The sequence below is a fragment of the Leclercia sp. 1548 genome, assembly GCF_050435045.1.
GTDB lineage: Bacteria > Pseudomonadota > Gammaproteobacteria > Enterobacterales > Enterobacteriaceae > Enterobacter > Enterobacter adecarboxylatus.
On sequence record NZ_JBNDJP010000001.1, the window covers coordinates 740,622 to 798,292 of the forward strand.

Genomic DNA, 57,671 nt, shown 5'->3' on the forward strand with positions numbered 1-57,671 from the left:
GCGCGTTCGCTGCGCTGCATAAAGAGCTGATTGTTGCCAGCTCCTATTCCAAGAACTTCGGTCTGTACAATGAGCGCGTAGGTGCCTGTACGCTGGTCGCTGCCGATGAGCAGACTGTCGATCGTGCGTTCAGCCAGATGAAATCCGTTATTCGTGCCAACTACTCCAACCCACCGGCTCACGGTGCGTCTGTGGTGGCAACCATTCTCAGCAATGACGCACTGCGCGCTATCTGGGAACAGGAGCTGAACGACATGCGTCAGCGTATTCAGCGCATGCGCCTGCTGTTCGTGAATACCCTGGCGGAAAAAGGCGCGAATCGCGACTTCAGCTTCATCATCAAGCAGAACGGCATGTTCTCCTTCAGCGGCCTGACCAAAGATCAGGTTCTGCGTCTGCGTGAAGAGTTTGGCGTGTACGCGGTGGCTTCTGGTCGTGTTAACGTGGCGGGTATGACGCCGGATAACATGGCGCCACTGTGCGAAGCGATCGTCGCGGTGCTGTAATGCTTTAAGCCGGGCGGCATTGCGGTTGCCCGGCTACATGATTCAGGCCCGGTAAGCGTAACGCCACCGGGCAAAAAAAAGCCTGCTTTGAGCAGGCTTTTTTATTTGTTCGTTACCAGACCGGCAGTTCATCCTGGAGGAACGGATTATGCAGCCGTTCGTAGCCCAGGGTGGACATCGGGCCGTGGCCGGAAATAAAGGTCACATCATCGCCCAACGGCAATAACTTCTCTTTGATGGAGCGAATCAGCTGACCGTGATCGCCACGGGGGAAATCGCTGCGCCCTACTCCGCCTTTGAAGATCACGTCGCCGGAAATCAGCAGACGCGACTGGTCATCAAAGAAGACAATATGGCCTGGCGTATGTCCGGGGCAATGGAATACCTGTAAAGTCACATTACCGACGCTGACGCGCTCACCTTCATTCAGCCAGCGATCGGGCGTAAAAGGCAGACATTCATCCAGACCGAACATACGGCTTTGTGCCGGCAGGCCCTGCAGCCAGAACTCATCTTCTTTTTCCGGGCCTACGATCGGCACACCATAATGTTGCGCCAGCTCGGCCGCAGCCCCCACATGATCGAGGTGACCGTGAGTCAGTAAAATCTGCATTAAGGTCACGCCAGCGGCTGCGACTTCCTGTTTGATTTTATCTGCATCACCACCGGGATCGACCAGGGCTGCCAGTTTGGTTTGCTCACACCAGATAAGCGAACAGTTCTGGGAGAACGCGGTGACCGGAATAATACGATAGTTCATACTGCTCCTGATTTCGTTATTACCAGTGCCGCAATGGCCCGGTATCAATATGCACAAAGTTGCTACGTGGGTAATATCCTACACCACCTGCGCGCATAGATAACGCAGCTTTGCGAACATTGGCTAACGAAACGCCTTCAATATGAAAATCCATCGCCTGCCCTTTGGTGTGATAACTTTTTTTAGCGACCCCACGGCTGTGGGCGCGTAATTCGTTATTCGTATCAAGGGAGCGGTAACCAGAGATCAGCTGGACCGGTTTGCGCGTTCCCAGCAGGCCCTGCAGGCGGTAAAGCTGATCGAATAATCCTGGATCGATGGCTTTAATCTTATTTGCGCGGAAATCACGGAAAAAGTGATTCAGCTTTGCTAATTCATCCTGAATATAGCCCCGTCCGTCAAAAAACTCGGCTTTGATAGACTCACCTGTATGCAGGTTATTGAGCGTCAAAATACGAGGTCTGGGGGTGGAGAGCGTGGCAAATGATGGCGTCGGTAAGATGGCAGCGCTCAGCGCAATGCCCCCTAACGCCAGCAACTTACGGCGATTAGCGTCGAATTTGTCCATGATAATCAGGTCTACAGGTCAGTGTTATCGTATATATGCAATACAGCGCACGAAAGGCACCTTACCGGGCAAACCTGTCAGCGTCAAGGTAGCAAAACCAGGAAATACGGGGCTTGCAGCCGCAAGCCCCGTATCTTTTCACCACTTAAAACAGCAGAATTTTCCGAACTTGTTCATTTATCTGATCAATTGTTCAGCCTTTGTCAGGATTTGGGTATTAGATCGGGCAATCTCATCGTAATTGTAAATATCTGTACGATACTGGGTTCGACCGTCCTTACCCACGAAGGCAGTCAGATAGTACAGATTAACCGGAATATTTTGGCGGATATTCACATAACGCGTGTCGCCCTGCTTCAGCGCGTCGGAGATACGTGTGTCGTTCCAGCCTGCATCCTGTAACAGCATGTTAGCCAGTTCAGACGCCTTATTTACACGTACACAACCGGAGCTAAGTGCACGAACGTCTTTCTGGAACAGGTTGTGGTTAGGCGTATCGTGCAGATAGATGGCATCCGAGCTAGGCATATTGAATTTATACCGCCCCAACGAGTTATGCGCCCCAGGTGCCTGCTGGAAACGGAATGGCAGATTCGCAGGGGTAATGGTCGCCCAGTCTACTCGCCACGGATCGATGGCCTCTTTACTGTTCCAGCCTCGCAGCACGGTGTAGTTGTGACGTTCAAGATAACCCGGGTCATTCCACACTTTCGGCAGAATATCTTTGCGCGCCAGCGTCGGAGGCACGTTCCATGGCGGGTTAACCACCACGTTATTCAGCGCGCTGCTCATCATCGGCGTTTTACGATCCGGGCGACCGACAATCACTCTTGATGCCAGCACCTCATTGCCGTTCTGATAATAGACCAGTGAAAAGGCCGGGATATTCACCATAATGCCGGTAGAGAGTGTTCCCGGCAGCAGGCGCAGACGCTGGATGTTCAGCGCCAGTACCCCGGCACGCTGGGCAGGAGTGAGATTCAGCGCATCACGGGTGCCCTGGCCAATAACGCCATCCGCACCCAGCCCCTGAGTGATCTGGAAGGCTTTTACCGCCTCGACAAGGCTGCGGTCATAGGAAGCCGGTTTGCTGGAGACGGGCTTCGTTTTCTTTTCGAGCGCCGGGGCGGACGGGCTGACCACCACGCTTTGCGAATCGTCACCCGGCAGAGCAATTTTAGGCCCACCGTCGAGCACGCCGGAGCGTTTCAGGATTTCACGCAGGGCCGGTACGTCGCTGCTCCACTGCCCTGGACTCAGTTTGGTGGTGCTCCGTAGCTGCGGCCAGGGTTTCGTATCGGCCACCAGTTCCAGCAGTGATTCGTGCATTACCGCATACTGCGGATGGGTCGGCGCAAGACCGGCAATGAAATGTGGCACCGTCCCGTTATCCAGTGCCAGCTGCCACTGGTTTATCACTGACAGCGGCGGTGTTGCCATCTTGTACGGCTTGGTGCTGTAGAGCCAGCGGTTACCGTTGACCGGGATCCCCGCCACAAACTGCAGATAGCCCATCATGGCATCCGACAGAATCACGTCCCGCGCCATTCCGGTTATCGCAGGCTGGGTCAGCAGTTCCACCCAGGCAGTAAATTGCGGCTGGAAACCGGCGATAGCGACTTCAGCAAGCTGTTGCTGGAACGCCCGCACGGCCTCGCGATCGTCCCACATAGGTTTCATGTCGCGGGCGGCATACAGCAGCGTAAGCTGGTTGAGATAGACCGGGGAGTATCCCGCAGGCAGGGTCGACAGCAACTGTTCGCGGCGTTGTTCCGCGCTGACATCGGCAGGCAGCGGTCGAATCCCGGCCATGATGGCGGTGGCTGGCGATTGATCCAGCGGTTGTGACAGCGACGTAGGCTGCGCGCCCATAGTGGCGGAGCTGTCGACAGGAACCAGTTCGGGCTCATCGGCCCGGGCGTTAAACAGTGGAGCCACTACTACTGTCAGGCATAAACTGAGTGCTGACAGCTGACGACCATACATTTTATTCAGCAACATCCCTTGCCCCCTGTTTGCTTTACGTCGCGCCCTCATCACCGGGGCTTCATTTTCATTATAGGAAGACAGACCGGTACCAGCCTTGCCTTATGTAAAGAAGTTTAAAGTTAACGCAGCCGCCAGTACAAGCTCAAGGTAAAAAAAAGGCGGCCCGAAGGCCGCCATGGGTAATTTTAGGAATCTTCAGGAAGCGTCAGCCGTTCCCGGGAGGGATTCCGGGGGCTGCGGGGCAAAACCGCGCAGACCGACAACGTGAACATGCTCGCTGTTCTGGTAGACCTTACGCACCAGTTTATAGGTGGTGCCTTTCTCCGGGCTAATGTTTTCCGGCGCCGCGATAATCAGCTGCATATCCAGACGGTCGCACAGCTCAAACAGTGTGGCGATGGAGCGGGCATCCAGACGTGCCGCTTCATCGAGGAACAGCAGGCGGCATGGCGAGATATCTTTGCCGCGCAGACGCCGGGATTCGTCTTCCCAGCTCTGTACCACCATCACCAGAATCGACATCCCGGTACCGATAGCTTCACCGGTAGACAGCGCGCCCGATTCTGCACGCAGCCAGCCGTCTGAGCCACGGTTAACTTCCACTTCCATCTCCAGATAGTTGCGGTAGTCCAGCAGCTCCTCACCGATGGTTTGCGGTGTACGCTGGCCCATGTCGATTTGCGGGTTCAGGCGCTGATACAGCTTCGCCAGCGCTTCGGAGAAGGTCAGGCGGTTACTGTTGAACAGATCCTGATGCTGCTCGTGCTGTTCAGCCAGTACGTCCAGCAGCGTGGCGTGGGCTTCACGCACATTGACGTTCAGTCGCACGCTGTTGACCTGGCCGAAGGAGACGCTCTGCAGACCCTGGTTCAGCTGACGGATTCGGTTCTGCTCGCGCTGGATCGTCTTACGGATGATATTGGCCACGCTGCGGGAGCTGATCGCCAGCTTCTGCTCACGGGAGGTCAGCTCTTCCGTCAGACGGCCCAACTCGATTTCCATCTGTTCGATGGCTTCGACCGGATCGTCGGTGCGGATGATATCCTGACGAATACGCTCGCGCAGATGCTGATAGACCGCCACGAAGAACTGAATTTTGCGCTCAGGGCGTTTCGGATCTTCAGACATGCGCAGCACATCGCGCAGGTGTTCGTTATCAGACACCGCCAGACGCAACGCACCCAGTGCCTTATCCGACATGGAACGCAGTTCGTCGCCAGAAAGATAGGCCAGCTCGCGGCGGTGCAGACGACGTTCAACGCCGTTGTCTTTCACCATCCGCATCACGGCGCACCAGCCCGCTTTGGCGGTGACGACCTGCTCACGCTTCTCGTGGTAGTCGCGCTCCAGCTTGCGCAGACGACGGGTCAGGTTATCCATCTCCGCTTCGCAGAAGGTGAGCGCTTTTTCCAGCTGGTTGCGGCGCGCACGGTTGTTGCTGAGCTGGGCATGCAGTTCGTCGCGACGGATACGCGCCCGCTCTTCTGCCCCGCTGTCGGCCCGCACGCCGATATCCTGCAATTCTTTATGCAGGTCGGTCAGCAGCTCTTTCTTGGTATCAAAGGAGCTTTTCAGCGATGCCAGCACCTGGCTGTACTGGCTCAGCTGCGCGGCATGGCTACGCATCGCTTCACGGGCGCGGGTACGTTCCGTTTCCGCCTGCTCCAGACGCTGGCGCAGCTTCTCGTTCAGATCGCTATTACCGTTCAGCATTTCCGCCGAGTCGGAGTAGCTGAAGTGCGCCCGGCGCTGGGCCACTTCGGTCAGGGCAAACGCCTGCTGACGGGCTTCGCGCTGAACCTGCTGTGACCAGGCGTAATCTTCTTTTAGCTGTTCATACTGCTCGGGATCGCTTTGCAGAACTGACAGCAGCGGTTCGAGTTTCGCCAGTTGGTTGCCATGCTGCTGCACAAAGCGCGCGGCTTCCTGCGCTTCGTCGAGACGCTCCTGGATCTCATCAACACGATCGGCAAGGGTATCATCCGCCAGCAGGTTAAGGCGCGGCAGGATGCGGTTCAGCGCAGCGACACCCTCTTTAGCCTGTTCGAACTGAACGCGGCTCTGCTGGTTATCGTTTTCGTGCGCGGAAAGTGCCCGCTCAAGCTCGGTACGACGGGTCGTGAACTTGCGGATCTCCGCCTCTGGATCGGCTTCAAACGCCACCGCCAGATGGCTACCGATAAAGCGGCTAAACGCCTGGTGCAGACGCTGGGTTTTCTGGACATCGAAAGAGAGCGTGGCGAAGCGCTCAGACAGCGCCTCACGCTCGGTATGCAGGCTTTCGATGCGGCTTTCACGTGCGGCGCGGCCAAACAGCGGCAACGACGGGAAGCGCGAATAACGCCACTGGCGATCGGCAATTTTCACCACCACGGCCTTTTCCAGTTCGTCGACGCCAAAGACGCTGTCATCGAACGACTGCGGATCCCCTTCGATCAGATAGAGATCTTCCGGGCAATCTTCCAGGCCTTCAAGCTGGTCAGCGATCAGCGACAGATCCGGCACCACGATAGCGTGGCGGGACGGACCATACAGCGCCGAGTAGTACGGGGCATCTTCCAGGCTGACGTCGTCATAAATTTCGGACAGCAGTACGCCGCCAAAACGCTCTGCCAGGGTGTTCAGACGCGCATCTTCTGCCCCGCCCGGCTGGCTTAAGCGTTCGATCTCTTCATCGACGGCACGCTTGCGCGCGCCCACTTCATCACGCTCAACAATCGCTTCGCGTTCACGCTCCAGCAGTTGCTGAAGGTACTCTGTCACTTCCTGGCCGGATTCGAACTCCTCGCCGCACTGCTCGCTAAGCTGACTGAGACTGCTCTGGGCGGCCAGCCAGATCGGGGCGCGCTGCATCAGCGTCTTAATACGCGACTGCAGCTGCTCCAGCTCCTGGCGCAACGCCATGCGTTGTTCCTGGGCGTTAGAGACGCTGTCGGACAGCGACGCGATACGGGCTTCCAGCTCCTGATGCAGGGCCTCCAAATCGTCAATATCGACCCGTTTACCCTGACGCTTGCAGAATTCAGCCAGCAGACGTTCCGCCTCCTGCTGTTCACGCAGGCGCTGTTCCAGCTCGTTCAGACGCATACGCAGCGGCTGAACCTGTTCTGCCAGATGACGCTGATTGACGCCATCGCGCAGTAACTCGCGGGCCACTTCCCACGCCTCAGCGCGCGCCAGCGGGCCGTTGATAGACGCCACCAGCTGGTAAGCCTGCTCAAACTGGCTGTGAGCGGATTGCGCCACGCTCATTTTCTGATCGAGATTTAGCAGTTTCTCGGTCGCTTCCTGCTCTTTTGCCTGGAAGGTTTCCAGCCACTGATCGGCGCTTTCCGGGGTCAGGTCCGGCAGATGGCAGAGGTCTTTCGCACGCTGCAGGGCCTGCAACGCCTGGTTGTACTGAATCGCGCGGGTTTGCTGCACGTCCAGCGCCTGCTGATAATCGGCAAGCTGGCTTTTCAGCTCATCCACTTCCAGCTCAGCGGCTTCTGCGCGGCCTTCGTTCTCTTCCTGCTTGTCGGCGGCTTCGGCCACCACTTCGTTCTGCTCTTCCAGACGAATTTGCAGTTCATCGAGATCCGCTTCGTAGCGCTCAATTTTTTCCTGCTGGCGCAGCGCGGTCTGGACCAGGTTCAGGTGATCGCTGGCGGCCTGGTAATCGGCCTCCAGATCCCCTTCCGCCCCGTTATGTTCGGACAGCTCACGCGCCATCTCGACGTGCTTGTACTGCTCGGACGCCAGCTGCTTACGCGAGGTAAACAACTCGCGGCGATACTCAAGAGCCTGATCCAGATGGATACGGCGCTCGTTGGCGTGGCGCATATAGTCCGCCGCCACATAGTTGGTGGCTTCGCTGATGAGATGCTTAAACAGGTCGCGGTCCGACTGGGTTACGCGGATCGCTTCCAGCGTCATGCGGTTTTCACGCAGCGCCGCTTCCATATCCTGGAAGGCCTTACGCACGCCGCTGTTTTCTGGCAACAGGTAGTCGCGCAGGGAGCGGGTGATGGCACTGGAGATCCCGCCGTACAGCGAGGCCTCAATCAGGCGATAGTACTTACTACGATCCGAAGCCGAGCGCAGACGTCGTGCGACCACACCCAGATCGAACATCAGAGAGTGGTATTCGGTAATGGAGTTGAATTGCTTGAACTGCACGCCCTCGATGGCTTCCAGCTTGTCTTTCAACTCCTGGAGCGTCAGCACACGCGCCTGACGGTCGTTGAGGGTTTCCGTTAACAGCGAGGTCGGCTGAACGGACGTTGGCAATCCCTGAATGGCAAACGGCTTGATGTCCACCTTACGGTCACGCCCGGCAACCTGCTGCAGACGCACGCCGACGACCACGCGCTGGTGACGGGAGTTGATCACGTCCAGCACCGAGTAACAGACACCCGCCTTCAGCTTGCCGTGCAGACCTTTATCGCGGGAGCCGCTGGTTGCACCGGCTTCGGTGGTGTTACGGAAGTGCAGCAGCGTCAGATCCGGGATCAGGGCAGTGACGAACGCCGCCATGGTGGTGGATTTCCCTGCCCCGTTACCGCCCGAGAGCGTCGTTACCAGCTCATCGAGATCAAAGGTGCGGGCAAAGAAACCGTTCCAGTTAATCAGCGTCAGTGAGCGAAATTTACCGCGTTCAATCATTACTCTTCCTCCCCGCTATCCGGCTGAGTGTCTTCATGCTCGTCATTGAGCTGCAGATGGTTTTCCACCGGCATCGCTTCGCCATCACGGATCATGCGCAGTTGCGCTTCACGGGCGTCGTCACCCACGCGCACGTCGGCGCCAAAGCGGAATACCGATTCCGTGATGCGGAATTTACTGCTGTCGTGGCCCATAAACCACACCATGCCCAGACGACGCAGACGGTTCAGGGAAGAGCGTACTTTTTCCTGTAACTTCTGACGGTCAACGTCGGAACCGGTGGAGCGATTGTTCACCAGCTTCAGCAGCTTGCCTTCATCGGCCAGCGTCATCAGCTCGTCATAAAGCTCCTGCTGGGTGAAGATACCTTCGTTAGCCAGACGCTCCGGGCTGAGATAGAGGTAGCAGAGAATTTTGCCGACCATCATGTCCAGCTCGGACAGCACCGAACGCGGAATAAGCGTGGTGGAACGCGGGCGCAGGTAGAAGAAACCTTCCGGGGCGCGGATCAGCTCCACGTTATAGCGGGCGTAAAACTCTTCCAGGTATTCCTGGAAATCCATCAAAAAGGCGTGATTATCCAGCTCGTCGAGACCAATGTGACGACCGGCACGCAGCTGGCTGTCCAGCGCCGGAAAGATCGGATTTGCCAGCGCCTGGGCCAGTTTAACTGGCATCACGTGTTCAATATTTGTCAATGACATGCGCCTGTACCTTGGCTCCGTAATCGTTAATTGGCTGCCACTTCGGCGGCAGGCCGGTGAAATCTGCTTGCGCGACGCCCAGGCGTACCGCCTGGTCAACCACGATGCGGGCGATATCAAAATGGCGCGCACGCGGGTATTGTGCGAGGTAGTCACGCACCACCAGACCGAGATCCAGCGGTTTGTTTTTGGCTTTGAAGATCGCCAGCTGCTCCTCGATCATCGCCGCAAGCTGTTCCCGTATTTCGTTAAACTCTTCATATTCAAGATCGGCTGGCAGTTCACCGGTCACCTCTTCGTCGCGCAGGCTCATCTCTTCGTCACGCATATCGAGCAGGCGGTCGGCACTGGCGTAGGTCAGTGCCCACGGTGCATCGAAGTAGGTCTGAACCGACTGGCGCAGACGCTGGGCAAAGACGCGGTTTTTATCCATGTCGATAGCGGTACGGATAAATTTATGCACGTGGCGGTCATAGCCGATCCACAGGTCGATGGCCTGCTGACCCCAGCTGATAATGCGGTCGAGTTTGCTTTGCAGGTCGAAGACCAGACGATCGACAAAATGCAGGTTGTCATGGGCCAGGGTGGCATCCTGAATGCGCAGCAGGTTGGCCTGCAGCTTATCGCCCGCCGCTTCCAGCGTATCCTGCAGTTCACGCAGGGTGCCGGAAGTTTCCGATAACAGCATTTCGCAGCTAGAGATCGCCGCCCGCCAGTCTTTGTTCAGCAACTGGGCGATATCGTCTTTCACCAGTTGCTGCTGCTCGTCCATGATGCGCTGTGTCAGGTCGATGCTGTCGAAAATTTCAGCCACCGAGTATTTCAGCGGTGCATAGACGTTGCGGTGCCAGTGGAACTCGTCACCGTCTTCCTCAGCGGCATCGGCCGCCCGCTTCAGTTCGCCCGCCACAATGGAGAGCTGCATTGAAAGGCGCAGGGTCGAGAATTCGCGCTGACGAATGTAATAGTCGGTGATGCCGATACCCAGTGGCGTCAGACGATAGATGGCGTTTCCTTCCGCCTGCTCGCTGGTAAAGCGGTTCAGCAGACGTTGACGCACCATATCGTTAATCGCGTTATTGGCACGCACATTAATGGTTTCGCTGGTTTGCTCAAACGCATCACTGACATGGCGGAACGCATCCACCAGTTCGCCCTCGCTCATTTCTCCATCCAGCCGCTCGCTGTTCAGCGTGGCAACCGCCAGCAGAAAAGAGAGTCTGTCTACCGGCAGCGAGAGGGAGAAATCGTTTTTTCTGGCCCAGGCAACCAGCTCGGGGACTGTCTGGGAAAATTCACTCATAAGTTATCCTTGCTCTGCGGCTTGTGCGCGGTGACGTGTATGTAGCGGCCAAGGCTAATCCAGGGTTCCTGGCGACAGTACCGCGTCTCTAATTCTGTCAGGGCGTCAAAACAGTCATGCTGCTTTTGTTTATCACGCAGGTAATCGTGAAACACCCTGATACCGGTTTTACCGGCGATCTGCCAGCCCATCGCTTCCAGCCAGCCATAGACCTGCTGCGGATCGCGCGGAAAGTCCGGTGAAAGCGTGCGCCGTTTCTTTTTGTACATGCCCTGCTGCACATAGCCAAAATTGCCCACCAGCACGTTACGCATCAGCAGGCCATTGGCGTTGTAAAACATCAGCGACAGCGCGCCACCGGGGCAAAGTATCGACCAGAGCGTCTGCAACAGCGCCTGGGGATCGGCGACCCACTCCAGCACCGCATGAGACAATATCAGATCAACCGGGCTTTCCAAATGTTGAGCGATGTCCTGAGCGGCGCAATGTATAAATTGCATGTTATCGCTCACACCTTTTTCCGCCGCGGCGCTTTCGGCACGGGCGATCATCTCTGCCGACAGGTCGCACAGGATGACATGGTGCCCACGCTCGGCCATTTTTATCGCCGTCTGACCTTCACCGCCGCCAGCGTCGAGAACGCGCAATTTTTTTGACCCGAAGCGGGCAAGAAGGATGTCCAGATCCTGCCAGAGGATCGTTTGACGCAATCGGCCCTTGGTCGTGCCATAAATATTGCGGGCAAACTTTTCCGCGATGTCATCAAAATTGCGATCCCGCATTGGGAGAGGCTCCACCCACTAACAGCAAAACCGCTATTTTGTCACAGCCGGACGGATAATGAACCTCTCTGGTGTAATATCCCTGACAATCCTCAGCTGTATGGTCAAAAAAGGAGCCAGAAAGGATGCTTTTTACCCTAAAAAAATATATTGGCGGCATGATGCTTCCCCTCCCTCTTCTTCTGCTGTGTATCGCGCTGGGCCTGGGGTTGCTGTGGTTCAGCCGCTTTCAGAAAACCGGCAAAATTATCGCGACCACAGGCTGGTTGGTGCTGCTGCTGCTGAGCCTGCAACCGGTGGCCGATGGCTTATTACGTCCAATAGAAGACAAATACCCGACCTGGCAGGGAAATCAAAAGGTTGCGTACATAGTGGTGCTCGGCGGAGGTTATACCTGGGATCCTGACTGGGCACCGAGTTCCAATCTGATTAACAACAGCCTGCCGCGACTCAATGAGGGGATGCGCCTGTGGCTGGCCAATCCGGGTTCGAAAATGATCTTCACCGGGGCGGCGGCGAAAAGCAATCCGGTGAGCACCGCAGAAGCCGGTGCACGTGTGGCGCAGTCGCTGGGGGTGCCACGGGAGGACATCATCATCCTCGACAGCCCCAAAGATACTGAAGCGGAAGCCGCAGCGGTGAAGCAGGCGATCGGTGATGCTCCCTTCCTGCTGGTAACCTCCGCCTCACACCTGCCGCGGGCAATGATCTTCTTTGAACAGCAGGGGTTACACCCGCTGCCCGCCCCGGCTAACCAGCTGGCGATTAGCGCGCCGCTCAACCCCTGGGAACGGATTATTCCGTCCCCGGTCTGGCTGATGCACAGCGATCGCGTGGGTTATGAGACGCTCGGGCGCATCTGGCAATGGCTCAAAGGGCCGTCAGACGAGCCAGGGAAGCAGTGATTTCGAGGCCAGATCGAAGTTGGCGCGGTTAAAGTGCCCGGTATTCACCAGCTGCGCCACTTCGTCCCACAGCAGATACAGCCAGCGCCGCCAGAGGAAGGACTCTGAGACCGGCGCGCGCTGCAGATAGTGCCAGAGCAAATCTTCTGCCAGCCCGCTCTCGCTCAGGCGAAACAGTTCATACTCCCGCGGCGCCCACAGCATCACCCCTGGCCCGACCATCGCCAACAGCTGATCGCTACGGGGATCCTTGAGCATACTGCGCAGGGTAAAGTTGCCGTGGATCAGCACGCTGTTGTCGTTGAAGCCCTCAAACAGGGCGGGCAGGCATTCCCGGGTCCGAAACAGTATCCGTTTGTCCTGCATGGTCAGGCCGGTATTGCGGTACTGGTTTAGCGTTCCCCACAACACCTCAACCCGCTGGCGATACCAGAGCGGCCACAGATTCTCCTGGGTGCTGTCCACCGACCCGACCAGACCCCCGCTGTCCATCCGGTGCCAGGCCAGCAGCGCCTCGACGATCTGATCTTTCAGCTGTTCCCAGCGTTCCGGGGTGCGGGCCGGGGCTTCAACCGGGACGCCCCGCAGGCGCTCGATCAGCAGTACGTCAGGACCCGGATGCTCCTCGTGGGTCATCACACCATATACGGTCGGCATTCTGACTGTGCCACTGCGGGCCAGCATGGAGATTTTCCACGCCAGTTGTCTGGCAACATCCGGTGAAGTGAAGCTTCGCGCCAGTAACGGCATGGGGTTTCCATGGCTGTCATATAACGACCACAGCGTGGTATCTGCTTTTTCATGCACGCACTCCACACGGCTCAGTTTTTCACCCAGCAGATGGCTGAGTTCGACAAGCAGCTGTTCCATTTCAGATTACCCCCATTAAGACTACTGCTTTTATAATGAGCGTCTGGCGGGCGAATGTCACTCTTATGCGACGATTCTTGAGAAGAAATACAGAAGATAAAATATCCCCTCAGCCGAGGGGATGAGGGGGGATTAACGCATCTCAGCACGAACGCGGGCGAGATCCTCTGGCGTATCAACGCCTGTACCGGGAACTTCCTGCGCGACGGCAACATGGATCTTCTCGCCGTACCACAGTACGCGCAGTTGCTCGAGCATTTCGATATTTTCCAGCGGACTCGGCTGCCAGGTCACGTAACGGCGAATAAAGCCGGCGCGATAGCCATAAATACCCAGATGTCGCAGTATGTTGTCGCCGATCGCGTCGCGGGAAGCGGCAAAGCGGTCGCGATCCCAGGGAATGGTCGCGCGGGAGAAATAGAGCGCGTAGCCTTCCCTGTCCAGCACCACTTTCACGGCATTCGGGTTGAATGCCTCTTCGGCGCTGTGTACCGGCACGGCCAGCGTCGCCATACCAACCTGACGCTGGGCCAGATTTTCTGCAACCTGGCGGATAATCACCGCCGGGATCATCGGCTCATCGCCCTGCACGTTGACAATCACCGTGTCATCGCTAAAGCCGCATTTTTCGACCACTTCCGCCAGGCGCTCGGTGCCGGACTGATGATCGGCGCGGGTCATGCACACTTCGCCGCCCGCCGCTTCAACCGCACGCGCTACCTCTTCATGATCGGTGGCGACGATGATGCGGTCAGCGCCGGACTCACGCGCACGTTCCAGCACGTGGACAATCATCGGCTTACCGTTAATGTCGACCAACGGTTTACCCGGCAGGCGGGTGGAGGCGAAACGCGCCGGAATGATGACAACAAAACTCATGGTTTGCTCTCTTCGGCCGCCAGCGAACGGGCTTCGGTTTCAAGCAGGACGGGAATGCCGTCGCGCAGTGGGAAGGCAAGGCTATCCAGTTTGCAGATTAACTCCTGCTTGTCCTGGCTGTAGTAGAGTTTGCCGTTGCACACCGGGCAGGCAATAATTTCCAGTAAACGGTGATCCATAGTTCCTCCGTATCAATAATCGTTAAAGTTTACCATATTCCATTTTCAGACCGCTTCTATTTCCCAGCCACTTCGACAGGCCGCAAAAAGTCCGTCAGGAAGATGGCCCAGCGCTATCCGCGTTGCGCCCTGCCAGCCCGCAAAATCACTTATCGCAGCGGTCAGCCCCTTTTCCAGCCCTGCGCTGACCCGCACACCCTCTTCCAGCCAGAGGGCGATAATCTGCAGCTCACCGGTTTTACGGTGCATTTTTGCGTCCATTCGCCCCACCAGTTGCCCTTTATGCAGCAGCGGCAGAACGAAATAGCCGTACTGACGTTTCGGTGCCGGGGTATAGCACTCCAGCCGGTAGCTGAAGTTAAACAGTTGCTCCGCACGCTTACGATCCCAGACCACCGGATCAAACGGCGACAGGACAGCGCTGTGAGTGGCGGTGAGTTTGCCCGCCTGCGCCTGCGTAAGCAGCGGCAGCAGATCGGCATGCAGCCACATTTCGCCCAGGGTTTCTACCTCGACACGCACCACTCGCTGCTGCGCCTGCCAGCCTTCAAGCAGCGGAGCCAACGCCGGCTGGCGCAGGCGGTAATAATCGGCTAACCACTGCCCGCGAAAAATGCCCAGGCTACGGGCGCTGTTTTCCAGCATCACTGCCTCGGCCGCCGCCTGGGTCAGCATATCCCGGCTGTCATCCCACTCCGGCATCACCCGGTGAGTAAGATCGTAGACGCGCTGAAAGTTACGTCTTTCGATCACCATCACCTTTCCGGCGGTAAATAGCCCCTCAAGATGGCGTTTATGCGGCTTCCACTCCCACCATCCGCTGGTGCCTTTATGAGGATGTTCGAAATCGGCGGAACGTACCGGCCCCTTCTCGTGGATATGAGCGATCAGCTGTTCAATTTCTTCTGCGTGTTCCTGCATCCATGCCTGGCGGTATTTCCAGCCCATGTTGTCGGGGGAGAGCATCCGATGACGCACCAGGGCAAAATCGCTGCGCGGCAGGAAGCACGCCTCATGCGCCCAATACTCCATGAGTTCGCCCTGACGCAGCGCGCTATCCAGCCATTCGGGCGGGTAGTGGCCGAGACGGCTGAACAGCACCAGATACGGGCTGCGGGCAACGATATTGATGGTGTCGATCTGCAGCAGCGACATGCGCTGGATGGTTGTAAGAATATCGGCGGGCTGCGCGCGGCGACGGGGCTTTTTCAAAAGCCCCTGCGCGGCAAGATGAAGATGACGTGCGGCTGAAAGCGTGAGTTGCGGTAAAGCCATGCCATTTCCTGTGTGTTAGTGCGCGGGTGAACCCTCTTCTGCCAGGGCAATGAGCGCCTGCATCAGTCGTTCAGGCTGTTCGCCCTGCAGTTCAGCATCAACCGGTAAATACCACCAGTTATCGCGGGCAAAGGCGCGGCATTTCACCGCATCTTTTTCGGTCATGATCAGCGTCTGACCGGGCGCAGTAAAACCTGCTACCTGCGCCTGGCTCAGCGCCTGATGGTCGGCCAGCGGTACCGTATTGAGGAGCCGGGCACCGCAGGCTTCGAGCGTAGAGAAAAAGCGCGGGGGATGACCAATACCGGCCATCGCCACCAGGTTCGGGAGTTCAGCAACATCACGCCTTTCGCCGGTCAGCAGATTCACGGCCAGGCCAGGACGCAACTGCATCGGGATTTCCCCCGCCTGTGCGGAACCGCCGTTGACGATAACCGCGTCCACAGATTTTAAGCGAGAAGCACGCTCACGCATCGGCCCGGCGGGTAACCACCAGCCGTTGCCAAAGCGGCGCACGCCGTCAATCACCACAATCTCTTTATCCCGGGCCAGGGCGTAGTGCTGCAGCCCATCGTCGGTGATTACCATCTGCACGTCCGTCTGACTCAGCAGGGCCTGAACCGCCTCGCTGCGCACCGGTGAGACCGCGACCGGAGCACCGGTGCGCTGAAAGATCAGCACCGGCTCATCCCCCGCCTGCGCGGTGGTAGTTTGCCCGGTCAACAGCAACGGGTAGCGCTCCGCCTTTCCGCCGTAGCCCCGGGAGACAACCCCCACACGGATACCGCGTTGGGTCAGCTGTTCCACTAGCCAGATAACCACCGGCGTTTTGCCGTTGCCGCCAGCGGTGAGGTTCCCCACCACCACCACCGGCACCGGGGCACGCCAGGCCCGCTTCAGCCCCACTTTATAGCTGAGGCGGATCAGGCCGCTCACCAGGCCATACAGCCAGGAGAGCGGCAACAGCAGCAGCCAGAGTGGAGACTCACCGGACCAGATGCGGGCAATCATGCGCCAAACTGCATCTTATGAAGTTGCGCGTACACGCCCTGATGCGCCAGCAGATCGGTATGGCTACCGCGTTCAACGATATAGCCATCTTCCACCACCACGATTTCATCGGCTTTTTCGATAGTCGACAGACGGTGCGCGATCACCAGCGAGGTGCGGTTCTTCTGCAGCTCATCCAGCGCAGACTGGATGGCACGTTCGGACTCGGTATCCAGCGCCGAGGTGGCTTCATCGAGGATCAGGATTGGGCTGTCACGCAGCAGCGCGCGGGCAATAGCGATACGCTGGCGTTGGCCGCCGGAGAGCAGCACGCCATTTTCACCGATAATGGTATCCAGACCGTTATCCATCTTATTGATGAAGTCCATGGCGTAGGCCATTCGCGCTGCAGCTTCAATCTGCTCACGGCTGTACTCTTCGTTACGGGCATAGGCGATGTTATTGGCCACGGTGTCGTTGAAGAGATGCACATTCTGCGAGACCAGAGCAACCTGGTTACGCAACGAACGCAAGGTGTACTCGCGCAGATCGTGGCCATCAATCAGGATTTCTCCCTCATCGATGTCATAGAAGCGAGTGATCAGGCTGGCAATGGTCGATTTACCGGAGCCAGAGCGGCCCACCAGCGCGACGGTCTTGCCTGCCGGGATTTTCAGATTGATGTTACGCAGCGCTGGCGCATCACGACCCGGGTAGGTAAAGGTCACGTTGCGGAATTCTACATCACCGGTTGAGCGCTCAATCACGCGTTTACCTTCGTCTTTTTCCTGTTCGGAATCGAGGATCGCAAACAGGGTCTGACAGGCAGCCATCCCGCGCTGGAACTGGGCGTTAACGTTGGTTAACGATTTCAGCGGGCGCATCAGGGCAATCATCGACGAGAAGACCACGGTAATAGTACCGGCGGTTAAGGTTTCCATTACACTCGGGAAGCTGGCGGCGTAGAGAACAAATGCCAGTGCCAGAGAGGCGATAAGCTGAATGATGGGATCGGAAATGGAAGAGGCAGAAACCATCTTCATCCCCTGCAGACGCATCTTATTGCTGACCTTATCGAAGCGCTTGGTTTCCACTTCCTGGCCACCAAAAATCAACACCTCTTTGTGTCCTTTCAGCATCTGCTCTGCACTGGTAGTGACCTGCCCCATCGTGTTCTGCATGTTCTTACTGATGCTGCGGAAACGTTTGGAGACTACGCGGATGGCGATCGACACAATCGGCGCCAGCACGATAAGGATCAACGACAGCTGCCAGCTGTACCAGAACATCAGGACAAACAGACCAATGATCGAGGCCCCTTCACGCACCACAGTAATGAGCGCGCTGGAGGAGGAAGACGCAACCTGCTCGGAGTCGTAGGTAATACGCGACAACAAGGTACCGGTCGACTGCTTGTCGAAGAACGCCACCGGCATGCCCATCATATGGCTGAACAGGCGACGACGCATGGTCATTACCACCTTGCCCGATACCCATGAGAGGCAGTAGCTGGAGATATAGCTGGTGATGCCGCGTAAAATCATCAGGCCGATAACCACCAGTGGCATCCAAAGCAGCACTGAGCGATCCGTTTTACCAAAACCGTCGTCCAGTAACGGTTTGAGGAGCGATAACATGAAGGTATCGCTGGCTGCGTTGAGGATTAACGCTACGCCCGCCACGATAAGGCCCGTTCTGAAGGGCGCAATCACCGGCCAGAGCCGGCGGAAGGTCTGCCACGTGGAGAGATCTTTGTCGTTATGCATTCAAAAAACCAGCATTTGTTGAAATAGCCGCATATTCTACCCGTTATCTCCGGGCGCGCCAAACCACTGATGATACCAACGGGGCAAAATTTGATCCCGTAAGCGTTGGATTTGCCAGCCATGTTGCGAAAACGAAACCGTGATTTGTCCAGATCGGGGCGTAGTTAACCAGAGATACCCCTCCTTTCTGTAGCGGCGCGCCACCTTGTACGAAGGCAGTCGCCACGCGTTATAGCGGGATGCGGACACCAGGGCGATACGCCCACCCACACGCTGCACCAGAGGGAGTGATGAAGAGGTATTACTGCCATGGTGCGGCACCTGGATAAGTGTAGACGCAAGATATTGCCAGTGACGACTGAGCATCGCTTTTTCTCCCTGCGCCTCAATATCCCCGGTTAACAACAGGCTATGGGTGCCGTCCTCAATTTTGACCACGCAGGAACCGTTGTTACCACGCTGCGGTGCGGTGGCGAGAGGCCAATGCGCGCTGAAGGTCAGCCCCTGCCACTGCCAGCGTTCGCCGCGAAAACAGGCATCTTGTCCCTTCTGGCGCAGTGGGCTGCGTATCCACATATTCGGCCACGCCTGGCGTAACGAGGCCAGCCCGCCGATATGGTCAAGGTGTTCATGGCTGACTATCACTCCTTCCGGGCGTAAGTGATTCCAGCGCAGCCAGGGGATAATAACCTGTTGCGCACTGTCCCCGCCTGGCCACGCAGGCCCGGTATCATACAAAATCGCTTTCCCCTGACGCTCGATAACCATTGCCAGTCCCTGTCCGACATCCAGCATATGCACCGACCACCCTTCCGTTTTGTTTGTTCGCCATAACGGACTGGCCGCCAGCACCAGTGCCGACACACAGACCACCGGGTAGGTTGGTGCGCCGCGCATCCGCCAGGCGATAATCGCCGCCCAGGGCAACAGAGTTAGCCACAACCAGCGTTTATCGACCCCGATCCAACCGTCAGGCAGCGAGGTCAGGAAGCTAAACAACAGGGAGAGTGAACCATCTGCCAGCCGCCAGACCAGATGTTCCGCGAGCGGCCATAGCCCGAGATGCAGACACATCCCCAGCAGAATGAGCGGCACCGAGACAAAGGTCACCAGCGGCACCGCCACCAGGTTCGCCACCAGGGATGACAGGCTGAATCCGTGAAAGACCATCACCTGCACAGGTAGCAACAGCAACAGCATGCCGAGTTGCAGGTGCAGCAAATTACCTCCCGCCCTAATTATCCACGGCCCGGATAAACGGGGGGCAGGCACCCACTGATACCAGAAAATCAGCGCTGCCACCGCAAAGGCCGAAAGTAATAGGCTATGCGATAGCACTGCCAGCGGGTCGACCAGCAAAATGGCGGCGATGCAGACTCGCCATACTTGCCAGGGCGACCAGAGACGGCCGCTCAGCTGCAGCGCCAGACAGGTGCCCAGTGAAACGACGGTACGCAGCGCGGGGGGCTGCATGCCGGTAAGCCAGGCATAAAAGGCAGCAAAGCAGAATCCCGCCACCAGCGGGGCTTGCCAGTTCACCCAGCGAGCCGGAACAAAAAACTGCATGCCTCGTACCAGCAGCCAGATAACCGATGCCGCAAGGGCAATATGCAATCCCGAAATCGCCATGAGATGCGCCGTACCCGTTTGCCGCATCAAATCTTTAATGTCTGGCGTCAATGCCAGACGTTCCCCCATCCCCAGCCCCAGCAGAACCGGCCCCCAGGTATAAGACGAAAGCCTGGCCGTCAGCGTGGCAAGATACCGGGCGCGTAAGCTGCAGCGGTCATCTGTGACTTCCGGGTTGGTGAAACGCCCGGTCAGGGACTGATGCTGCGCCAGAGCATAGCGCTGGGCATCGAATCCTCCCTCGTTGAGTTGACCGTGAACAGGCCGTAACGTCATGGTCATCTTCCAGCGCTGCCCGGCACAACCTGGCTGCGGTAGCGTATTGCCATACAGCGTAACCCCCACCGCAGGCAGCATTGCCCTGCCATTAAGCCTGACGATACGGGCCTGATACATCTTATCGCTCCCGATCGCCACAATCTCCAGCTCTGCCTTCTGCGGTCCGTGGGTCAGGTGCTGCATCGGCCAGACTGCGCTTAACGCGGCGAGCCCGCCCCAGGCAAAAAAGAGCAGCCAAAGGCCGATGTATCGCGCCATGGTATGGCGAATTAAAGCGAGCAGGAACCCGGCAACAATCATGACCTGGATAAGCGGCAGCGCTGGCAGCGTGGGCAACCAGAGCAGCGGTAAGATGGCGAGAATCAAACATGTCGCTAACGCAGACAAACGCATTTACACCTCCCTGTATCCGGGCAGTGTGCAGCGGGCTGTTTAGCAAGTCAGGTGTGAAAAAATCAGATTGCAGCGCAGGCTGGTGGGAAATGTTCGCTTTACAGCAACCGGCAGCAAAACTTGCGATACCGATTCAGGTTCAGGAAAAACAAAAACAAAAAAAGCACCCGCAGGTGCTTTCTTGTGGTTACTCAGTTTCGCCCACAGGCCAAACTCAGTCGCCGTAAATGTTGGCGCGATCGCGCAATTCTTTACCCGGCTTAAAGTGCGGAACGTATTTACCTTCCAGCTCTACTTTGTCGCCAGTCTTCGGGTTACGCCCGGTGCGTGGAGCACGATAGTGCAGAGAAAAACTACCGAAACCGCGGATTTCAATGCGCTCGCCCTGTGCAAGAGTGGTCGCCATATGCTCCAGCATCTCTTTTACGGCATCTTCCACTGCTTTAGCAGGTATGTGCGATTGCTGGCTGGCAAGTCTTTCAATCAATTCTGACTTGGTCATGATTCCTCCGGTTCCTTCAAACCCATTAGCTAAACAGCTTAAACAAGGGCGGCCGTAGCCGCCCTTTGTTATTGATTACAGGACGAATCCTGCAATCTGTCAAGTTACTCTACGAGTAACTTATTCGCCTTTAGCTGCTTTGAAAGCTTCAGCCATTGCGTTGTTAGAGAAGTTTGCATCTTCCTGTTTGTTAACAGTTGCGATTGCATCTTTCTCATCAGCTTCGTCTTTAGCACGAACAGACAGGCTGATTGCACGGTTTTTGCGGTCAACGCCGGTGAATTTAGCTTCAACGTCGTCGCCTACGCTCAGAACCAGAGTTGCATCTTCAACGCGGTCACGTGAAGCTTCAGAAGCGCGCAGGTAACCTTCAACGCCGTCAGCCAGTTCTACGGTTGCGCCTTTCGCGTCAACTGCAGTCACTTTACCGTTTACGATTGCGCCTTTCTTGTTCAGTGCAACCCAGTTGTTGAACGGATCTTCTGCGAGCTGTTTAACGCCCAGAGAGATACGCTCACGCTCTGCGTCAACCTGCAGAACAACTGCTGCGATTTCGTCGCCTTTTTTGTATTCACGTACTGCTTCTTCGCCTGCAACGTTCCAGGAGATGTCAGACAGGTGAACCAGGCCGTCGATGCCGCCGTCCAGGCCGATGAAGATACCGAAGTCAGTGATAGACTTGATTTTACCTTCAACACGGTCGCCCTTGTTGTGGGTTTCCGCGAACTGCTGCCATGGGTTGTTTTTGCACTGCTTCAGGCCCAGGGAGATACGACGACGTTCTTCGTCGATATCCAGAACCATCACTTCCACTACATCGCCAACGTTAACAACTTTGGATGGGTGGATGTTTTTGTTGGTCCAGTCCATTTCGGAAACGTGAACCAGGCCTTCAACGCCTTCTTCGATTTCAACGAAGCAGCCGTAGTCGGTCAGGTTGGTAACGCGACCAGTCAGTTTAGTACCTTCTGGGTAACGTTTAGCGATAGCAACCCATGGATCTTCGCCCAGCTGTTTCAGGCCGAGGGATACACGAGTACGCTCGCGGTCGAACTTCAGCACTTTAACAGTGATTTCGTCGCCCACGTTCACGATTTCGCTTGGGTGCTTAACGCGTTTCCACGCCATATCGGTGATGTGCAGCAGGCCATCAACGCCGCCCAGGTCAACGAATGCGCCGTAGTCAGTGAGGTTCTTAACGATACCTTTGACTTCCATGCCTTCCTGCAGGTTTTCCAGCAGCTGATCGCGTTCTGCGCTGTTTTCGGATTCGATAACGGCACGACGGGAAACAACAACGTTGTTACGCTTCTGGTCCAGCTTGATTACTTTGAACTCAAGCTCTTTGCCTTCCAGGTGCAGGGTGTCACGAACTGGACGAACGTCTACCAGTGAACCTGGCAGGAACGCACGAATACCATTCAGCTCAACAGTGAAGCCACCTTTAACTTTGCCGTTGATAACACCGACCACAGTTTCAGCTTCTTCGTAAGCTTTTTCCAGGGTGATCCATGCTTCGTGACGTTTAGCTTTCTCACGAGAAAGCAGGGTTTCACCGAAGCCGTCTTCTACTGCGTCCAGCGCAACGTCAACTTCGTCACCAACCTGGATTTCCAGCTCGCCCTGGGCGTTTTTGAACTGCTCTGCCGGAATGGCAGACTCAGATTTCAGACCGGCGTCAACCAGTACGATATCTTTGTCGATAGCAACAACAACACCACGAACGATGGAACCCGGACGGGTTTCGATTTCTTTTAAGGATTCTTCAAACAGTTGAGCAAAAGATTCAGTCATGTTTAATCTTCAGGTTAATATTAACGTCCACCTGGCTCCGTGCCGGATGGGGTTGTTTCACATACCCGCCGTCAATCCATTGCAGCGGGGGTACTGCTAAATCGGTCGCGATTACGCGATTGCCAGTTTTTGGCGCGCATATTGTAGCGCTTTTTCAATCACTTGCTCAATAGTTAAACTGGTAGAATCCAGAACTAATGCATCATCTGCGGGAACAAGCGGCGCAACGGCGCGATTACGGTCGCGGTCGTCGCGTTCTTTTATCTCGGACAAAAGACGTTCAAAGTTAACACTAAAGCCCTTTTCCTGCAACTGTAGCATACGGCGCTGCGCACGCTCTTCCGAGGAAGCGTCAAGGAAAATTTTCACCGGCGCATCAGGGAAAACCACGGTCCCCATGTCGCGTCCGTCAGCGATCAAACCCGGCGCATCCCGGAAGGCGCGCTGGCGACGTAAAAGTGCCTCGCGAACGCGCGGGAACGCGGCGACCTGAGAAGCGGCGTTCGCCACGTCCTGGGTGCGGATCTCACCGCTCACGTCTTCCCCTTCCAGAATCACTTCCAGATTGCCGTTGGTGGAGACAAAACGCACGTCCAGATGGGCGGCCAGCGGGACCAGCGCCTCTTCAGAGGCCACATCAACATGGTGATGCAAAGCAGCCAGCGCCAGCACACGATAGATTGCGCCTGAATCTAAAAGATGCCATTGCAATGCTTCCGCCATCGCTTTGCACAGAGTTCCTTTACCTGCTCCACTCGGCCCGTCAATGGTGATAACCGGGGCAATTGCCGTCATCTTTTTCTCCTTAAAGTAGGCATACCGTTGTGTAAACGCCGCGCATTATACGCGTCAATGCGCACAACTGTTACCTTTGCATGTAAATTACGAAATGTTTGAAGCTGAGTGTAGAAGAATTGGACGATGATGACGTCAGGAAGCGTAAGCAAATAAGATGCCGCACCGGGCGGTGCGGCTGGGGGTCATCAGGCAAGCGTACTGATACGCGCCAACTGCTCGAAATAGTCCGGGAAGGTTTTCGCGGTGCATTTCGGATCGAGAATGGTGACCGGCGTATCCGACAGCGCCACCAGCGAGAAGCACATCGCCATGCGGTGGTCGTTGTAGGTGCCAATTTCCGCAGCCTGCAGCTGTGCCGGTGGCGTTACGCGGATGTAGTCCTCGCCCTCTTCCACCTCGGCCCCCACTTTACGCAGCTCAGTGGCCATCGCGAACAGGCGATCGGTCTCTTTCACGCGCCAGTTGTAAATGTTGCGCATCGTGGTCGTGCCTTTGGCAAACAGTGCCGCGGTAGCAATAGTCATTGCCGCATCGGGGATATGGTTCATGTCCATATCAATGGCATTCAGTTCGCCGCGGGTACAGGAGATGAAGTCATCGCCCCATGTGACCACTGCGCCCATCTTCTCCAGCACATCGGCAAAGCGAATATCGCCCTGCACGCTGTTGCGGCCAATACCGGTCACTTTGACGGTACCGCCCTTAATGGCGCCTGCGGCGAGGAAGTAAGAGGCCGACGAGGCATCGCCTTCCACCAGGTAATGACCCGGCGTCTGGTACTGCTGCCCGCCGCGCACCACGAAACGCTGGTAGCTGTGGTTTTCAACGTCCACACCGAAGGTCTTCATCAGATGCAGCGTGATATCGATATAAGGTTTGGAAACCAACTCACCTTTGATGGTGATGGTGGTGTTCTGCGGTGCCAGCGGTGCCGTCATCAGCAGCGCGGTGAGGAACTGGCTCGAGACGCTGCCGTCTACCGCCACGTCGCCACCGGTAAAGCCACCACGCAGGCGCAGCGGCGGATAGTTTTCCTGCTCCAGATAATCAATCTGCGCGCCGCCCTGACGCAGCGCGTCCACCAGATGGCCAATCGGACGCTCTTTCATGCGCGGTTCACCCGTCAGCACGATGTCGTTGCTACCCAGACACAGCGCCGCCGCCAGCGGGCGCATTGCCGTACCGGCATTTCCGAGGAACAATTCCTGCGCGTCAGCGGATTGCAGTGCCCCGGCATTGCCGGTGACTTCGCAGCGAGTGCGATCGGCAGACAGGGTATAGTGGACTCCCAACGCTTTCAGCGCATTGAGCATATGGCGAACGTCATCGCTGTCCAGCAGGTTAGTGAGAACAGTGGTGCCGTTTGCCAGCGCTGCCAGCAGCAAGGCGCGGTTCGAGACACTTTTTGAACCAGGCAGATTAATGGTGCCATCTACCCGCGCGATAGGTTGTAACGTCAGGGATTCCATGAAACTTAACTCTCAATTCAACATAATAAAAACCCCGCAGCCTGGCCGCGGGGTAAACAGGTACACTATTAACCGTGGCGACGTTCGAAGTCAGTCATGAAGTCGGTCAGGGCCTTAACGCCTTCGAGCGGCATGGCGTTATAAATAGAAGCACGCATCCCACCGACGACACGGTGGCCTTTCAGCGCGTGCAGGCCTGCGGCGAAGGACTCTTCCAGGAACAGTTTATCGAGATTGCTGTCGGCTAGCTGGAACGGGATATTCATGCGGGAACGGTTAGCTTTGGCGACGTCATTACGGTAGAAGTCGCTGCCGTCGATCACGCTATACAGCAGTTCAGATTTCTGCTGGTTAATCTTATCCATCTGCGCCACGCCGCCGTTGTTTCTCAGCCATTTAAAGACCAGGCCAGAGAGGTACCAGGCAAAAGTCGGCGGGGTGTTGAACATCGAGTCGTTATCGTTCAGCACGGTGTAATCCAGAATCGACGGGCAAGACTTGTGGGCTTTACCCAGTAAATCTTCACGCACGATCACCAGCGTCAGGCCTGCCGGGCCGATGTTTTTCTGTGCGCCGGCATAGATTACGCCGTAGCGGCTGATATCCAGCGGCGAAGAGAGAATGGTGGAGGAGAAGTCCGCTGTGACGACCACATTTTCGCCAAAGTTTGGCTCTTCGTGGATGGCGATGCCGTCGATGGTCTCATTCGGGCAGTAGTGCAGGTAGGCTGCATCCTGGGAGAGCTGCCATTCGCTCATCGGCTTCACCGCACGTAAACCATCGACAGTAACTTTGGCATCGATCACGTTCGGGGAGCAGTATTTGTGCGCTTCTTTTACTGCGCTTGCCGCCCAGTAGCCAGCGTCGACATAATCCGCAGTGGTTTTGTCACCCAGCAGGTTCAGTGGAATGCCCGCAAACTGACCGCGCCCGCCGCCGTGGCAGAATAATACTTTGTAATTTGAGGGGATATTCAGCAGGAAACGAAAATCTGCTTCTGCCTCTTCTGCCACCTCAATAAACGCTTTACCACGGTGGCTGACTTCCATCACTGATGTGCCCAGACCGTTCCAGTCACACAGCTCCTGTTGAGCCTGTTTGAGCACTTCCGCCGGTAACATTGCCGGACCTGAACTAAAATTAAAGACCTGAGCCATTTCCCCTCACCACGCTAAAAGCCATAAGTTATAACTGTGGATATCGGTTTTATCATTCAGTGACACGCGCCGCAATGTCTAAAACTTATGACCCTGGAAATGTGCCCGCCGTCACACAATAGATTCTGCCAGCGGGCTGTCACAAAACCGACAAAATCGCTGTCAGGTGATGCGTTTGGCCCGGCTAACCTTCGTCCATTCTGGATTCGTGCAGCGTGGGCATAATTGATGCGCCCCGGCCTGTAGAGTCTGAACATGACCACAACGCCGGCAGGCATAATCGCCGACTTCCGGTATCGTCATAAAACGTTCCACAAATTCATCCGGCAAGATGCACAGCCCGGGCTTAACCTGGTCATCGTCGTAGAAGTAAACGCTTATCTGCCCATTGGTCTCCATAATGGCAAGTTTAACCTGCCCTAGCTGCTCGACGCTGCTGGCCCGCAGTTCCATAAAGAATTCAAACTCGGTCATGTTGGCGCGCTGTACTTTTTCCCAGGCCAGCTTGCCATCTTCGACAATGGCGACCGGTTTTCCCTCCAGCAGATCTTCCAGCTTTTCACTTTTCGACATCAGCCACATTACCAGCCGGTAGAGCAACGCCAGGGTGACAAAAACAATGAAGACGGGAATCATCGGCACATCGTCATAAAACGCCACGTCACCTGCTGCCGATCCCAGTGTCAGAATGATTAACACTTCGAAGAGCGACATCTGACGCACGCCGCGCCGCCCGGTAATTTTGAGGAACAGGAAAACCAGTACAAAGGTATAAAGACTTCGCAGCGCAACCTCGCCTAAAAACTCAACGGGGACTTTATCAAAGGCCATTCGTTGAAGATCGAATGCTTTCATTTTTATATTCCTTTACAGTAAGTTACTCCATGTAAGCATAGCCCAGCCTTTTATTTTCGCCGAAACCGCCGGGAAGATAGCGCCTGCCATGCAAAACCCGTATCATTGCGCGCTTTCCGTACGATATAAGTGATCGCCATGACTCAAACGTTTATCCCCGGCAAAGACGCCGCCCTGGAAGATTCCATCGCTCGCTTCCAGCAAAAACTGACCGACCTGGGCTTTAATATCGAAGAAGCCTCCTGGCTCAACCCGGTCCCTCATGTCTGGTCTGTGCATATTCGCGATAAAGAGTGCGCGTTGTGCTTTACCAACGGCAAAGGTGCCACTAAAAAAGCAGCACTGGCCTCTGCACTGGGTGAGTATTTTGAGCGTCTGTCCACCAACTATTTCTTTGCCGATTTCTGGCTGGGCGATACCGTGGCGAATGGCCCGTTTGTTCACTACCCAAATGAAAAATGGTTCCCGCTGACCGAAGACGACGAACTGCCAGAAGGGATCCTCGACGATCGCCTGCGCGCGTTTTACGATCTGGAAAATCAGCTGACCGCCAGCATGCTGATCGATCTGCAGTCAGGTAACGAAGATCGCGGTATCTGCGCCCTGCCGTTTACCCGTCAGTCTGATGAACAAACCGTCTATATCCCGATGAACATCGTCGGCAACCTGTATGTCTCAAACGGCATGTCCGCCGGTAACACCCGCAACGAAGCGCGCGTTCAGGGCTTGTCCGAGGTGTTTGAGCGTCATATTAAAAACCGCATTATCGCAGAATCCATCAGCCTGCCGGAGATCCCGGCTGACGTGCTGGCCCGCTATCCGGGCGTGGTGGAGTCCATTGCCAAACTGGAAGCCGAAGGTTTCCCAATCTTTGCCTATGACGGCTCTCTGGGCGGTAAGTACCCGGTGATCTGCGTCGTGCTGTTCAACCCGGCGAACGGCACCTGCTTCGCCTCCTTCGGTGCACACCCGGACTTCGGCGTGGCGCTGGAGCGTACCGTCACCGAGCTGCTGCAGGGCCGTAGCCTGAAAGATCTGGACGTGTTTACCCCGCCGACCTTCGATGATGAGGAAGTGGCTGAGCACGCCAACCTGGAAACTCACTTCATCGACTCCAGCGGCTCGATCTCCTGGGATATGTTCAAGCAGGACGCGGATTATCCATTTGTTGACTGGAGCTTTGCTGGCACCACGGAAGAAGAGTTCGCTACCCTGATGGCGATCTTCACTGCCGAAAACCAGGAAGTGTACATCGCGGATTACGAGCACCTGGGCGTGTACGCCTGCCGTATTCTGGTTCCGGGCATGTCCGATATCTATCCGGTTGAAGACCTGTGGCTGGCGAACAACAGCATGGGCGCGCACCTGCGCGAAACCCTGCTGGCCCTGCCGGAGAGCGCGTGGGAGAAAGAGGACTATCTGAACCTTATTACCCAACTGGACGACGAAGGCCACGACGACTTTACCCGCGTGCGCGAGCTGCTGGGCCTGGCAACAGGCAAAGATAACGGCTGGTACACCCTGCGTATCGGTGAGCTGAAGGCGATGCTGGCGCTGGCAGGCGGCGATCTTGAGCAGGCGCTGATCTGGACCGAGTGGACCATTGAGTTCAACGCCTCGGTCTTCAGCGCAGAACGCGCGAACTACTATCGTTGTCTGCAGACGCTGCTGTTGCTGGCGCAGGAAGAAGATCGTGAGCCGCTGCAGTACCTGAACGCCTTTACCCGCATGTACGGTGCCGACGCGGTAGAGAATGCCAGTGCAGCCCTGAGCGGCGAAGCGCCATTCTACGGCCTGCAGGCAGTGGATAGTGATCTGAAAGCCTTCCCTGCTCACCAGTCGTTGCTGAAGGCCTATGAGAAATTGCAGAAGGCCAAAAGCGTTTACTGGGCTAAATAACGTTACATAGCATTACAAACAGTAGGCGTATACAATCACCTACGTTATATTACGGGGCAATTTTATTGCCCCGTTTTTTTATTTCTGCGGCAAGAAATTTTAATTGTAATAATAAGGTTAAATAATGGTAGCTATGATATTGGCGACCTACCGGTTATTGTTACTTTTTATATTAAATACTCCATTATAATTAACTGCCCGGGAGAAGGTATTAAGAAAACAATCAAATCATTTTATAACTTTTAAAATATATTTTTATAAGGATAATCAAACACTTACACCGCATTCGCTGGAAAACCACGCACTTTGCGGGCCTATAAGCCAGGCGAGATATGATCTACATCAATTTCTCTTCTATAATGCTTTGTTAGTATCTCGTCGCCGACTTAATAAAGAGAGAGTTAGTGTGAAAGCTGACAACCCTTTTGATCTTTTACTCCCAGCCGCAATGGCAAAAGTTGCCGAAGAAGCGGGTGTCTATAAAGCAACGAAACAACCGATGACGACGTTCTTCCTGGCCATCACTGCCGGGGTGTTCATCTCCATTGCCTTTGTTTTCTATATCACCGCCACCACCGGTACTGCCGGGATGCCTTTCGGTATCGCTAAGCTTATCGGCGGCATCTGTTTCTCACTGGGTCTGATCCTTTGCGTAATTTGCGGCGCTGACCTCTTTACCTCAACGGTCCTTATCGTCGTCGCGAAAGCCAGCGGTAAGATAACCTGGGGTCAGCTGGCTAAAAACTGGCTCAACGTTTACGTTGGAAACCTGGTTGGCTGCCTGCTGTTTGTCCTGTTGATGTGGTTGTCAGGTGAATATATGACCGCCAACGGCGCATGGGGGCTTAACGTCCTGCAAACCGCCGACCACAAAGTACACCACACATTTATTGAAGCCGTTGCGCTTGGCATCCTCGCCAACCTGATGGTCTGCCTGGCCGTCTGGATGAGCTACTCAGGGCGCAGCCTGATGGACAAAGCCATGATCATGGTTCTGCCTGTCGCCATGTTCGTTGCCAGCGGCTTTGAACACAGTATTGCAAACATGTTTATGATCCCTCTGGGTATTGTAATCCGTGATTTTGCCAGCCCGGAGTTCTGGACCGCAGTCGGTTCCAGCCCGGAAAGTTTCTCTCACCTGACCGTTATGAACTTCATTACTGATAACCTGATCCCAGTCACAATCGGGAACATTATTGGCGGTGGTCTGCTGGTTGGGTTGACATACTGGGTCATTTACCTGCGTGGCGATAACCATCATTAATGGTTTTCTCAGGCAGTAAATAAAAAATCCACTTAAGAAGGTAGGTGTTACATGTCCGAACTTAATGAAAAGTTAGCCGCAGCATGGGAAGGTTTTGCCAAAGGTGATTGGCAGAATGAAGTCAACGTTCGTGACTTCATCCAGAAAAACTACACCCCATATGAAGGTGACGAATCCTTCCTGGCCGGTGCTACCGACGCAACCACTGCCCTGTGGGACAGCGTTATGGAAGGCGTTAAGCAGGAAAACCGCACTCACGCGCCTGTTGATTTCGACACCTCCATCGCGTCCACCATTACTTCTCACGACGCGGGTTATATCAACAAGTCCCTCGAGAAGATTGTTGGTCTGCAAACTGAAGCACCACTGAAACGTGCGATTATCCCGTTCGGTGGTATCAAAATGGTAGAAGGTTCCTGCAAAGCGTACGATCGCGAGCTGGACCCAATGCTGAAGAAAATCTTCACTGAATACCGCAAAACCCACAACCAGGGCGTGTTTGACGTTTACACCAAAGACATCCTGAACTGCCGTAAATCAGGCGTCCTGACCGGTCTGCCAGATGCATATGGCCGTGGTCGTATCATCGGTGACTACCGTCGCGTTGCGCTGTACGGTATCGACTTCCTGCTGAAAGACAAATACGCACAGTTCCTGTCTCTGCAGTCCGATCTGGAAAATGGCGTTAACCTGGAAGCGACTATCCGTCTGCGTGAAGAGATCTCCGAACAGCATCGTGCGCTGGGTCAGATCAAAGAGATGGCAGCGAAATACGGTTGCGATATCTCCGGTCCTGCGACCAACGCTCAGGAAGCTATCCAGTGGACTTACTTCGGTTACCTGGCAGCGGTTAAATCTCAGAACGGCGCAGCAATGTCCTTCGGTCGTGTATCCACCTTCCTGGATGCCTACATCGAACGTGACCTGAAAGCAGGCAAAATCACCGAACAAGACGCACAGGAAATGATTGACCACCTGGTCATGAAACTGCGTATGGTTCGCTTCCTGCGTACCCCTGAGTATGATGAGCTGTTCTCCGGTGACCCAATCTGGGCAACTGAATCTATCGGCGGTATGGGCGTAGATGGCCGTACTCTGGTGACTAAAAACAGCTTCCGCTTCCTGAACACCCTGTACACCATGGGGCCATCACCGGAGCCGAACATTACCGTTCTGTGGTCTGAAAAACTGCCACTGAACTTCAAAAAATATGCCGCTAAAGTATCCATCGACACCTCTTCTCTGCAGTACGAGAACGATGACCTGATGCGTCCAGACTTCAACAACGATGACTACGCGATTGCATGCTGCGTAAGCCCAATGGTTGTTGGTAAGCAAATGCAGTTCTTCGGTGCGCGTGCTAACCTCGCGAAAACCATGCTGTATGCAATCAACGGCGGCGTTGATGAAAAACTGAAAATGCAGGTTGGTCCTAAGTCTGAGCCGATCAAAGGCGACGTCCTGAACTTCGACGAAGTGATGGATCGTATGGATCACTTCATGGACTGGCTGGCTAAACAGTACGTCACTGCGCTGAACATCATCCACTACATGCACGATAAGTACAGCTACGAAGCCTCTCTGATGGCGCTGCACGACCGTGACGTTGTTCGCACCATGGCATGTGGTATCGCAGGTCTGTCCGTTGCGGCTGACTCCCTGTCTGCTATCAAATATGCGAAAGTTAAACCAATTCGTGACGAAGACGGCCTGGCTGTAGACTTCGAAATCGAAGGCGAATACCCGCAGTTTGGTAACAACGACGCTCGCGTTGATGACATGGCGGTTGACCTGGTTGAACGTTTCATGAAGAAAATTCAGAAACTGACCACCTACCGTAACGCTATCCCGACTCAGTCTGTTCTGACCATCACCTCTAACGTGGTTTATGGTAAGAAAACCGGTAACACCCCAGACGGTCGTCGTGCTGGCGCGCCATTCGGACCAGGTGCTAACCCAATGCACGGTCGTGACCAGAAAGGTGCTGTTGCCTCTCTGACCTCCGTTGCTAAACTGCCGTTTGCTTACGCGAAAGATGGTATCTCTTACACCTTCTCTATCGTGCCAAATGCGCTGGGTAAAGACGACGAAGTGCGTAAAACCAACCTCGCGGGTCTGATGGATGGTTACTTCCATCACGAAGCGTCCATCGAAGGTGGTCAACACCTGAACGTGAACGTCATGAACCGTGAAATGCTGCTTGATGCGATGGAACACCCTGAGAAATATCCTCAGCTGACCATCCGTGTTTCTGGTTACGCGGTGCGTTTCAACTCGCTGACTAAAGAACAGCAGAAAGACGTGATTACCCGTACTTTCACTCAGTCCATGTAAGTGGATTTGACTGAAATGGCGCCGTAAAAAGCGTACAATAAAGGCTCCACACAAGTGGGGCCTTTTTAACACCTCCCCTACCTTAGTCTCTTTTGCCCGCTATCTATAATGAATGGATAACAGCCAAAACAGACTCGACACAGCCGATTGAGTTGTGCATATACACAGGCCCCGGACGGGCCGAATCTGGAGATATCACCGCAATGTCAACTATTGGTCGCATTCACTCCTTTGAGTCCTGTGGCACCGTCGATGGCCCGGGCATCCGCTTTATCACTTTCTTCCAGGGCTGCCTGATGCGCTGCCTGTACTGCCATAACCGCGACACCTGGGATACTCACGGTGGCAAAGAAGTTACTGTCGAAGAATTAATGAAAGAGGTAGTGACCTACCGCCACTTTATGAACGCCTCTGGTGGCGGTGTGACGGCTTCCGGCGGGGAAGCGATTCTGCAGGCCGAATTCGTTCGTGACTGGTTCCGCGCCTGCCATAAAGAGAGCATTCATACCTGCCTGGATACCAATGGCTTTGTCCGTCGCTACGATCCGGTGATTGATGAGCTGCTGGAAGTGACCGATCTGGTGATGCTGGACCTCAAGCAGATGAACGATGAGATCCATCAAAATCTGGTCGGCGTCTCTAACCACCGCACCCTCGAGTTTGCGAAATATATCTCTGCTAAAGGCATCAAAACCTGGATCCGTTACGTTGTGGTGCCGGGATGGTCAGATGACGACGACTCTGCACACCGCCTGGGTGAGTTCACACGCGATATAGGCAACGTTGAGAAAATTGAATTGCTGCCGTATCACGAGCTGGGCAAACATAAATGGGTGGCGATGGGCGAAGAGTACAAACTGGATGGCGTTAAGCCGCCGAAAAAAGAGACCATGGAACGCGTAAAAGGCATTCTGGAGCAGTACGGTCACAAGGTCATGTATTAACAAAACGCCCGGCTTTCACCGGGCGTTTTATTTATTAGTCAAAGACACCATTAATAATGGTGGTCACTATCGCCGTACTCAGCGCAATTAAGACCAGATCCTTTCCGACCACCCGCCATTCATACCCAGGATAAGAAGGTAATTGACCTAGCATTGATGCCGGAACGGCCTTTTTCGCGATGCCCGAAGGCAGCGGTTTACCGCGCGCGAGGTTTTTTGCAATCCCCGGAGGCAGTGAGTCATAACCCGTTAAGCCGTAATTCAACGCCAGATGCCGGGCGTGATCGTAACTGACGCGAGCATCGACATCGTCTTTTACGTTTTTATTCGATTTGCCTGAATTCTGGTGACCGTTATCTTGTTTATGGCCCTGATTACCGGCATTCCCCTTACCGGAATTGCCGTTACCATGATTGCCGCTATTACCTTGTCCGTTGCCGTGACCATTTCCGTTTCCTGGATTAGCCATAGCGGGTGCAATTGCGAAGGTTAAAGACAATACTACTGCCAGCGCTGTAGTGGTAAAACGACGAGTAGACATGATCGCTGCCTTTTAGTGATAGAACGCTTCTGAATTATCGTCTGACACAATAAACAAACAATGCGTAAAACTCTTATATGTGACAGAAACAAAAAAGCCTGTCGGCGACAGGCTTTTATTTACTCAGGCATGCGCCACCGGCGTTGGATGTTCACCCACTTTACGCAGCAGCATTAACAGATAAATAAATGACACGCTGGCAATCATGATAAACAGCAGATTGTCAGAATAGTTCTGCATCAGCATGGCGGTGAAGGTGGGTCCCAGCAAACTGCCGATGGTATAGCTCAGCAACAGCGCCTGGTTCATGGCCACCAGCTGATGATGCTCCACTTTCTCACAGGCCCAGGCCATCGCCACCGGATAGAGGGTAAAGCCCGCAGCACCGAGGATAAACAGTGCCGGCGCCATCGCGGCATTACTGAGCATGGCGAGACAACCCATGATCACCACAAAGACCTGAACGCGCAACACCAGCAGACGGCCAAAGCGGTCGGCAAGGCGACCAATCGGCCACTGCCCGACAATCCCGGCGCTGACCATCACCGCCATCCAGAAACCGATCCCGGAATCACTGACTCCCTGGTGGTTCAGATAGAGCGGCATGAGTCCATACAGCGAACCCAGTACAATCCCGGAGATAATGCAGCCATTTACTCCCAGACGCGCCTGACGCAATCTCAGCATCGGCCAGATGTGAGTTGCCTCCTGATGCTCGCTGCTCTGGTTCACAATACGCGTAAAGAGCAGCGGCAGAATGGCGGCCAGCACCATGCCGGTCACCCATGGCAGCACGCTCATCAGGTCAGTTGGCAGTTTGCTGACCATCAGTTGACCCAACACGGTTCCGATGTAATAGACCATCATATAGGCTGCCAGCAGACGCCCACGGTTGCGGGAGGTGCCACTGCACATCAGGGCACTCTCCACTACCACCCAGATCATGGCGCAGCCAACGCCCGCAATAAAGCGCCAGGCCATCCAGCTCCAGAATCCGACCATCAGCCCTAACCCGGCACAGCCAGCGGCAAAAATAAGCGATGCCAGATAATAGCTGCGGTTAAAACCAAAACGTTTAATCAGGCTTCCTGTCATCAGGGTGCCCAGCAGATTACCGGTAAAAAAGGACGAGCTGACCATACCCACCTGCCAGGTCGGTAAGTGTTCATGGGCGAGCCACAGCGGGACGAGCGTATTTAACACCGCGATCGCCAGGGTCAGCAAAAGGAGGCCACAGAGCAACAGGAGCACTGGCCGGGTATAGGTCGACATGGATTAAAAACCGTGAGGAAGTTCAGATTTCGTGCGCATCATGCCACTGGCAAAAACAAAGTCAATCCACCCGAAAGGGGCGCACGCACAATATGTACCTTGTCGATTGAAAAAACTCATCCTGCTAATGCAAAGTCAGCTATCGATATTAATTATGTATTTGTTTTTGTTTATTTAGATTAAAAATGAAAGCCAGGCGACAGTTGAAAAATTTCATGATTGAAAAAAGAAAAGCCGGGCACTAAGTCCCGGCTTTATATAACAATAATCAGCGTTAACTGGCGATAGCCATGCCAACGGTCATATGCAGACCGTAAAATACCCCGCGGCCAATCAATTCTCCTGCCAACACCAGCAAAAATGCCAACGACAATAACGGGAGCGCAGGCTGATAGCCTTTCAGCTGAGGCACAATCCAGCACACCAGCGCCACTGCCAGCAGCGCCACCCGCCAAGCCATCAGCGAACCATACTCGGGCACCAGAGTTGAGGCCTGCTGAATGGAGCTGTGGATCGTCGCCAGTTCCGCGCCCTGGAGCAGCGCAACGATCGTACTGACCGCCAGCGCCAACAGCGACACGGCAGGCAGTAAACGCATGGCCCAGCCATCGACGCCTGCTACGCGCAGGAGCAGGAAGCCGAGCAGCGGGCCCCCGATAAACAGGGTCAGGAAGAAGCTCATTGGCGTCCAGACGCTGTACCAGGTGGGGACCGTGTCGATGGTGTTATAGACCCGCACCATCATCCAGACAAACACGACACCCAGCACCATGGTCACGATCAGCCAAAGATTGCGTAATCCTGTCGGCAGTTTTTTCAACGCCGCCAGCAGCCAGCCCAGCCCACCGACAGCAAAGAAGAGCGCCCCGCTGGCGATTTCGTTGCTGAGCGAAGAGGCGCCCACACGATTCAGGGAATTGAATGCGCGCATTGGCGACCCGAGGTGCAGCGTGGAGGCGATAAACCCGATCCCCATCAGCACCCACAGACCAAACATGCTCATTACCAGCCGGTGCTGTTGCTCCCTGTTCAGATTGCCGTTTAACAACGCCACGGCGAGCACGATAAACCCGCCCGCCACACACTGTCCGAAGACCGTAAAAATCATCAACGGCCATTCATGCCATCCGTTTCCCATCTCACACCTCCTGCGGATTAGCCAGATAGCCGGTGGTATCACCCGTGGGTCGGCTGTTGGCATTGGGTTTAATGACGATAGACGGCTTCGTGAAGTGCGCCGACGGCAGCGGCGCGACAGCGGCCAGTTTGCCGTGCTTCTTGCGCAGCTCTTCAATCGGGCCGAAGTCCAGCGCCCGCAGCGGGCAGGACTCGACACAAATCGGCTTCTGGCCCTCCGCCACCCGCTCATGGCAGCCGTCGCACTTGGTCATATGGCCTTTGGCAGCGTTGTACTGCGGGGCACCGTACGGGCAGGCCATGTGGCAGTAGCGGCAGCCGATGCAGACATCCTCATCCACCACCACAAAGCCGTCTTCGCGCTTGTGCATCGCCCCGCTCGGGCAGACTTTGGTGCAGGCCGGGTCCTCGCAGTGGTTGCAGGAGATGGACAGATAGTAGGCAAACACGTTCTGGTGCCAGACGCCGTTGTCCTCCTGCCAGTCGCCGCCCGCGTACTCGTAGATGCGGCGGAAGCTGACATCCGGGGTGAGGTCCTTGTAATCCTTGCACGCCAGCTCGCAGGTTTTGCACCCGGTGCAGCGGCTGGAATCAATAAAAAATCCATACTGAGTGGTCATCGGCTACTCCTTACGCCTTTTCAACCTGAACCAGGTTACTGTGGGACGGGTTGCCTTTCGCCAGCGGCGACGGGCGTTGGGTGGTCAGCACGTTAATGCAGCCCGCCTGATCGACACGGTTCGCATCCGGGTTGTACCAGGCCCCCTCGCCTAACGCCACCACGCCCGGCAGAATGCGCGGCGTGACTTTGGCTTCGATATGCACTTCACCGCGGCTGTTGAAAATACGGATACGATCCCCGTTGGCGATGCCACGTTTCTGTGCATCAACCGGGTTGATCCACATCTCCTGGCGGCAGGCAGCCTTCAGCACGTCCACGTTGCCGTAGGTCGAGTGAGTACGCGCCTTATAGTGGAAACCTGTCAGCTGAAGCGGATAGTCTTTGCTTTGCGGATCATCGTAGTTCTCAAAGCCCGGGCTGTAGACCGGAAGCGGATCGATGACGTCCCCTTTTTCCAGCTCCCACGTCGCTGCAATTTCCGCCAGCTGCGCCGAGTAAATTTCAATTTTGCCGGATGGCGTGGTCAACGGGTTAGCTACCGGATCTTCACGGAACGCTTTATAGGCCACGTGATGCCCTTCCGGATCGCGCTGTTTGAACATGCCCGCCTTGCGGAACTCGTCAAACGGCAGGAGATCAGGGATAGCCTTGCGTGACTGCTCGTAAAGATGACGCATCCAGCCTTCCTGGGTGCGGCCTTCGGTGAACGTTTCCTCAACGCCCATTCGCTTCGCGATCTGCGTCGTCATCTCATAGATGGTTTTGCATTCAAAGCGCGGCTTGATTGCCTGGTCGGCAAAAATCACGTACGACATATTGCCGCAGGAGGCATCCAGCGCGAAGTCCATCTGTTCTGAAGCAGTGCAATCCGGCAGCAGAATATCGGCGTACTTCGCCGAAGAGGTCATATGGCAATCCACCACCACTATCAGCTCGCACTTTTTGTCGTCCTGCAGGATTTCGTGGGTGCGGTTGATTTGTGAATGCTGGTTGATCAGACAGTTACCGGCGTAGTTCCAGATCATCTTGATCGGCACGTCCAGCTTGTCTTTGCCGCGCACGCCGTCGCGGGTGGCGGTCATTGCCGGACCGCGCTCAATGGCGTCGGTCCACATAAACATGGAAATGCTGGTCTTGACCGGATTCTCCAGGGTTGGCATGCGTTCGAAAGGCAGGGAGTAGGAGCCTTCGCGCGCGCCTGAGTTACCGCCGTGGATGCCCACATTGCCGGTCAGAATCGCCAGCATGGAGATAGCGCGGGACACCAGCTCACCGTTGGCGTGGCGCTGAGGCCCCCAGCCCTGCGAAATAAACGCCGGCTTAGCGCCCGCAATTTCACGCGCCAGTTTCACAATGCGTGCCTGCGGAATGCCGGTAATGGCAGATGCCCATTCAGGCGTCTTGGCAATGCCGTCGCTGCCCTGCCCCAGAATGTAGGCCTTGTAATGCCCGTTGGCTGGTGCGCCTTCTGGTAACGTTTTTTCGTCGTAGCCGACACAATATTTATCGAGGAAAGGCTGGTCGACGAGGTTTTCATTGATCATCACCCACGCCAGGGCGGAGATTAGCGCCGCATCGGTTCCCGGACGAATCGGGATCCATTCATCTTCGCGGCCCGCCCCGGTATCGGTGTAGCGCGGATCGATGATGATCATTTTGGCATTCGATTTTTCGCGCGCCTGCTCAACGTAATAGGTCACGCCGCCGCCGCTCATACGCGTTTCGCCCGGGTTGTTGCCGAACAGCACCACCAACTGGCTATTTTCGATATCGGACGGGCTATTGCCATCTGCCCAGCCGCCGTAGGTGTAGTTTAGCCCTGCCGCGATCTGCGCGGTAGAGTAGTCGCCATAGTGATTAAGATAGCCGCCACAGCAGTTCATCAGACGGGCGATGAGGGTTTTGCCCGGCGGCCAGGAGCGGGTCAGGGTTCCGCCGAGGGTACCGGTGCCGTAGTTAAGATAGATGGACTCGTTGCCGTAATCCTTTATCAGACGCTGCATATTACTGGCAATGGTGTCGAAGGCTTCGTCCCAACTGATGCGCTCGAATTTACCCTCCCCACGCTTACCTACCCGCTTCATTGGGTATTTCAGGCGATCCGGGTTATAAACACGGCGGCGCATGGAACGGCCTCGCAGGCAGGCGCGCACCTGGTGTAACCCGTCGTAGTTATCATCCCCGGTATTGTCAGTCTCGACGTATTTGATCTCACCGTCGACCACATGCATTCGCAACGGGCAGCGACTGCCGCAGTTCACCGTACATGCGCTCCAGACTACCTTTTCATCCGGCTTTTTGGCTGTTACGGATTCAGCCGCCGAGGCCAGGCGTGAAAAAGGCAAAGTAAATGCGCTACTGGCAACGGCCAGGCCGCCAATCGCGGTGGTTTTCATCAGCCCGCGACGGCTCACCTCAGCAGCCAGTAAGGCATCAGGCGTTTTTATTTTCATAGACTCTCACTTTGATTGCTCACAAAATTCCATGTGCAACAGCAACCGCTATATAGTTATTTATATAAGGAGTGATTGCGTTAGCAGCGGTTTATGCTAACCAACTGCCGGGAGAGTATTACCCCTTTAGAGGGAGTGGGTATTGCCTGATGTCAAAAGCGGGGCATAAAAAAAGCGCCCGCAGGCGCTTTTTTACATTTTGGCAATTAGCCGATGTACTGCTGGCCTTTCATGTAAGGGCGCAGAACTTCAGGAATTTCGATACGTCCGTCAGCCTGCTGGTAGTTTTCCAGCACCGCCACCAGGGTACGGCCCACCGCCAGGCCGGAGCCGTTCAGGGTGTGTACCAGACGGGTTTTCTTGTCGGACTTACTGCGGCAACGTGCCTGCATACGACGCGCCTGGAAATCACCAACGTTGGAACAGGAGGATATTTCACGATAGGTACCCTGCGCCGGAACCCACACTTCCAGATCGAAGGTTTTGCAGGCACCAAAGCCCATGTCACCGGTGCACAGCGCCATGCGGCGATACGGCAAACCCAGCAACTCCAGCACTTTTTCTGCGTGAGCGGTCATCTCTTCCAGCGCATCCATGGAGGTTTCTGGACGTACGATCTGCACCATCTCAACTTTGTCGAACTGGTGCATACGGATCAGACCACGGGTATCACGACCATAAGAACCTGCTTCAGAACGGAAGCACGGAGAGTGTGCAGTCAGTTTGATCGGCAGATCGTCTTCGTCGATGATCTCATCGCGCACAAGGTTGGTCAGCGGCACTTCTGCGGTTGGGATCAGCGCGTAGTTGCTGCTGTCTGCCTCTTCGTCCAGCGGACGGGTGTGGAACAGATCGCCGGCAAATTTCGGCAGTTGCCCGGTACCGTACAGCGTATCGTGGTTGACCAGATACGGGACGTAGGTTTCGCTGTAGCCATGTTGCTCAGTGTGCAGATCCAGCATGAACTGCGCCAGCGCGCGGTGCAGATGGGCAATTTGGCCCTTCATGACCACAAAACGGGAACCGGTCAGCTTAACGGCCGCGGCAAAATCCAGCCCCGCGTGCATTTCGCCCAGCGTAACGTGATCGCGAACTTCGAAATCGAATTCGCGTGGGGTGCCCCAGCGTTTCACTTCGACGTTGTCATTTTCGTCTTTGCCGACAGGTACGCTGTCGTCAGGGGTATTCGGGATTGCCAGGGCAATATCACGAATCTCAGCCTGAAGAACGTCCAGTTCGGCTTTCGCCTGATCCAGTTCTTCACCGAGTTTGTTCACTTCCAGGCGTAATGGCTCAATGTCTTCCCCGCGCGCTTTCGCCTGGCCGATGGATTTCGATCGAGAGTTACGCTCTGCCTGCAAGTTTTCAGTTTGAACCTGCAGAACTTTACGACGCTCTTCAAGAGCGCGCAGCTTATCTACATCCAGTTTAAAGCCCCGGCGTGCCAGTTTTTCAGCGACTGCGTCTGGCTCGTTACGCAGCAGATTGGGATCGAGCATGCTTATCCTGTGCTTATCGAATTAAAAAATAGGAGGAAATGACCGCAGCCTGCGGTCACTGAAGTTTCCCGTCAACCTTACCGCAACGATCGTTCTAACGGTAGCGTTTTATAGGGCTATTTTGATCCTGTCCGGCAAGCCAGGTGAGCTTTTCGCCAATCTTGCCCTCAAGACCTCTGTTTGTCGGGCGATAATAGCGTGTTTGTGCCATCTCCTGCGGGAAATACTCTTCCCCGGCAGCGTATGCGTTCGGCTCATCGTGGGCGTAACGATAGGCCTGACCGTAGCCCATCTCTTTCATCAGTTTGGTCGGGGCATTACGCAGGTGGACAGGGACATCGTAGTCAGGGCGCTCACGTGCATCAGACATCGCGGCTTTGAACGCGGTATACACGGCATTGCTTTTCGGGGCACAGGCCAGATAGACAATCGCCTGGGCAATGGCGCGTTCGCCTTCAGCAGGCCCGACGCGGGTGAAGCAGTCCCAGGCTGAGAGTGCCACCTGCATGGCGCGTGGATCGGCGTTACCGACATCTTCCGAAGCAATCGCCAGGCAGCGACGGGCAACGTACAACGGATCGCCCCCCGCAGTGATAATGCGCGCATACCAGTAGAGCGCAGCATCGGGTGCACTGCCGCGCACCGATTTATGCAGCGCCGAGATCAGATCGTAAAAACGGTCGCCTTTGTTATCAAAGCGCGCGCTGCGTTCCCCGGCGATTTCGGTCAGCAGAGCCGGAAGCAGCACCCGCTTGCCGCTGTCGTCGGCTTCGGTCATATCGGCCATCATTTCCAGGGTATTCAACGCCCGACGCGCATCGCCATTGACCAGCTCGGCAATCGCATGACGGGTATCGTCTGGCAGTACGATATCCTGCCCGCCGTAGCCCCGGTCCTTGTCTTCCATCGCCTGCGTCAGCACCTGCTCAATATCTTCGGTGGTTAACGATTTCAGCAGATAGACGCGAGCACGGGACAGCAGTGCGGAATTGAGTTCAAACGAAGGGTTTTCCGTGGTCGCACCGATAAACGTGATGGTGCCGTCTTCGATATGCGGCAGGAAGGCGTCCTGCTGACTCTTGTTGAAGCGGTGAACTTCATCGACAAACAGGATCGTGCGGCGACCGGCATTACGGCTCTGCCGTGCACGCTCAATGGCTTCGCGGATCTCTTTCACCCCTGAGGTGACGGCCGAAATACGCTCGACGTCGGCGTCGGCGTAACGGGCAATGACCTCTGCCAGCGTTGTTTTACCCGTACCCGGTGGCCCCCAGAGGATCATCGAGTGCAGATGCCCGGCCTCAATGGCGCGCGGCAGGGGTTTGCCCGCAGCCAGCAGATGCTGCTGGCCGATATACTGCGCTAAATTTTCTGGCCGCATACGGGCGGCCAGAGGTTGAAACGCATTATCTGAAAAATCGAGCGACAGGTTGCTCACGCACGCCTCTTACTTATTACGTTGGTCATCCACCGTCACGCCCTTCGGCGGGGTAAAGGTGAATTTAGATGCATCAACCGCCCCGTTCTGCTGGGATTTCAGCTGATAGCTGCTGCGCTGATCGTCCTGCTCAACGGCGCTGAACTGATTGATGGTGCCATTATTGCTGACGTTAATGGTGAACTGCTTCAGGTTGCCGTTACTGCCTTTCGGCGTCAGCACAAACTCATCACCGTTCTGTTTAATGTTGTACTGCTGCCAGTCGCTGGTCTGGTTACGGGCGATCAGCATAAACGGCGTATTGCTGGTGGCATCTTTCAGCCAGGTGGCCGTGGCCTGCTCAACAAACGGGTTGAAGAACCACAGGGTCTTGCCGTCGGAAACCAGGATGCTCTCATCCGGCTGCGTCATGTGCCAGTTGAACAGATTGGGACGTTTCACCCACAGGTCACCCTGACCTTCCTGCACTGCATTGCCGCTGCCGTCAGTCACTTTCTGGGTGAAACTGGCGTGGAAGCTGCTGACTTTGTCCAGGCGGCTTTTCAGGTCGCTGGCGGCATCTGCCCAGACGCTGCTGGCCACAAAACTGGTCAATAATGCACAGGTGATTGCAATTTTTTTCATTGGTCGTCCTTACAAAGCGTCATCCCGAAAATGGGGGTTTTCTGTCAACTATTCTGGACCTGCCCGCAGGCAGGCGACAGAAGAAAATGCTTAATTATTGCTGATTTACCCATCTTTGCAATCGAGGGGTTTTACTCAAACGGCGGCGGAGCCAGCACTTCACGGTTGCCGTTGTGCCCTTGCTCGCTGACGATGCCCTGCGCTTCCATCTGTTCGATGATACGCGCCGCGCGGTTGTAGCCGATGCGGAACTGGCGTTGCACCCCGGAAATAGAGGCTTTGCGTTTCTCGGTGACGAAGTTAACGGCCTGATCGAACAGCGGATCCAGCTCTTCGCCGCCGTCAACGCCACCACCACCGCCGCCTTCGCTTTCGCTGTCGGAGGTGATGCCATCCACGTATTGTGGACGACCGCGCGCTTTCCAGTCCTGTACTACGGCATGCACTTCCTGATCGCGTACAAAGGCACCGTGGACACGCACCGGCGAGGTGGAGTTCGGGCCGGAATAGAGCATGTCACCCATCCCGAGCAGCGATTCAGCGCCCCCCTGATCGAGAATGGTACGGGAGTCAATTTTGCTCGACACCGTAAAGGCGATACGGGTCGGGATGTTCGCTTTGATAAGTCCGGTAATTACATCCACCGACGGACGCTGGGTCGCCAGCACCAGGTGGATCCCCGCCGCACGCGCTTTTTGGGCCAGACGGGCGATAAGCTCTTCTACCTTCTTACCGACGGTCATCATCAGGTCGGCAAATTCGTCCACCAGCACTACGATGTAAGGCAGTTTTTCCAGCACCGGATGTTGGGCATCCATGCTGTCGCCCGGCTTCCAGTACGGATCCGGGATCGGACGCCCCATCTTCGCCGCTTCGGCGATGATCTCGTTATAACCGGCAAGGTTACGCACGCCCAGCGCAGACATCAGTTTGTAGCGGCGTTCCATCTCGTTGACGCTCCAGCGCAGCGCGTTGGCAGCATCCTTCATATCGGTCACGACTTCGGTGAGCAGATGTGGAATACCTTCGTAAACCGAGAGTTCCAGCATTTTCGGGTCGATCATGATGAAACGCACATCTTCCGGCTGCGCTTTGTAGAGCATGCTGAGGATCATGGCGTTCACGCCGACGGACTTACCGGAACCGGTCGTACCCGCCACCAGCAGGTGCGGCATTTTCGCCAGATCGGCTACTACCGGTTCACCAGCAATATCTTTACCCAGCACCACGCTCAGCGGTGACGGGTTATCGCGGAATTTGGCGTTATCGAGCACTTCACGCAGATAAACGGTCTGACGTTTTTTGTTCGGCAGTTCCAGCCCAACGTACGGCTTGCCCGGGATAACCTCAACCACACGCACGGCCACGGTCGACAAGGATCGCGCAAGGTCACGGGAGAGGTTTGAAATCCGGGCGGCTTTTACACCCGGCGCCAGATTAAGCTCAAAACGGGTGATGACCGGACCGGGCGAGTAGTTCACCACATCCGCTTTAATGCGGAAGTCGGCCAGGCGGGCCTCAACCAGACGGGCCATCTGCTCCAGAGCAAAGGTGTCTACCGGCTCAACTTCTGTCGGTGGCGGCGTTAACAAATCCAGCGACGGCAGTGGCGTAGTTGGCTTCTGCAATGGTCGGCTGTCACCGTTGCGCATCAGCAGCGGGTGGATCAGGCTCTCCTGCGGCTGAGGCGGTGGCTGAATCACAGGCTGTTGCGGCGGTGCATACTGCTGTGGTTGCGCGACATGCTGCGGCTGAGCAGGTTGTGCAAACTGCTGTGGCTGCGCTGCGTGCTGCGGCTGAGCAGGTTGTGCATACTGCTGTGGCTGCGCTGCATGCTGCGGCTGAGCAGGTTGTGCATACTGCTGTGGCTGCGCTGCGTGCTGCGGCTGAGCAGGTTGTGCATACTGCTGTGGCTGCGCTGCATGCTGCGGCTGAGCTGGTTGTGCATACTGCTGTGGCTGCGCTGCATGCTGCGGTTGAGCAGGTTGTGCATACTGCTGTGGCTGCGCTGCGCGGTGCTGCGGCTGCACGGTCGGCGGTGCCACCGCGGGCTTAGGCGGGGTATAGGCCTGGCGCGGCGGCTCGGCTTCCGGCATCACGCCCGGCGTGAATAGCGGTTCACTCGGCGTATCATCCACCAGATCTTTCATCGGCGAGAATTCAAAATCCGCCAACGAGAATGGATTCGCCCCTGTCGGTTGTTCACCGGCGTAACGCTGCTGCTGCGTGGCGGCAAACTGGCGAGCCAGCTCCGCTTCGGCGGCATCATCTTCGTCAACCTGACTTTGAGACTGCTGTGGCTCAGGCTGATACTCATCGCCATAACGTTGCTTTTGCTGCTGGGCGAACTGGCGCGCCAGCTCGTCCTGCTGCATTTCGTCAGCATCGTCTTCGTACTGCTCATCATCGTACTGCTGCCGTCCGGCTTCACGGGCTTTCTCTTCTGCCATCCGCTGAGAAGGCAGCTTAATGCCATACGAGGCCAGTTCACGGCGGGTGGGAACGCGCACGCGATTAGGACGCGGCAGTTGCGGGCCAATACCCTCTTTCACCTGCGGACGCGGCGCGCCGCTGGTGGCCAGGCTGAATAAAGGTGCAGCAGCGCTGGCCGCAGCGGCACCTGCGGCTGTGGCCTGCTGCACACTCGCCGCCACAGGGGCGACAACGGACGCAGGCTCCACGGCCGGAACCGGTACAGATGGGATCTCAGCAGCTTTTACCGGGGCTGGCTCTTGTACTTCCTCTGGCACCGGCTGATACCAGGCCGCAAGCTGTTCGCGCTCACGGGCACGTTTTTCTTCCACTTCTTCAAAGTAGTAAAGCGGTGGTCGGGACGGTTTCACCTCTTCAACCGGCGGCGCTTCAACGACAGGCGGGGCAACAACCGGCTCAGGCTGATACTCAGCTTGCTGCGGTTCATACTGCTGCGGCTGTCCGTACTGCGACTGCTCGTACTGCGGCTGCTGGTGCTGCTCAAACTGCGGCTGCTCGTACTGAGACTGCGCGTACTGAGGTTGCTCATACTGCGGCTGCTGGTGCTGCGGCTGCTCATACTGCGGTTGCTCATACTGCGGCTGTGCGTACTGCGGCTGCTGGTGCTGTGGCTGCTCATACTGCGGCTGCGCGTACTGAGGCTGCTGGTGCTGTGGCTGTTCATACTGCGGCTGCGCGTATACCGGTTCAGGCTGATAAGGCGGCTGCCACTGCTCCTGCGGCGCGGCGGCATAAGGTTGTGGTTCCGCATTGACTGGCGCGGCTGGCGCGGCGGGTTCCGCATGCCATTCAACCGCTGGCGGCTGAAGATGGGCATCCGGCATCGAAGGGGTTGGTGGGGTCACCGGATCAACCGGGGCAGCAAAGGCCTGTGTTGCGGTGGTCGCCGCGGCAGCGGCGGCAAGCGGCTCAGCCACCGAGTGGCCATTGAGCAGCGGATCGTACTCGTCATAGTCGGAGGCCAGCGCACGGTTGCCGGAGAACAGCACATCATCCGGGTCGGCGGCCACGCCACGAGCGCTGTAAGCCACTTCCTCGTCGTCCATCCGTTTGCCGGAGAACAAGGCCGCATCGGTCTTGCGTCCTAACGGATTAGCGAATTTCTCTGCCATGCGCTTACGGCGAGCCAGCGCCCCGCGCATAATGCGGGCGCGACGGGATTCACGACGCTCTGTGGTCGGTTCCTCGTCTTCGTAGTCGTCATCTTCATATTCGTCGTCGACCCAGGTGTCATCCCGACGGGTGCGGTTGCTGGCAAAAGTCAGCACGTTGAGGATGACGCTGCCGATTTTTTCCGCAATGCTGACCCAGGACCAGCCGGTAAAAAGCGTCAGTCCCGCGCCCCAGACGCAGAGCAGCGCAATAGTTCCGCCGCTGCTGTGCAGCATCGGCTGCAGGGCGGTACTCAGCAGGCTGCCGATCACGCCACCCGAGGCAAAATACCAGATGTCATCGGCATTAATCGCCGCCAGACCGCAGGAGGTGAGAATCAGCGCCAGCGCGCCAATCAGACGCAGCGAGACGGCAAAGTAATCGATGTAATCATCGTTCTGGCGATGACGCCAGGCAAACCAGCAGCCACCAATAATGATGACAGGGAGGGTGTAGGCCATCACGCCAAAGATAAAGAACAGCGTATCTGCCAGCCATGCGCCCGGTACACCGCCTAAATTATGGATAGGCTCGTGCCATGCGGTCTGTGACCAGCTGGGATCGGAGGGATTGAAACTGAGTAAGGCTGCCATCAACCAGACGGCAAAAAGAGCAACAAGGATCAGTAACGCCTCAAGGAGTCGACGTCCACTGCTGAGCTTGGTTAAATTGACTTCTTTGTCTTCGGTATATTCCTGGCTCAAAACAGGCTCTCCAGGTATCAGGCAATTCCTGCCTGCGTGCTAAACGGACAACAGTGCCGGGAGGCCCGACACTGTTGCTGTATGGATTACCAGGAGTGTAATCAAAGTACGCTGATAATGCACCTGTTCCGTGTTAGCGCGTCTTAATAACCAGACGATTGCTCTGCTTGACTTCTTCCATTACCACATAGGTACGGGTGTCGTTCACGCCAGGCAGTCGCAGCAGGGTTTCACCCAGCAGCTTACGGTATGCAGACATATCAGGTACGCGGGTTTTCAACAGGTAGTCGAAATCACCGGAAACCAGATGACACTCTTGAATTTCTTCAAGTTTTTGCACAGCGGCGTTGAACTGCTCAAACACATCCGGCGCACCACGATTCAGAGTAATCTCAACAAATACCAGAAGTGAGGCATCCAGATAATGCGGGTTCAGCAGCGCTGTATAGCCCTGAATAAAACCCTGTCTTTCCAGTCGGCGCACACGCTCAAGGCATGGCGTCGGGGAAAGTCCCACACGTTTTGAAAGCTCGACGTTGGAAATACGCCCATCCTTTTGCAATTCATTAAGAATGTTACGATCGATGCGGTCGAGATCTTTGCCAGGGCGCTTCTTGCTATCTACCATTATTATTGTCTCTCTGTATTCCTTCCCTAACTCCTGCCAGGACCCTGTGCACTTCACTGTTCAGAGTCTTTCCCCGCGGTTAATCGCCTCGCCTGTTATTTAGTTTGAGCGATTCGATTGGGGTTATGTGGTATGAAGACCGTTGCCCAGAGGCGGCCATCAACATCACGAATGGCATCTGTCCACACCATGCGTAGATTTCGCTGACCCGGTAAAAATGGTGATTTTGTGCATGACTATGCGTTACACAAAGACCGTTTTTTTTCTTCCTTGAATGTTTTCGCAAAAGCGCAGGGGATTGTCAAAGCAAAACATCGATTTTTAGTACAACATGCCGGATATTCATTACGTCCGGGGATTAATCCTCATTTTATCGCCGTCGTTTCGAGCGATTAGCCATGATTATTGTTATAAAATCACCTTCCCTGCCCTGCCGTTGATTGGCGCTTTCTATTACACATATCGTTAACAAAATCGCTGCGCCCTTTTTTTACGAACATAAATTCCCTACAATCCGGGAAAATGTCTGCCAACAACAATGGGGATCTCATGGGCACGGCCAAACACAGTAAGCTGCTAATCCTTGGTTCTGGACCTGCGGGATACACCGCAGCGGTCTACGCTGCACGCGCTAACCTGCAACCGGTACTGATTACGGGCATGGAAAAAGGCGGTCAGCTGACCACCACCACCGAAGTAGAAAACTGGCCAGGCGATCCTGAAGGCCTGACCGGGCCGCTGCTGATGGAGCGCATGCACGAGCATGCCGCCAAATTTGATACCGAAATCATCTTTGACCACATCAACAAGGTCGATCTGCAAAACCGTCCGTTCCGCCTGACCGGTGACAATGCGGAATACACCTGCGACGCGCTGATCATTGCGACCGGTGCCTCTGCCCGCTACCTGGGCCTGCCGTCTGAAGAAGCTTTCAAGGGCCGCGGCGTATCTGCCTGCGCCACCTGCGACGGTTTCTTCTACCGCAACCAGAAGGTCGCGGTCATCGGCGGCGGCAATACTGCTGTGGAAGAGGCGCTATACCTGGCGAACATCGCCTCTGAAGTCCATCTCATTCACCGCCGTGATACCTTCCGCGCGGAAAAAATCCTGATCAAGCGTCTGATGGACAAAGTGGCCAGCGGCAACATCGTGCTGCACACTCACCGCACGCTGGAAGAAGTGACCGGCGATCAGATGGGCGTGGCGGGTCTGCGTATCCGCGATACCCGGAACACCGACAATGTCGAAACGCTGGAAGTGGCAGGTCTGTTTGTTGCCATCGGCCACAGCCCGAACACCGCGATCTTCGACGGTCAGCTGGAGCTGGAGAACGGCTACATCAAAGTGCAGTCCGGGATCCACGGCAATGCCACCCAGACCAGCATCCCGGGCGTGTTCGCTGCGGGCGACGTAATGGACCACATTTACCGTCAGGCGATCACCTCTGCGGGCACCGGTTGTATGGCGGCGCTGGATGCAGAACGTTATCTCGACGGACTGGCCGATCAGAGCAAATAATTTTTACAAATCAGCAACAAACGTAAAAAAGGCGGCGATAAGTCGCCTTTATTGTCTCTGCGATGTAACATTGCCGTGCCCAATACCTAATAACATCACCTGCAAAGCACGCAATGGAAAAAACCCGTCAACAAGAGTTAACACGCTGGCTTAAACAGCAAAGCGTTCTTTCCCGCCGCTGGCTGAATATTTCCCGTCTTTTAGGGTTTATCAGCGGTGTGTTGATTGTAGGCCAGGCATGGCTGCTGGCCCGCATTCTTAACCATATGATCATGGAAAACATTCCGCGTGAGGCCCTGTTACTGCCTTTCATTGTGCTGATTCTGGTCTTTATTTTGCGTGCCTGGGTGGTCTGGTTACGCGAGCGCGTGGGTTTTCACGCCGGGCAGAATATTCGCTACGAAATTCGCCGCCAGGTGCTCGACAGGCTGCAGGAAGCTGGCCCCGCCTGGATTCAGGGCAAACCCGCCGGCAGCTGGGCGACGCTTATCCTTGAGCAAATCGACGATATGCATGATTACTATGCCCGCTATCTGCCGCAGATGGCGCTGGCCGTCTTTGTGCCTCTGCTGATCGTATTCGCGATTTTCCCTTATAACTGGGTTGCAGGGCTGATCCTGTTGGGCACCGCCCCGCTGATCCCACTGTTTATGGCGATGGTCGGCATGGGTGCCGCCGATGCCAACCGCCGCAACTTCCTGGCGCTGGGGCGTCTTAGCGGCCACTTCCTTGACCGCCTGCGCGGCATGGAGACGCTACGCATTTTTGGTCGCGGTGAAGCCGAAACTGACAACATCCGCCACGCTTCACAGGACTTCCGTCAGCGCACCATGGAGGTGTTACGCCTGGCGTTCTTATCCTCCGGGGTACTGGAGTTCTTTACCTCCCTGTCGATTGCGCTGGTCGCCGTCTATTTTGGTTTCTCCTACCTGGGCGCTCTCGATTTTGGTCATTACGGCACTGCCGTGACCCTCTCGGCAGGCTTCCTGACCCTGATTCTGGCCCCGGAATTCTTCCAGCCACTGCGCGATCTGGGCACCTTTTATCACGCGAAGGCCCAGGCCGTGGGCGCAGCTGACAGCCTGAAAACCTTCCTTGAAACGCCGTTGGCCCATCCGCAGCGTGGGGACGTGACTCTCAACACCAGCAAACCGGTCAGCATTGAAGCGGAGAATTTTTGCGTGCTGTCGCCGGAGGGTAAGGTACTGGCGGGGCCATTAAACTTCACTCTCGCAGCAGGTCAGCGCGTGGTGCTGGTCGGCACCAGCGGCTCCGGCAAAAGCTCGCTGCTGAATGCGTTATCCGGTTTTATGGCTTACAGCGGATCGCTGCGCATCAACCAGGCCGAGCTGTCAGCGCTCGATCCTGATGAATGGCGCACCCATTTGAGCTGGGTGGGTCAGAACCCGCAGCTTCCGGCGGCCACGCTGCGTGAAAACGTGCTGCTGGCACGCCCGGATGCCAGCGATGAAGAGCTGCAATCGGTGCTCGATCGCGCCTGGGTCAGTGAATTCCTGCCCCTGCTGCCTGACGGGGTAAATACCCTTGTCGGCGATCAGTCGGCGGGGCTTTCCGTCGGCCAGGCGCAGCGTATCGCCGTGGCCCGCGCCCTGCTTAACCCTTGCCAGCTGTTACTGCTGGATGAACCCGCCGCCAGCCTGGATGCCCATAGCGAACAGCGCGTGATGCTGGCACTGGATGCCGCGTCGCAGCAGCAAACCACGCTGATGGTGACCCACCAGCTGGAGGGCATTGCCCACTGGGATGAGATCTGGGTCATGGACAATGGACAGCTTGTCGAGCAGGGCGATTACGCCACGCTCGCAGCGGCACAGGGGCCGTTTGCGGCCCTGCTGGCGAACCGTCAGGAGGACATTTAATGCGCGCTTTACTGCCTTATCTGGCGCTCTATATGCGCCACAAATGGATGCTGATCCTCGGCGTCGTGCTGGCCATCGTCACCCTGTTGGCCAGTATCGGCCTGTTAACGCTCTCCGGCTGGTTTCTCTCTGCTTCTGCGGTGGCCGGGTTTGCCGGGCTGTACAGCTTCAACTATATGCTGCCTGCTGCGGGTGTGCGCGGCACGGCCATCACCCGCACCGCCGGGCGCTACTTCGAGCGTCTGGTCAGCCATGACGCAACGTTCCGCGTGCTGCAGCACCTGCGCGTCACCACCTTCAGCAAACTGCTGCCTCTCTCCCCTGCCGGGCTGGCGCGCTATCGCCAGGGCGAACTGCTGAACCGCGTTGTCGCGGATGTCGATACCCTCGATCACCTCTATCTGCGGGTTATCTCCCCGATGGTAGGTGCGCTGGTGGTGATTGTGGTCGTTACCCTCGGGCTGAGCCTGCTGGATGCCAGCATCGCGCTGGTGCTTGGCGGGATCATGCTCCTGACGCTGTGTCTGCTGCCGCCGCTGTTTTACCGCGCCGGTAAACCGACCGGTGAAAACCTGACCCGACTGCGCGGCGAATATCGCCAGCAGCTTACCGGCTGGCTGCAGGGCCAGGCAGAGCTGACAATTTTTGGCGCCAGCCGTCGCTATCGCTCGCGGATGGAAAACACCGAGCTGAACTGGCATGAAGCCCAGCGCAAACAGTCGGAGCTGACGGCCCTGTCCCAGGCATTGATGCTGTTGATTGGCGGTATTGCCGTGATGGCGATGCTGTGGCTGGCCTCCGGCGGTGTGGGGGATAATACCCAGCCGGGGCCGCTCATTGCGCTGTTTGTCTTCTGTGCGCTGGCGGCGTTCGAAGCGCTGGCTCCGGTGACCGGGGCTTTTCAGCATCTCGGCCAGGTGGTGGCCTCCGCGCTGCGTATTACCCAGATCACGGGCCAGCAGCCGGAAGTGCAATTCAGTACCGCCGCAACAGACGTGCCTGCGCGACTGGCTCTCCGCCTGGCAGATGTCAGCTTTGCTTATCACGGGCAGGCGCAACCGGCGCTGGACAACATCAATCTGACGATCCCCGCAGGCGCACACGTTGCGGTGCTGGGCCGCACAGGGTGCGGGAAATCGACCCTGCTGCAGCTGCTGACCCGGGCCTGGGATCCGGCTCAGGGACAGATCCTGTTCAACGATATGCCCCTCAAAGAGATGAGCGAGCCAGCGCTGCGTAAAACAGTGAGCGTAGTGCCGCAGCGGGTCCATCTTTTCAGCGCCACCCTGCGGGATAACCTGCTGTTAGCCGCGCCGGGAACCGCTGATGACGTATTACGTGCGATGCTGGAAAAGGTCGGTCTGCACAAGCTGCTGGACGATGAAGGTCTGAACAGCTGGCTCGGTGAAGGAGGTCGTCAGCTTTCCGGTGGTGAGCTGCGTCGCCTGGCGATTGCCCGCGCACTGCTGCACAATGCCCCGCTGATGCTGCTGGATGAACCGACCGAAGGACTAGATGCAACAACAGAACGGCAAATCCTTGATTTACTGGAAAAAGAGATGCAGGGCAAAACGGTGCTGATGGTGACGCACCGCCTGCGCGGACTGGCGGATTTTGATCAAATTATTGTGATGGACAACGGAAAGATTATTGAGCAAGGTAGTCACGCAGAACTGTTGGCAAAACAGGGTCGTTACTACCAGTTTAAACAACGTCTGTAGTCTATATTTGAACCGATCCCCACTTCGCGTACTGGAGTTGTGTTGTCATGCGCCTGGTCCAGCTTTCTCGTCATTCTCTTGCGTTCCCTTCCCCAGAAGGGGCGCTGCGCGAACCTAATGGTTTGCTGGCCCTGGGCGGCGATCTCAGCCCGTCGCGTTTATTAATGGCTTACCAGCGCGGTATTTTCCCGTGGTTTTCGCCCGGCGATCCGATCTTATGGTGGTCGCCTGACCCGCGCGCTATTTTGTGGCCTGAACGGTTTCATCTCAGTCGCAGCATGAAACGGTTTCACGCCCACTCCCCCTATCGCGTCACCCTCAATCATGCGTTTGGCCAGGTGATCGAAGGCTGTGCCAGCGATCGCGCAGAAGGCACCTGGGTCACCCCGGAGGTGATCCATGCATATCATCGTCTGCACGAGCTGGGTTACGCCCACTCCATTGAGGTATGGCAGGGTGATGATCTGGTGGGCGGCATGTATGGTGTGGCTCAGGGCACGTTATTTTGCGGTGAATCGATGTTCAGCCGCGCCGTGAATGCGTCTAAAACTGCGCTCCTGGTTTTCTGCGATCGCTTTACCCGCAGCGGCGGCAAGTTGATTGATTGCCAGGTGCTGAACGAGCATACCGCCTCGCTTGGGGCGATTGAGATCTCCCGCCATGAATATCTGACGCAGCTGGCCGCTCTGCGAATGCAAAAATTACCGCAGAACTTCTGGGTGCCTGCGACGTTATTTACGCCCCAGGGATAAATGTTTTCCGCATATTTTTCCTCAAGGTGCTATAATTCTGCCGCAGAGTAGGTTCTGCCTGTTGCCCCGCCGCCGTTTGGGAATAGTTCGCATCCGATAACGCCCTATCGTTTATCCTGCCACCTCCCCTTTACGTATGCGCTTTTCGTACGGTCGAACCGTGACGTCCGGGTAATACGCTGAAACTGCTTTGCTGCGTTTTAAACGCGCAAATCTTTACTTAATTGATGAATTTCGGCATTATCTTGCCGGTTCAAAACTTGGTAGTGATACCCCAGAGGATTAGATGGCCAAAGAAGACAATATTGAAATGCAGGGTACCGTTCTTGAAACGTTGCCTAACACCATGTTTCGCGTAGAACTGGAAAACGGTCACGTTGTTACCGCGCATATCTCCGGTAAGATGCGTAAGAACTATATCCGTATTCTGACGGGCGACAAAGTGACTGTTGAGCTGACCCCGTACGACCTGAGCAAAGGCCGCATTGTCTTCCGTAGTCGCTAAGAGTTTTTCGCCGCAAATGGCGTAGAGAGAATACTAAAGGCCGGGTTATCCCGGCCTTTTTTTATTCAGCAGAGGTCAACACCCGATTTCAGTCTGTCCGCCAACATTCCCTGTCCCGCCCGCAGTAAAGCCTGCGCTGCCGGAGTCATCATTGATGGCATTCCGATCCTCTTTATCCCAGCTCATTTAGGTCGCGAACAGACGGCTCTCCCGCCGCGCCTTGATATCAAACACGTTGCCTAACTTCAACGTTGGGGCACCGACTCAGTGGACGTGCACCACGGTCAGATCGGCCAGCATCGCATGGCTGATCTCGTACAGCAGGCCGGTAAGGTGCGGCAGCATATCGCGGTCGAAATGCGACACCAGCAGCACATGGTTTAACGCCCGGCAGTAATTGCACTGGGCTTCGGTGCTGTCGAGTAACCACTCCTGTTTGTGCATCGGTGGGATCTCATCCTCTTCCAGCACGCGGAAATCGGTCATTGATTTTTCCAGCTCACTTCTGAATGCGTCCAGATATGCAGCAAGGCAGCGGCAGATGGGCTGTGTTTGCGGCAGCGAATTGCAATCGACCAGAATTTCGGTAAGCAGGTTACAGCGCGCGGCAAGCGTGGAGAGATCGAGAGTGCTAAGTTCGAGTTCGCTGTAGAGCTGGGAGATATGGTTTTCTGTATACATGGGTAATACCTTCACACACATTGAATTTACCACCGCAGGAAACGCCAGATTCGCTGGCGGCGGACGAAAAGGAATTGGCGTACCAGTGTGTGTGACTACTGGCGCTTCAAAAGAAGCTCCCGATTCGCCCGCCAGATGCAGAATATACCCTTTTCCTTAGGGCGAACGAAGCCTGCAGCTAAACATGCTGCTCACACACTTTCAGGACGCCAATCCTGGCACCTGATTTTGCAGGTGCATCGCCATTCTATTACTGGGGTTTTATCCAGCAATATCCCTGCTTGAATTCTGGATAACGCCTCGCAAAATTTTGATGATAGTGCGCGCGGTTCCCCCTCACCCTACCCCTCTCCCTCAAGGGAGAGGGAACCGATCGAGCGTGCAGCCATGACAGTGGCAGAGATTTGCTTCGACACACACAGCGATGACGGTATAAAAGTTTGCTTCCATACTCACAGCGATGGCCTGGTCCGGCTGAAAATCGCCTAAGCGTTTCCGTAAGGCCGGGGTAAGGCGCAGGGATTTGCCGACAGGGCATCTTAACTCTCTCCCTCAAGGGAGAGGGAACCGATCGAGCATGCAGCCATGACAGTGACAGAGGTTTGCTTCAACACTCACAACGATGGCCTGGTCCGGCTGAAAATCGCCTAAGCGTTTCCGTAAGGCCGGGGTAAGGCGCAGGGATTTGCCGACAGGGCATCTTAACTCTCTCCCTCAAGGGAGAGGGAACCGATCGAGCATGCACCCATGACAGTGGCAGAGGTTTGCTTCAACACTCCCAGCGATGACCTGGGCCGGCTGAAAATCGCCGAAGCGTTTCCGGAAGGCCGGGGCGAGGCGCAGGGATGCACCGAGAGGGCATCTTAATTCTCCCCTTCAAGGAAGAGGAAATCGATCGAGCGTGCAGCCATGACAGTGGCAGAGGTTTGCTTCAACACACACAGCGATGACGGTATAAAAGATTTGCTTCAATACTCACAGCGATGACCTGGTCCGGCTGAAAATCGCCGAAGCGTTTCCGTAAGGCCGGGGTAAGGCGCAGGGACGCGCCGAGAAGGCATCTTAACCCTCTCCGGACCGATCAAACGTGCAGCCAGGACAGTGGCAGAGGTTTGCTTCAACACTCACAGCGATGACGGTATAAAAGATTAGCTTCAAGACTTACAGCGATGGCCTGGTCCGGCTGAAAATCGCCGAAGCGTTTCCGTAAGGCCGGGGCGAGGCGCAGGGACGCGCCGAGAGGGCATAGCCTGCAGGGATGCAGGCTGGTGCCCGACCCGAAAGCCTGGCGGAATAAGCTGAGGGCACCGCGAAGCGGCGATTTTCTTTGCCGGGAGCCGGGATTGTTAAGGGGGCGGCGGCAAGCCCCCTTAACACGTTCACGGGTGACGTGGCTTACAGAGAAATACAGATCGTAAAGTGAACGGAACCACCACCGTAGGGACATACTGTGCAGCCCGCCGCCCTCACTCCCCCCACAATAAGAAGCAAAAAGCAGCCATAAAAAAACCGGGCTTTCGCCCGGCTTTTATCATCACGCAACAGTCTTAGTGAGCCGCTTCCGGCTTATGCTTCGCCGCACTCTGGAAGTCATACGTCAGCTCATTCTTCGCCTGATCCAGCGCTACCGTCACCTGGCCTCCGTCCACCAGCGAACCAAACAGCAGTTCGTTAGCCAACGGTTTCTTCAGGTTGTCCTGGATAACACGCGCCATCGGACGCGCGCCCATCGCACGATCGTAGCCTTTCTCCGCCAGCCAGTCGCGGGCTTCCTGACTCACTTCCAGGGAGACCCCTTTCTGATCCAGCTGAACCTGCAACTCGACGATGAACTTATCCACCACCTGATGGATCACCTCAGTAGACAGGTGATCGAACCAGATAATGTTATCCAGACGGTTACGGAATTCCGGCGTAAAGACCTTCTTGATCTCTTCCATCGCATCGGTGCTGTTATCCTGATGGATCAGGCCGATGGATTTACGCTCGGTCTCACGCACCCCGGCGTTGGTGGTCATCACCATCACCACGTTGCGGAAGTCTGCCTTGCGCCCGTTGTTGTCGGTCAGCGTCCCGTTATCCATCACCTGCAGCAGCAGGTTAAAGACATCCGGGTGCGCCTTCTCGATCTCATCGAGCAGCAGTACCGCGTGCGGATGCTTGATCACCGCGTCGGTGAGCAGGCCGCCCTGATCAAAGCCCACATAGCCCGGAGGCGCACCGATCAGACGACTGACGGTGTGGCGCTCCATATACTCGGACATATCAAAGCGCAGCAGCTCAATGCCCAACGCTTTGGAGAGCTGCACCGTCACCTCGGTTTTCCCCACCCCGGTCGGGCCGGCGAACAGGAAAGAACCGACCGGTTTATGCTCATGCCCCAGTCCGGCACGGGCCATCTTGATGGCTTCGGTTAACGCCTCAATCGCTTTATCCTGGCCAAAGACCAGCATTTTCAGGCGATCGCCCAGGTTTTTCAGGGTATCGCGGTCGCTCTGAGAAACGCTCTTCTCAGGGATACGCGCGATGCGGGCCACCACGGATTCGATATCCGCCACGTTGACCGTTTTCTTGCGCTTACTGACCGGCATCAGACGCGCACGCGCGCCCGCTT

General features: G+C 56.0%; 43 protein-coding genes (2 of these 43 cut by a window edge). 11 read left to right on the forward strand and 32 right to left on the reverse strand.

Annotated features, from left to right (window positions below; genetic code table 11):
* Positions 1 to 506: the 3' portion of an aspartate transaminase gene (gene aspC / locus ABIE02_RS03650; RefSeq protein WP_032617376.1), read on the forward strand. It extends 685 nt beyond the left edge of the window; the window shows 506 of its 1,191 coding nt (coding positions 686-1,191); the start codon falls outside the window, past its left edge; the stop codon is at positions 504 to 506.
* Positions 507 to 618: 112 nt separating this feature from the next.
* On the opposite strand, the gene ABIE02_RS03655 is transcribed toward aspC, so the two are convergent.
* The 7 genes from ABIE02_RS03655 to cmoM form a co-directional block, all read right to left on the reverse strand.
* A complete protein-coding gene (locus ABIE02_RS03655; RefSeq protein WP_032617375.1) occupies positions 619 to 1,266 on the reverse strand; it encodes an MBL fold metallo-hydrolase in 648 nt (215 codons plus the stop codon).
* A 19-nt stretch (positions 1,267 to 1,285) separates the two neighbouring features.
* Positions 1,286 to 1,834 carry a YcbK family protein gene (locus ABIE02_RS03660; RefSeq protein ID WP_059308360.1) on the reverse strand — a complete coding sequence of 183 codons (549 nt, stop codon included), beginning with the start codon at positions 1,832 to 1,834 and terminating at the stop codon, positions 1,286 to 1,288.
* A gap of 177 nt (positions 1,835 to 2,011) precedes the next feature.
* Positions 2,012 to 3,835 (reverse strand): L,D-transpeptidase, encoded by a 1,824-nt coding sequence (ldtD, locus tag ABIE02_RS03665; protein WP_270735880.1) that lies wholly within the window; start codon positions 3,833 to 3,835, stop codon positions 2,012 to 2,014.
* A gap of 183 nt (positions 3,836 to 4,018) precedes the next feature.
* Complete coding sequence (gene mukB, locus ABIE02_RS03670) at positions 4,019 to 8,467, reverse strand: chromosome partition protein MukB (RefSeq protein ID WP_144884071.1); 4,449 nt, start codon at positions 8,465 to 8,467, stop codon at positions 4,019 to 4,021.
* Positions 8,467 to 9,171, reverse strand: coding sequence for a chromosome partition protein MukE (gene mukE / locus ABIE02_RS03675; RefSeq protein WP_032617371.1), 705 nt, complete (start codon positions 9,169 to 9,171; stop codon positions 8,467 to 8,469). The genes mukB and mukE overlap by 1 nt, the downstream gene beginning before the upstream one ends.
* Positions 9,152 to 10,474: a chromosome partition protein MukF gene (mukF, locus tag ABIE02_RS03680; RefSeq protein ID WP_032617370.1), complete on the reverse strand. Its 1,323-nt coding sequence runs from the start codon at positions 10,472 to 10,474 to the stop codon at positions 9,152 to 9,154. Before mukF ends, mukE begins: the two co-directional genes overlap by 20 nt.
* Positions 10,471 to 11,256, reverse strand: coding sequence for a tRNA uridine 5-oxyacetic acid(34) methyltransferase CmoM (cmoM, locus tag ABIE02_RS03685; protein WP_059308364.1), 786 nt, complete (start codon positions 11,254 to 11,256; stop codon positions 10,471 to 10,473). Before cmoM ends, mukF begins: the two co-directional genes overlap by 4 nt.
* A gap of 125 nt (positions 11,257 to 11,381) precedes the next feature.
* Between cmoM and elyC the strand changes: the two genes are divergently transcribed.
* Positions 11,382 to 12,161, forward strand: a complete 780-nt coding sequence (elyC, locus tag ABIE02_RS03690; RefSeq protein ID WP_336995027.1) for an envelope biogenesis factor ElyC — start codon at positions 11,382 to 11,384, stop codon at positions 12,159 to 12,161.
* Here the strand turns inward: elyC and ABIE02_RS03695 are convergent.
* The 13 genes from ABIE02_RS03695 to ABIE02_RS03755 all read right to left on the reverse strand — a co-directional run bounded on the left by ABIE02_RS03695 (position 12,138) and on the right by ABIE02_RS03755 (position 26,996).
* Entirely contained in the window at positions 12,138 to 13,031 is an 894-nt protein-coding gene (locus ABIE02_RS03695) for a YcbJ family phosphotransferase (RefSeq protein ID WP_032617366.1), read from the reverse strand. The two genes, elyC and ABIE02_RS03695, sit on opposite strands and share 24 nt — an antisense overlap.
* Positions 13,032 to 13,163: 132 nt before the next feature.
* Complete coding sequence (gene kdsB / locus ABIE02_RS03700; RefSeq protein ID WP_032617365.1) at positions 13,164 to 13,910, reverse strand: 3-deoxy-manno-octulosonate cytidylyltransferase; 747 nt, start codon at positions 13,908 to 13,910, stop codon at positions 13,164 to 13,166.
* The gene (gene ycaR / locus ABIE02_RS03705) at positions 13,907 to 14,089 is read right to left on the reverse strand and encodes a protein YcaR (RefSeq protein WP_039029479.1); all 183 of its coding nucleotides are present in this window, start codon (positions 14,087 to 14,089) and stop codon (positions 13,907 to 13,909) included. Before ycaR ends, kdsB begins: the two co-directional genes overlap by 4 nt.
* Before the next feature lie 45 nt (positions 14,090 to 14,134).
* Positions 14,135 to 15,364, reverse strand: a complete 1,230-nt coding sequence (locus tag ABIE02_RS03710; protein ID WP_336995026.1) for a winged helix-turn-helix domain-containing protein — start codon at positions 15,362 to 15,364, stop codon at positions 14,135 to 14,137.
* A gap of 15 nt (positions 15,365 to 15,379) precedes the next feature.
* Positions 15,380 to 16,375, reverse strand: coding sequence for a tetraacyldisaccharide 4'-kinase (gene lpxK, locus ABIE02_RS03715; protein WP_336995025.1), 996 nt, complete (start codon positions 16,373 to 16,375; stop codon positions 15,380 to 15,382).
* Complete coding sequence (msbA, locus tag ABIE02_RS03720; protein ID WP_032617360.1) at positions 16,372 to 18,120, reverse strand: lipid A ABC transporter ATP-binding protein/permease MsbA; 1,749 nt, start codon at positions 18,118 to 18,120, stop codon at positions 16,372 to 16,374. Before msbA ends, lpxK begins: the two co-directional genes overlap by 4 nt.
* 36 nt (positions 18,121 to 18,156) lie before the next feature.
* Positions 18,157 to 20,421 (reverse strand): ComEC family protein, encoded by a 2,265-nt coding sequence (locus tag ABIE02_RS03725; protein WP_336995024.1) that lies wholly within the window; start codon positions 20,419 to 20,421, stop codon positions 18,157 to 18,159.
* Positions 20,422 to 20,635: 214 nt separating this feature from the next.
* Positions 20,636 to 20,923 (reverse strand): integration host factor subunit beta, encoded by a 288-nt coding sequence (gene ihfB, locus ABIE02_RS03730; protein WP_032617358.1) that lies wholly within the window; start codon positions 20,921 to 20,923, stop codon positions 20,636 to 20,638.
* A gap of 120 nt (positions 20,924 to 21,043) precedes the next feature.
* Complete coding sequence (rpsA, locus tag ABIE02_RS03735; RefSeq protein WP_032617357.1) at positions 21,044 to 22,717, reverse strand: 30S ribosomal protein S1; 1,674 nt, start codon at positions 22,715 to 22,717, stop codon at positions 21,044 to 21,046.
* Positions 22,718 to 22,828: 111 nt separating this feature from the next.
* On the reverse strand, positions 22,829 to 23,512 hold the full coding sequence (gene cmk / locus ABIE02_RS03740; RefSeq protein WP_032617356.1) for a (d)CMP kinase: 684 nt from the start codon (positions 23,510 to 23,512) through the stop codon (positions 22,829 to 22,831).
* 188 nt (positions 23,513 to 23,700) lie between these two features.
* Positions 23,701 to 24,984 (reverse strand): 3-phosphoshikimate 1-carboxyvinyltransferase, encoded by a 1,284-nt coding sequence (gene aroA, locus ABIE02_RS03745; RefSeq protein WP_155166529.1) that lies wholly within the window; start codon positions 24,982 to 24,984, stop codon positions 23,701 to 23,703.
* A gap of 68 nt (positions 24,985 to 25,052) precedes the next feature.
* Positions 25,053 to 26,141, reverse strand: a complete 1,089-nt coding sequence (gene serC, locus ABIE02_RS03750) for a 3-phosphoserine/phosphohydroxythreonine transaminase (RefSeq protein WP_059308372.1) — start codon at positions 26,139 to 26,141, stop codon at positions 25,053 to 25,055.
* A 162-nt stretch (positions 26,142 to 26,303) separates the two neighbouring features.
* Complete coding sequence (locus ABIE02_RS03755; protein ID WP_059308373.1) at positions 26,304 to 26,996, reverse strand: DUF421 domain-containing protein; 693 nt, start codon at positions 26,994 to 26,996, stop codon at positions 26,304 to 26,306.
* A 138-nt stretch (positions 26,997 to 27,134) separates the two neighbouring features.
* Between ABIE02_RS03755 and ycaO the strand changes: the two genes are divergently transcribed.
* The 4 genes from ycaO to pflA all read left to right on the forward strand — a co-directional run bounded on the left by ycaO (position 27,135) and on the right by pflA (position 33,437).
* Positions 27,135 to 28,895, forward strand: coding sequence for a 30S ribosomal protein S12 methylthiotransferase accessory factor YcaO (gene ycaO, locus ABIE02_RS03760; RefSeq protein ID WP_285125435.1), 1,761 nt, complete (start codon positions 27,135 to 27,137; stop codon positions 28,893 to 28,895).
* Positions 28,896 to 29,301: 406 nt separating this feature from the next.
* Positions 29,302 to 30,159 (forward strand): formate transporter FocA, encoded by an 858-nt coding sequence (gene focA, locus ABIE02_RS03765; protein WP_032617351.1) that lies wholly within the window; start codon positions 29,302 to 29,304, stop codon positions 30,157 to 30,159.
* Positions 30,160 to 30,210: 51 nt separating this feature from the next.
* Entirely contained in the window at positions 30,211 to 32,493 is a 2,283-nt protein-coding gene (gene pflB, locus ABIE02_RS03770) for a formate C-acetyltransferase (protein ID WP_032617350.1), read from the forward strand.
* A gap of 203 nt (positions 32,494 to 32,696) precedes the next feature.
* On the forward strand, positions 32,697 to 33,437 hold the full coding sequence (pflA, locus tag ABIE02_RS03775) for a pyruvate formate lyase 1-activating protein (RefSeq protein ID WP_285125434.1): 741 nt from the start codon (positions 32,697 to 32,699) through the stop codon (positions 33,435 to 33,437).
* 34 nt (positions 33,438 to 33,471) lie between these two features.
* Here the strand turns inward: pflA and ABIE02_RS03780 are convergent, their stop codons facing one another.
* The 10 genes from ABIE02_RS03780 to lrp all read right to left on the reverse strand — a co-directional run bounded on the left by ABIE02_RS03780 (position 33,472) and on the right by lrp (position 48,000).
* Positions 33,472 to 33,978: an anti-virulence regulator CigR family protein gene (locus ABIE02_RS03780; RefSeq protein ID WP_117385687.1), complete on the reverse strand. Its 507-nt coding sequence runs from the start codon at positions 33,976 to 33,978 to the stop codon at positions 33,472 to 33,474.
* A gap of 123 nt (positions 33,979 to 34,101) precedes the next feature.
* Complete coding sequence (locus ABIE02_RS03785) at positions 34,102 to 35,250, reverse strand: MFS transporter (protein ID WP_032617345.1); 1,149 nt, start codon at positions 35,248 to 35,250, stop codon at positions 34,102 to 34,104.
* A gap of 274 nt (positions 35,251 to 35,524) precedes the next feature.
* Entirely contained in the window at positions 35,525 to 36,388 is an 864-nt protein-coding gene (locus tag ABIE02_RS03790) for a dimethyl sulfoxide reductase anchor subunit family protein (protein WP_285125433.1), read from the reverse strand.
* A 1-nt stretch (position 36,389) separates the two neighbouring features.
* Complete coding sequence (locus ABIE02_RS03795; protein WP_059307999.1) at positions 36,390 to 37,007, reverse strand: DMSO/selenate family reductase complex B subunit; 618 nt, start codon at positions 37,005 to 37,007, stop codon at positions 36,390 to 36,392.
* Positions 37,008 to 37,017: 10 nt separating this feature from the next.
* Positions 37,018 to 39,462, reverse strand: a complete 2,445-nt coding sequence (gene dmsA / locus ABIE02_RS03800; RefSeq protein WP_151583843.1) for a dimethylsulfoxide reductase subunit A — start codon at positions 39,460 to 39,462, stop codon at positions 37,018 to 37,020.
* A gap of 206 nt (positions 39,463 to 39,668) precedes the next feature.
* Positions 39,669 to 40,961, reverse strand: coding sequence for a serine--tRNA ligase (gene serS, locus ABIE02_RS03805; protein WP_032617341.1), 1,293 nt, complete (start codon positions 40,959 to 40,961; stop codon positions 39,669 to 39,671).
* A gap of 94 nt (positions 40,962 to 41,055) precedes the next feature.
* The gene (gene rarA / locus ABIE02_RS03810; protein WP_032617340.1) at positions 41,056 to 42,399 is read right to left on the reverse strand and encodes a replication-associated recombination protein RarA; all 1,344 of its coding nucleotides are present in this window, start codon (positions 42,397 to 42,399) and stop codon (positions 41,056 to 41,058) included.
* 9 nt (positions 42,400 to 42,408) lie between these two features.
* Complete coding sequence (gene lolA / locus ABIE02_RS03815) at positions 42,409 to 43,023, reverse strand: outer membrane lipoprotein chaperone LolA (RefSeq protein WP_032617339.1); 615 nt, start codon at positions 43,021 to 43,023, stop codon at positions 42,409 to 42,411.
* A gap of 131 nt (positions 43,024 to 43,154) precedes the next feature.
* Positions 43,155 to 47,372: a DNA translocase FtsK gene (gene ftsK / locus ABIE02_RS03820; protein ID WP_336995023.1), complete on the reverse strand. Its 4,218-nt coding sequence runs from the start codon at positions 47,370 to 47,372 to the stop codon at positions 43,155 to 43,157.
* A gap of 133 nt (positions 47,373 to 47,505) precedes the next feature.
* Positions 47,506 to 48,000 carry a leucine-responsive transcriptional regulator Lrp gene (gene lrp / locus ABIE02_RS03825; RefSeq protein ID WP_000228469.1) on the reverse strand — a complete coding sequence of 165 codons (495 nt, stop codon included), beginning with the start codon at positions 47,998 to 48,000 and terminating at the stop codon, positions 47,506 to 47,508.
* A gap of 549 nt (positions 48,001 to 48,549) precedes the next feature.
* Here lrp and trxB point away from each other — a divergent pair.
* From trxB to infA, 5 genes are all read left to right on the forward strand, one after another.
* Positions 48,550 to 49,518: a thioredoxin-disulfide reductase gene (gene trxB, locus ABIE02_RS03830; RefSeq protein ID WP_032617336.1), complete on the forward strand. Its 969-nt coding sequence runs from the start codon at positions 48,550 to 48,552 to the stop codon at positions 49,516 to 49,518.
* A gap of 113 nt (positions 49,519 to 49,631) precedes the next feature.
* Positions 49,632 to 51,398: a heme ABC transporter permease/ATP-binding protein CydD gene (cydD, locus tag ABIE02_RS03835; protein WP_130589086.1), complete on the forward strand. Its 1,767-nt coding sequence runs from the start codon at positions 49,632 to 49,634 to the stop codon at positions 51,396 to 51,398.
* The gene (gene cydC, locus ABIE02_RS03840) at positions 51,398 to 53,119 is read left to right on the forward strand and encodes a heme ABC transporter ATP-binding protein/permease CydC (RefSeq protein WP_285125430.1); all 1,722 of its coding nucleotides are present in this window, start codon (positions 51,398 to 51,400) and stop codon (positions 53,117 to 53,119) included. The genes cydD and cydC overlap by 1 nt, the downstream gene beginning before the upstream one ends.
* Positions 53,120 to 53,166: 47 nt before the next feature.
* On the forward strand, positions 53,167 to 53,871 hold the full coding sequence (gene aat / locus ABIE02_RS03845; RefSeq protein ID WP_032617332.1) for a leucyl/phenylalanyl-tRNA--protein transferase: 705 nt from the start codon (positions 53,167 to 53,169) through the stop codon (positions 53,869 to 53,871).
* A gap of 286 nt (positions 53,872 to 54,157) precedes the next feature.
* Positions 54,158 to 54,376, forward strand: a complete 219-nt coding sequence (infA, locus tag ABIE02_RS03850) for a translation initiation factor IF-1 (RefSeq protein ID WP_001040187.1) — start codon at positions 54,158 to 54,160, stop codon at positions 54,374 to 54,376.
* 264 nt (positions 54,377 to 54,640) lie between these two features.
* Here the strand turns inward: infA and ABIE02_RS03855 are convergent, their stop codons facing one another.
* The gene (locus ABIE02_RS03855; RefSeq protein ID WP_032617330.1) at positions 54,641 to 55,057 is read right to left on the reverse strand and encodes a hypothetical protein; all 417 of its coding nucleotides are present in this window, start codon (positions 55,055 to 55,057) and stop codon (positions 54,641 to 54,643) included.
* Positions 55,058 to 56,604: 1,547 nt separating this feature from the next.
* Positions 56,605 to 57,671, reverse strand: the end of a protein-coding gene (clpA, locus tag ABIE02_RS03860) for an ATP-dependent Clp protease ATP-binding subunit ClpA (protein ID WP_032617326.1). 1,210 nt of this gene lie beyond the right edge of the window; 1,067 of the gene's 2,277 nt are visible here — the last part of the coding sequence; its start codon lies off the right edge, out of view; the stop codon is at positions 56,605 to 56,607.

Bases quoted from the DNA above. Each gene is read 5' to 3' on its own strand.
- ABIE02_RS03655 (WP_032617375.1), bottom strand. From the start codon at position 1,266: ATGAACTATCGTATTATTCCGGTCACCGCGTTCTCCCAGAACTGTTCG.
- ABIE02_RS03660 (WP_059308360.1), bottom strand. From the start codon at position 1,834: ATGGACAAATTCGACGCTAATCGCCGTAAGTTGCTGGCGTTAGGGGGC.
- ldtD (WP_270735880.1), bottom strand. From the start codon at position 3,835: ATGTTGCTGAATAAAATGTATGGTCGTCAGCTGTCAGCACTCAGTTTA.
- mukB (WP_144884071.1), bottom strand. From the start codon at position 8,467: ATGATTGAACGCGGTAAATTTCGCTCACTGACGCTGATTAACTGGAAC.
- mukE (WP_032617371.1), bottom strand. From the start codon at position 9,171: ATGTCATTGACAAATATTGAACACGTGATGCCAGTTAAACTGGCCCAG.
- mukF (WP_032617370.1), bottom strand. From the start codon at position 10,474: ATGAGTGAATTTTCCCAGACAGTCCCCGAGCTGGTTGCCTGGGCCAGA.
- cmoM (WP_059308364.1), bottom strand. From the start codon at position 11,256: ATGCGGGATCGCAATTTTGATGACATCGCGGAAAAGTTTGCCCGCAAT.
- elyC (WP_336995027.1), top strand. From the start codon at position 11,382: ATGCTTTTTACCCTAAAAAAATATATTGGCGGCATGATGCTTCCCCTC.
- ABIE02_RS03695 (WP_032617366.1), bottom strand. From the start codon at position 13,031: ATGGAACAGCTGCTTGTCGAACTCAGCCATCTGCTGGGTGAAAAACTG.
- kdsB (WP_032617365.1), bottom strand. From the start codon at position 13,910: ATGAGTTTTGTTGTCATCATTCCGGCGCGTTTCGCCTCCACCCGCCTG.
- ycaR (WP_039029479.1), bottom strand. From the start codon at position 14,089: ATGGATCACCGTTTACTGGAAATTATTGCCTGCCCGGTGTGCAACGGC.
- ABIE02_RS03710 (WP_336995026.1), bottom strand. From the start codon at position 15,364: ATGGCTTTACCGCAACTCACGCTTTCAGCCGCACGTCATCTTCATCTT.
- lpxK (WP_336995025.1), bottom strand. From the start codon at position 16,375: ATGATTGCCCGCATCTGGTCCGGTGAGTCTCCACTCTGGCTGCTGCTG.
- msbA (WP_032617360.1), bottom strand. From the start codon at position 18,120: ATGCATAACGACAAAGATCTCTCCACGTGGCAGACCTTCCGCCGGCTC.
- ABIE02_RS03725 (WP_336995024.1), bottom strand. From the start codon at position 20,421: ATGCGTTTGTCTGCGTTAGCGACATGTTTGATTCTCGCCATCTTACCG.
- ihfB (WP_032617358.1), bottom strand. From the start codon at position 20,923: ATGACCAAGTCAGAATTGATTGAAAGACTTGCCAGCCAGCAATCGCAC.
- rpsA (WP_032617357.1), bottom strand. From the start codon at position 22,717: ATGACTGAATCTTTTGCTCAACTGTTTGAAGAATCCTTAAAAGAAATC.
- cmk (WP_032617356.1), bottom strand. From the start codon at position 23,512: ATGACGGCAATTGCCCCGGTTATCACCATTGACGGGCCGAGTGGAGCA.
- aroA (WP_155166529.1), bottom strand. From the start codon at position 24,984: ATGGAATCCCTGACGTTACAACCTATCGCGCGGGTAGATGGCACCATT.
- serC (WP_059308372.1), bottom strand. From the start codon at position 26,141: ATGGCTCAGGTCTTTAATTTTAGTTCAGGTCCGGCAATGTTACCGGCG.
- ABIE02_RS03755 (WP_059308373.1), bottom strand. From the start codon at position 26,996: ATGAAAGCATTCGATCTTCAACGAATGGCCTTTGATAAAGTCCCCGTT.
- ycaO (WP_285125435.1), top strand. From the start codon at position 27,135: ATGACTCAAACGTTTATCCCCGGCAAAGACGCCGCCCTGGAAGATTCC.
- pflB (WP_032617350.1), top strand. From the start codon at position 30,211: ATGTCCGAACTTAATGAAAAGTTAGCCGCAGCATGGGAAGGTTTTGCC.
- pflA (WP_285125434.1), top strand. From the start codon at position 32,697: ATGTCAACTATTGGTCGCATTCACTCCTTTGAGTCCTGTGGCACCGTC.
- ABIE02_RS03780 (WP_117385687.1), bottom strand. From the start codon at position 33,978: ATGTCTACTCGTCGTTTTACCACTACAGCGCTGGCAGTAGTATTGTCT.
- ABIE02_RS03785 (WP_032617345.1), bottom strand. From the start codon at position 35,250: ATGTCGACCTATACCCGGCCAGTGCTCCTGTTGCTCTGTGGCCTCCTT.
- ABIE02_RS03790 (WP_285125433.1), bottom strand. From the start codon at position 36,388: ATGGGAAACGGATGGCATGAATGGCCGTTGATGATTTTTACGGTCTTC.
- ABIE02_RS03795 (WP_059307999.1), bottom strand. From the start codon at position 37,007: ATGACCACTCAGTATGGATTTTTTATTGATTCCAGCCGCTGCACCGGG.
- dmsA (WP_151583843.1), bottom strand. From the start codon at position 39,462: ATGAAAATAAAAACGCCTGATGCCTTACTGGCTGCTGAGGTGAGCCGT.
- serS (WP_032617341.1), bottom strand. From the start codon at position 40,961: ATGCTCGATCCCAATCTGCTGCGTAACGAGCCAGACGCAGTCGCTGAA.
- lolA (WP_032617339.1), bottom strand. From the start codon at position 43,023: ATGAAAAAAATTGCAATCACCTGTGCATTATTGACCAGTTTTGTGGCC.
- lrp (WP_000228469.1), bottom strand. From the start codon at position 48,000: ATGGTAGATAGCAAGAAGCGCCCTGGCAAAGATCTCGACCGCATCGAT.
- trxB (WP_032617336.1), top strand. From the start codon at position 48,550: ATGGGCACGGCCAAACACAGTAAGCTGCTAATCCTTGGTTCTGGACCT.
- cydD (WP_130589086.1), top strand. From the start codon at position 49,632: ATGGAAAAAACCCGTCAACAAGAGTTAACACGCTGGCTTAAACAGCAA.
- cydC (WP_285125430.1), top strand. From the start codon at position 51,398: ATGCGCGCTTTACTGCCTTATCTGGCGCTCTATATGCGCCACAAATGG.
- aat (WP_032617332.1), top strand. From the start codon at position 53,167: ATGCGCCTGGTCCAGCTTTCTCGTCATTCTCTTGCGTTCCCTTCCCCA.
- infA (WP_001040187.1), top strand. From the start codon at position 54,158: ATGGCCAAAGAAGACAATATTGAAATGCAGGGTACCGTTCTTGAAACG.
- ABIE02_RS03855 (WP_032617330.1), bottom strand. From the start codon at position 55,057: ATGTATACAGAAAACCATATCTCCCAGCTCTACAGCGAACTCGAACTT.